Origin of the sequence: Oceanobacillus limi (genome assembly GCF_900111445.1) — a bacterium.
Lineage (GTDB): Bacteria > Bacillota > Bacilli > Bacillales > Amphibacillaceae > Ornithinibacillus > Ornithinibacillus limi.
In genome coordinates, this window is sequence record NZ_FOHE01000001.1 from 288,358 (window position 1) to 346,028 (window position 57,671).

At 37.3% G+C, this 57,671-nt stretch carries 48 protein-coding genes and 1 tRNA gene (2 of these 49 only partly in view); 32 read left to right on the forward strand and 17 right to left on the reverse strand.

What is annotated here, in order from left to right; all coding sequences use genetic code 11:
• A protein-coding gene (locus BMX40_RS01685; protein ID WP_170840635.1) for a class I SAM-dependent methyltransferase crosses the window boundary here: on the forward strand, positions 1-263 show its 3' portion. Its footprint begins 511 nt before the window's first position; only the last 263 of its 774 coding nucleotides appear in the window; the start codon falls outside the window, past its left edge; the stop codon is at positions 261-263.
• A gap of 22 nt (positions 264-285) precedes the next feature.
• Positions 286-513: a hypothetical protein gene (locus BMX40_RS01690; RefSeq protein WP_090866196.1), complete on the forward strand. Its 228-nt coding sequence runs from the start codon at positions 286-288 to the stop codon at positions 511-513.
• A gap of 986 nt (positions 514-1,499) precedes the next feature.
• On the opposite strand, the gene BMX40_RS01695 is transcribed toward BMX40_RS01690, so the two are convergent.
• Positions 1,500-3,629, reverse strand: coding sequence for a metallophosphoesterase family protein (locus tag BMX40_RS01695; RefSeq protein ID WP_090866198.1), 2,130 nt, complete (start codon positions 3,627-3,629; stop codon positions 1,500-1,502).
• A gap of 143 nt (positions 3,630-3,772) precedes the next feature.
• Between BMX40_RS01695 and BMX40_RS01700 the strand changes: the two genes are divergently transcribed.
• On the forward strand, positions 3,773-4,444 hold the full coding sequence (locus BMX40_RS01700) for a RibD family protein (protein ID WP_090866200.1): 672 nt from the start codon (positions 3,773-3,775) through the stop codon (positions 4,442-4,444).
• A gap of 534 nt (positions 4,445-4,978) precedes the next feature.
• On the opposite strand, the gene BMX40_RS01705 is transcribed toward BMX40_RS01700, so the two are convergent.
• Positions 4,979-6,079 (reverse strand): SDR family oxidoreductase, encoded by a 1,101-nt coding sequence (locus tag BMX40_RS01705; RefSeq protein ID WP_090866202.1) that lies wholly within the window; start codon positions 6,077-6,079, stop codon positions 4,979-4,981.
• 110 nt (positions 6,080-6,189) lie between these two features.
• Between BMX40_RS01705 and BMX40_RS01710 the strand changes: the two genes are divergently transcribed.
• From BMX40_RS01710 to BMX40_RS01725, 4 genes are all read left to right on the forward strand, one after another.
• The gene (locus BMX40_RS01710) at positions 6,190-7,476 is read left to right on the forward strand and encodes a M20 family metallo-hydrolase (RefSeq protein WP_211753607.1); all 1,287 of its coding nucleotides are present in this window, start codon (positions 6,190-6,192) and stop codon (positions 7,474-7,476) included.
• A gap of 200 nt (positions 7,477-7,676) precedes the next feature.
• Positions 7,677-8,483, forward strand: coding sequence for a cytochrome c oxidase assembly protein (locus BMX40_RS01715; RefSeq protein ID WP_090866205.1), 807 nt, complete (start codon positions 7,677-7,679; stop codon positions 8,481-8,483).
• Positions 8,484-8,583: 100 nt separating this feature from the next.
• Entirely contained in the window at positions 8,584-9,096 is a 513-nt protein-coding gene (locus BMX40_RS01720; protein ID WP_090866207.1) for a DinB family protein, read from the forward strand.
• A 130-nt stretch (positions 9,097-9,226) separates the two neighbouring features.
• The gene (locus BMX40_RS01725) at positions 9,227-10,186 is read left to right on the forward strand and encodes an alpha/beta hydrolase (RefSeq protein WP_090866209.1); all 960 of its coding nucleotides are present in this window, start codon (positions 9,227-9,229) and stop codon (positions 10,184-10,186) included.
• 55 nt (positions 10,187-10,241) lie between these two features.
• Here BMX40_RS01725 and BMX40_RS01730 read toward each other — a convergent pair whose 3' ends face one another.
• Entirely contained in the window at positions 10,242-10,442 is a 201-nt protein-coding gene (locus tag BMX40_RS01730) for a hypothetical protein (protein ID WP_090866211.1), read from the reverse strand.
• Between the two features lie 303 nt (positions 10,443-10,745).
• Between BMX40_RS01730 and BMX40_RS01735 the strand changes: the two genes are divergently transcribed.
• Complete coding sequence (locus BMX40_RS01735) at positions 10,746-11,243, forward strand: GNAT family N-acetyltransferase (protein WP_090866213.1); 498 nt, start codon at positions 10,746-10,748, stop codon at positions 11,241-11,243.
• Positions 11,244-11,290: 47 nt separating this feature from the next.
• On the opposite strand, the gene BMX40_RS01740 is transcribed toward BMX40_RS01735, so the two are convergent.
• Positions 11,291-11,524: a hypothetical protein gene (locus BMX40_RS01740; protein WP_090866214.1), complete on the reverse strand. Its 234-nt coding sequence runs from the start codon at positions 11,522-11,524 to the stop codon at positions 11,291-11,293.
• 190 nt (positions 11,525-11,714) lie between these two features.
• Entirely contained in the window at positions 11,715-12,224 is a 510-nt protein-coding gene (locus BMX40_RS01745; protein WP_090866215.1) for a MarR family winged helix-turn-helix transcriptional regulator, read from the reverse strand.
• A gap of 255 nt (positions 12,225-12,479) precedes the next feature.
• Here BMX40_RS01745 and BMX40_RS01750 point away from each other — a divergent pair, with 255 nt between their 5' ends.
• The 4 genes from BMX40_RS01750 (at position 12,480) to BMX40_RS01765 (ending at position 15,082) form a co-directional block, all read left to right on the forward strand.
• The gene (locus tag BMX40_RS01750; RefSeq protein ID WP_342028658.1) at positions 12,480-13,040 is read left to right on the forward strand and encodes an HAD family hydrolase; all 561 of its coding nucleotides are present in this window, start codon (positions 12,480-12,482) and stop codon (positions 13,038-13,040) included.
• Between the two features lie 96 nt (positions 13,041-13,136).
• Positions 13,137-13,640: a GNAT family N-acetyltransferase gene (locus BMX40_RS01755; protein ID WP_090866217.1), complete on the forward strand. Its 504-nt coding sequence runs from the start codon at positions 13,137-13,139 to the stop codon at positions 13,638-13,640.
• A 9-nt stretch (positions 13,641-13,649) separates the two neighbouring features.
• Positions 13,650-14,255: a hypothetical protein gene (locus tag BMX40_RS01760; protein WP_090866219.1), complete on the forward strand. Its 606-nt coding sequence runs from the start codon at positions 13,650-13,652 to the stop codon at positions 14,253-14,255.
• 71 nt (positions 14,256-14,326) lie between these two features.
• Positions 14,327-15,082: an AAA family ATPase gene (locus tag BMX40_RS01765; protein ID WP_090866221.1), complete on the forward strand. Its 756-nt coding sequence runs from the start codon at positions 14,327-14,329 to the stop codon at positions 15,080-15,082.
• A gap of 436 nt (positions 15,083-15,518) precedes the next feature.
• On the opposite strand, the gene BMX40_RS01770 is transcribed toward BMX40_RS01765, so the two are convergent.
• The 4 genes from BMX40_RS01770 to dat form a co-directional block, all read right to left on the reverse strand.
• On the reverse strand, positions 15,519-16,454 hold the full coding sequence (locus BMX40_RS01770; protein WP_090866223.1) for a sigma-70 family RNA polymerase sigma factor: 936 nt from the start codon (positions 16,452-16,454) through the stop codon (positions 15,519-15,521).
• A gap of 124 nt (positions 16,455-16,578) precedes the next feature.
• Positions 16,579-17,802, reverse strand: a complete 1,224-nt coding sequence (locus BMX40_RS01775) for an MFS transporter (protein ID WP_090866225.1) — start codon at positions 17,800-17,802, stop codon at positions 16,579-16,581.
• Between the two features lie 887 nt (positions 17,803-18,689).
• Entirely contained in the window at positions 18,690-20,693 is a 2,004-nt protein-coding gene (locus tag BMX40_RS01780) for a S9 family peptidase (RefSeq protein WP_090866227.1), read from the reverse strand.
• A gap of 184 nt (positions 20,694-20,877) precedes the next feature.
• Complete coding sequence (gene dat / locus BMX40_RS01785; protein WP_090866229.1) at positions 20,878-21,780, reverse strand: D-amino-acid transaminase; 903 nt, start codon at positions 21,778-21,780, stop codon at positions 20,878-20,880.
• A 208-nt stretch (positions 21,781-21,988) separates the two neighbouring features.
• Here dat and BMX40_RS01790 point away from each other — a divergent pair, with 208 nt between their 5' ends.
• From BMX40_RS01790 to BMX40_RS01840, 11 genes are all read left to right on the forward strand, one after another.
• A complete protein-coding gene (locus BMX40_RS01790; protein WP_090866231.1) occupies positions 21,989-22,678 on the forward strand; it encodes a Crp/Fnr family transcriptional regulator in 690 nt (229 codons plus the stop codon).
• Positions 22,679-23,055: 377 nt separating this feature from the next.
• Positions 23,056-23,129: transfer RNA gene (locus tag BMX40_RS01795), tRNA-Gly, on the forward strand.
• 177 nt (positions 23,130-23,306) lie between these two features.
• Complete coding sequence (locus tag BMX40_RS01800; protein ID WP_090866233.1) at positions 23,307-25,010, forward strand: ABC-ATPase domain-containing protein; 1,704 nt, start codon at positions 23,307-23,309, stop codon at positions 25,008-25,010.
• Positions 25,011-25,024: 14 nt separating this feature from the next.
• A complete protein-coding gene (queG, locus tag BMX40_RS01805) occupies positions 25,025-26,170 on the forward strand; it encodes a tRNA epoxyqueuosine(34) reductase QueG (protein ID WP_090866235.1) in 1,146 nt (381 codons plus the stop codon).
• Between the two features lie 18 nt (positions 26,171-26,188).
• Entirely contained in the window at positions 26,189-26,701 is a 513-nt protein-coding gene (locus tag BMX40_RS01810; protein WP_090866237.1) for a methylated-DNA--[protein]-cysteine S-methyltransferase, read from the forward strand.
• A gap of 60 nt (positions 26,702-26,761) precedes the next feature.
• Positions 26,762-27,610 (forward strand): amidase domain-containing protein, encoded by an 849-nt coding sequence (locus tag BMX40_RS01815; protein ID WP_090866239.1) that lies wholly within the window; start codon positions 26,762-26,764, stop codon positions 27,608-27,610.
• 43 nt (positions 27,611-27,653) lie between these two features.
• Complete coding sequence (gene trmL, locus BMX40_RS01820; protein ID WP_090866240.1) at positions 27,654-28,127, forward strand: tRNA (uridine(34)/cytosine(34)/5-carboxymethylaminomethyluridine(34)-2'-O)-methyltransferase TrmL; 474 nt, start codon at positions 27,654-27,656, stop codon at positions 28,125-28,127.
• 521 nt (positions 28,128-28,648) lie between these two features.
• Complete coding sequence (locus tag BMX40_RS01825) at positions 28,649-31,516, forward strand: 2-oxoglutarate dehydrogenase E1 component (protein WP_090866242.1); 2,868 nt, start codon at positions 28,649-28,651, stop codon at positions 31,514-31,516.
• Complete coding sequence (gene odhB, locus BMX40_RS01830) at positions 31,503-32,768, forward strand: 2-oxoglutarate dehydrogenase complex dihydrolipoyllysine-residue succinyltransferase (RefSeq protein WP_090866244.1); 1,266 nt, start codon at positions 31,503-31,505, stop codon at positions 32,766-32,768. The genes BMX40_RS01825 and odhB overlap by 14 nt, the downstream gene beginning before the upstream one ends.
• 150 nt (positions 32,769-32,918) lie before the next feature.
• On the forward strand, positions 32,919-34,211 hold the full coding sequence (locus BMX40_RS01835) for an NCS2 family permease (protein WP_090866246.1): 1,293 nt from the start codon (positions 32,919-32,921) through the stop codon (positions 34,209-34,211).
• Positions 34,212-34,437: 226 nt separating this feature from the next.
• Positions 34,438-35,625: a NupC/NupG family nucleoside CNT transporter gene (locus BMX40_RS01840; protein WP_090866247.1), complete on the forward strand. Its 1,188-nt coding sequence runs from the start codon at positions 34,438-34,440 to the stop codon at positions 35,623-35,625.
• Positions 35,626-36,022: 397 nt separating this feature from the next.
• Here BMX40_RS01840 and BMX40_RS01845 read toward each other — a convergent pair whose 3' ends face one another.
• Positions 36,023-37,393: an MATE family efflux transporter gene (locus tag BMX40_RS01845; RefSeq protein WP_090866249.1), complete on the reverse strand. Its 1,371-nt coding sequence runs from the start codon at positions 37,391-37,393 to the stop codon at positions 36,023-36,025.
• 168 nt (positions 37,394-37,561) lie between these two features.
• Between BMX40_RS01845 and BMX40_RS01850 the strand changes: the two genes are divergently transcribed.
• Positions 37,562-38,632: an undecaprenyldiphospho-muramoylpentapeptide beta-N-acetylglucosaminyltransferase gene (locus tag BMX40_RS01850; RefSeq protein WP_090866251.1), complete on the forward strand. Its 1,071-nt coding sequence runs from the start codon at positions 37,562-37,564 to the stop codon at positions 38,630-38,632.
• A 209-nt stretch (positions 38,633-38,841) separates the two neighbouring features.
• On the opposite strand, the gene BMX40_RS01855 is transcribed toward BMX40_RS01850, so the two are convergent.
• Together BMX40_RS01855 and BMX40_RS01860 are read right to left on the reverse strand one after the other, a co-directional pair.
• A complete protein-coding gene (locus BMX40_RS01855) occupies positions 38,842-41,994 on the reverse strand; it encodes an MMPL family transporter (RefSeq protein WP_090866253.1) in 3,153 nt (1,050 codons plus the stop codon).
• A gap of 15 nt (positions 41,995-42,009) precedes the next feature.
• Positions 42,010-42,441 (reverse strand): MarR family winged helix-turn-helix transcriptional regulator, encoded by a 432-nt coding sequence (locus tag BMX40_RS01860; protein ID WP_090866255.1) that lies wholly within the window; start codon positions 42,439-42,441, stop codon positions 42,010-42,012.
• A gap of 474 nt (positions 42,442-42,915) precedes the next feature.
• Between BMX40_RS01860 and BMX40_RS01865 the strand changes: the two genes are divergently transcribed.
• The 3 genes from BMX40_RS01865 to BMX40_RS01875 all read left to right on the forward strand — a co-directional run bounded on the left by BMX40_RS01865 (position 42,916) and on the right by BMX40_RS01875 (position 46,127).
• Complete coding sequence (locus tag BMX40_RS01865; RefSeq protein ID WP_090866257.1) at positions 42,916-43,914, forward strand: ABC transporter substrate-binding protein; 999 nt, start codon at positions 42,916-42,918, stop codon at positions 43,912-43,914.
• A 147-nt stretch (positions 43,915-44,061) separates the two neighbouring features.
• The gene (locus BMX40_RS01870) at positions 44,062-44,919 is read left to right on the forward strand and encodes an ABC transporter permease (RefSeq protein ID WP_090866259.1); all 858 of its coding nucleotides are present in this window, start codon (positions 44,062-44,064) and stop codon (positions 44,917-44,919) included.
• Entirely contained in the window at positions 44,919-46,127 is a 1,209-nt protein-coding gene (locus BMX40_RS01875) for a quaternary amine ABC transporter ATP-binding protein (protein WP_090866261.1), read from the forward strand. Before BMX40_RS01870 ends, BMX40_RS01875 begins: the two co-directional genes overlap by 1 nt.
• A 31-nt stretch (positions 46,128-46,158) precedes the next feature.
• Here BMX40_RS01875 and BMX40_RS01880 read toward each other — a convergent pair whose 3' ends face one another.
• The 5 genes from BMX40_RS01880 to BMX40_RS20070 form a co-directional block, all read right to left on the reverse strand.
• Positions 46,159-47,292, reverse strand: coding sequence for a Ger(x)C family spore germination protein (locus BMX40_RS01880; protein WP_090866263.1), 1,134 nt, complete (start codon positions 47,290-47,292; stop codon positions 46,159-46,161).
• The gene (locus tag BMX40_RS01885; protein ID WP_090866265.1) at positions 47,289-48,404 is read right to left on the reverse strand and encodes a GerAB/ArcD/ProY family transporter; all 1,116 of its coding nucleotides are present in this window, start codon (positions 48,402-48,404) and stop codon (positions 47,289-47,291) included. Before BMX40_RS01885 ends, BMX40_RS01880 begins: the two co-directional genes overlap by 4 nt.
• Before the next feature lie 8 nt (positions 48,405-48,412).
• Positions 48,413-49,924, reverse strand: a complete 1,512-nt coding sequence (locus tag BMX40_RS01890) for a spore germination protein (protein WP_090866267.1) — start codon at positions 49,922-49,924, stop codon at positions 48,413-48,415.
• Positions 49,925-50,121: 197 nt separating this feature from the next.
• Positions 50,122-50,676 (reverse strand): beta-class carbonic anhydrase, encoded by a 555-nt coding sequence (locus BMX40_RS01895; RefSeq protein ID WP_090866269.1) that lies wholly within the window; start codon positions 50,674-50,676, stop codon positions 50,122-50,124.
• 29 nt (positions 50,677-50,705) lie between these two features.
• The gene (locus tag BMX40_RS20070) at positions 50,706-50,849 is read right to left on the reverse strand and encodes a hypothetical protein (RefSeq protein WP_170840636.1); all 144 of its coding nucleotides are present in this window, start codon (positions 50,847-50,849) and stop codon (positions 50,706-50,708) included.
• Between the two features lie 691 nt (positions 50,850-51,540).
• On the opposite strand from BMX40_RS20070, the gene BMX40_RS01900 reads away from it, so the two are divergent.
• From BMX40_RS01900 to BMX40_RS01920, 5 genes are all read left to right on the forward strand, one after another.
• Positions 51,541-53,292 carry an ABC transporter ATP-binding protein gene (locus BMX40_RS01900; RefSeq protein ID WP_090866439.1) on the forward strand — a complete coding sequence of 584 codons (1,752 nt, stop codon included), beginning with the start codon at positions 51,541-51,543 and terminating at the stop codon, positions 53,290-53,292.
• Positions 53,292-55,325, forward strand: coding sequence for an ABC transporter ATP-binding protein (locus BMX40_RS01905; RefSeq protein ID WP_090866271.1), 2,034 nt, complete (start codon positions 53,292-53,294; stop codon positions 55,323-55,325). Before BMX40_RS01900 ends, BMX40_RS01905 begins: the two co-directional genes overlap by 1 nt.
• 24 nt (positions 55,326-55,349) lie before the next feature.
• A complete protein-coding gene (locus tag BMX40_RS01910) occupies positions 55,350-56,174 on the forward strand; it encodes a S1 family peptidase (protein WP_090866273.1) in 825 nt (274 codons plus the stop codon).
• A 237-nt stretch (positions 56,175-56,411) separates the two neighbouring features.
• Positions 56,412-57,137, forward strand: a complete 726-nt coding sequence (gene sigI, locus BMX40_RS01915) for an RNA polymerase sigma factor SigI (protein WP_090866440.1) — start codon at positions 56,412-56,414, stop codon at positions 57,135-57,137.
• Positions 57,134-57,671, forward strand: partial view of an anti-sigma factor domain-containing protein gene (locus BMX40_RS01920; protein WP_170840637.1) — the beginning only. It continues 626 nt past the right edge of the window; the window shows 538 of its 1,164 coding nt (coding positions 1-538); it begins with the start codon at positions 57,134-57,136; its stop codon lies off the right edge, out of view. The genes sigI and BMX40_RS01920 overlap by 4 nt, the downstream gene beginning before the upstream one ends.

Below are 57,671 nucleotides of genomic sequence, written 5' to 3' on the forward strand. Positions count from 1 at the left end.
AAGCTGAGACGGATTCCTATGATATTGTTTACTTTGATCCGATGTTTCCCACAACCATCGACACGTCTAACGGGTTAAACTCGATCAGAGGAGAAGCTCTCAAGACTGCTATAACCGAGGAACTAATAGTTGAAGCAAAACGTGTAGCCAAAAAACGGATCGTATTAAAGGATCACTGGAAAAGTGGAAGATTTACACAATTAGGGTTTACACAACATAGGCGAAAAACGGCGTTGTTTCATTACGGCACGATAGAATTATAGTAAGTGGAGAGTGGAAGAGCTGATGAAAATAAAAGAGACGGAATCATCCGTAATCATAAATGGATATCGTATTGATGGGTTTATTGACCATGAAATGAAATGTGACACTTGCCATACGAATCTGGTACTCTATGAGCATTACGACTCCTTCTTTTGTCCAAGGTGTAATGAATGGACAGAGAATACATGCGATGACCCTGAATGCTCGTTTTGTGTCATGAGACCAAAAGAGCCAATTCAAAGTGTTTAGTAGAACTTCCTTGAAGGGAAACTGTGCTTTTTGTATGCAAAAAAATAACCAGTTCAATATGAACCGAGTAAAATACTATGATATAAAATTCTTTATAAAAGATGCTGTACAAACAATTATTAAAGAAATAGCAAGCGTAAGTTGACTTTTATCCTTTGAACGTTTTTTTAATGTAATAAAGAACGATATCAGACCGTAAATTATTCCACAAACAAAAATAACTTGTAAAACCTCCACTACTTCATTTCCCCCTTTAGTAATTTACTCTTGAACTAACCTTTTTAGTTGAACAAGACAAGTTGTTTTTCAACTCTTGTCCCCGGTTTTTAAGCAGCATTCTTCACAAACTTAGGTCGATGTAATAAAGATTACTTTCTTTTCTCCTCTAATTTTTCTATCCTACTTATAACACTTGTAGTACACCCCATTATTAGTCCACTAAGTAGAATTATACCAATATACATTATTGTTAAATCATTTTGCTCGGACGCAAATCCATTAGGTTTTAAAAAAACATCTATCATAATTGGGGAAATAATAAATATTAAGTAGACAAAATACCAACATAGTTATAAACATATTTTTAAGAATGTGTTTCATTATATCCTCCTCAGCAATCTAAACAATCCTTACCCGTTAAGTATAATCATTCACATATTCTACACCTATTTTAATATACATACTCCTAATAATTTGTGAATTCAGTCAAATAATTAATCAATTGGTGCTTTTACATTGAAACGTATCGTAAATTGCATACTAAAATGTAATGCAAAATGTTGGGGTGTAATAGCCGTTGCATTATATAAAACAGGCTACATTTTGCTACACGAATTGAACACAAATTGAAACAGAAATCCATTAAATCAAAAGAAAATGACTAACAAATTATTCAACAATTCGTTAGTCATTTTATCCCGTATTTTTAATGTTTGCGATAGGTAACGCAAACGCAACCTATCAGTGTCTGTCATGTTGTTCACCATTTATTTTTCAGTAGCAACTTGTTTTTTCTCTTGTTTATGTTGCTTAGTAACCATGCGCTTATAGGTAACTTCCTCCGTTTGAATGCCATTAAATTGTAGCAGCTTATTGGAAATCCCATTTTGATCGTAAGCTAAATATCCGATATTATTCTTTGTTTCAATAATGGATCCTTTCATAGATGAAATATATTTAATTTCTTCTCGCCATCGATGGTCGCTAACTTTTGACACGTTGCGTTTCCCAGTTGTCAGATTATGTGCGATGTCACAACAGCGGTGGATGATGCGGCGTTTACGTTTGAATCCATTAAACCATACAGCAAGTTTTAGTAATTTTCCCCAAACACCAGAAAAGCTCATATTATGAATTGGGCTACTGGTATATTGTTGAATTTGAACCTTTCTTTGATCGGAAAAAGTTACATTGGATTCAACGGCCCCAGCATAATGAACGTCTCCTGATAAAATAACGCATGGACTTGGATTCCACTTCCCGATATGTTCTAGGAATTGATGAAACCCTTTTCCATTATATTTCCATGCCTCAAAATCCAATTCATAGTCTGTAGGGATGCCAAGAACTCGAAAAGGGTAAATAAAACGATTTAAAAAGGATTCAATAATTCCAATCCCGTAAAGAGGGGTAGGGGATACTAAGATGAGAGGTTCTCCGTGTGACCATGTGCTATGTTGTAATACGTTATCAGTCACCTTCCATCCAGCTTCTCCAATGAGTTGTGCAGCATTTTTCCCTTCACCTATGATTCTCCCAATTCGTATTGGTTGTGGTTCCATGTCGTACGCACGCATGGTACGCGTATCAAGAAATAGACTTCTAGGGTTTGTTGGAGCTACAAATGTCCAGTTATGGAAATCCCATATTCTCGTCTCCCAATGATCCGGGAAGTAGGAATAACGTAAATAGTAATCTAGATAATCGTTCATTTCTTGATAGAGTCGCTGGTAAACAACTGGATCATTTCCCCATCCTTGAAAAAGCCAATAAGCCGTTAATCCGTTTGCTACGACATTTTTTCCTAGTGATGAATGGTAAACGATGTGTTTCCACTCTGCTGAAATATTCCAATCATCGGTTATATCATGGTCATCAAATATCATATATGTTGGTGTATTCGCGAGTATTCGTCTTGTTTGCCCCAAAGAATAAATAAATGGAATAACTTCATCTAATTGTTCATGGTATCGTTTCCGGTGCTGCTTCCATTCTTTCCGATGATTTTTTCGATGGTTTTTCGTATCAGGATATTTAAAATAGAGCTGGTCTTCCTCAAGAATTTCATCAAAATCAGGAATGTCTGTGTCCTCCCATAAAGCTGGCCCAAGTGTTAGTAGATATAGTACGGCATACTCACTAAATCGAATCATATGATTGCTAGCGTTACTTGATGTAAAACCTGCGAATTGATCCATGATATATTGTCTACCGTGGATTTGATCAATTGCATGTCGAAATGGTTCTTCCTGAAGCTTTGGTTCAATAGCTCCAATTTTGGCTTTGTTTTCTCCAATGATATTGTCCGCCAAATTTGAGATAACAGGAAAGATTGGATCGGGAACATCATCTGCGTAAATTTGGTCCCCCATTAAAAAGAGAGCACTTGGTCTTTTGTTCGTCTGTAAGTAGTGATTTTGAATGGTTAAGTCTGCACTTGTTAGTACAGTATTCCCTTTGCCGTGTGTTTTTTGGCAGGAACCATATAAAATATTTGCCGGTGAATTTTTTTGAATAAAAAAAGATGGATATTTTAAACTTCCATAAACAATGGAATCTGGATTTTCTCTATGAAGTAAACCAAGTTCACCTAAATCAAATGCATGATGATTTGTTTTGAAATGTAGATTATAGCCAAGTAAAACGTCTACAGGAAAGCTGCTGTATGGTGGATATATTTCAATAAGATGGATATATAAATTTTTACCTGCACGTAATGATTTCGTATTGGAATGGACTACAACGGGATCATATTCGATGGATCCATTGTCTTCTTGGATGTGATTAAGCTCTACCTGAATAGTTGTTTCTTTGCTGGTAGCAAGCCAGAGGTACACACTGTCAGATTGCACTCTGCGAATAATAGGTCCCGCTAAAAGGAATGGGATCTCTTTCATCTGGTATCACCTCATATAAATGCCTATGCATCATTTTATTCGGAGGTTAGCAATTTGTTCATTTGTATTTGAACAATTTCACTGACATTATTTTTTGAATTGAATTATAATTAAAACATTACAAAAAAAAGAGGTGATGAGAAATGAAACGACCAACAGTAATTTTGAATGTTTTTTCTTCTATAGATGGAAAAATAACTACTGCACCTGCGCATAATGTAACCGAATGGGCGGCAGCAGGTCTTGATGGAGGAGCACATGATATTACCCACCGTTTGTATGATGAATTGGAATGTGACGGGTTGATATCAGGTAGTGAAACATTAATGGTTTATGGTAAACATTGGGTTGAATTAGATGAGCCAATCTATGAACCTAAAAAATCAAAAGCATATATTGTTTTCGATGGAAGGGGCCGAATTAATTGGTACCAAACCGAAGGACTGATTGTCATTACACGAGAGGATGTACCTGAACAATACATAGCCCAGTTAAAGGATAAAGGAATTCGCTATATTCAAGCTGGAAAAGGCGACCATATTCATTTGGAATTAGCGCTTCGTCAATTGTATGATCTAGGCTTTACGAAACTAGGCTTAAGTGGTGGTGGTGCAATCAATGGTGCCTTTTTAAGACATGGTTTAATTGATGAAATAAGTTTAGTCATTGCTCCATTAGCCGTAGGTGGAACAACTACCCCTTCCTTATTTGATTGTCCTGAATTAGAGTCTGTTCAAGATGTGATGCAACTAGAATTATTGGAAACGAAACCTGTTGGTGATGGATCGGTCTGGTTGCATTACAAGCAAAGGTGAAGGGAAATCAATTGCGAATTTATTGCTGACCTTTAAAGGTTTTTCATTATTTTGACAAAAACATGTTGTAGTTAACTTGTATTATTTTGTATAATAGTTTTTGGGAGTGTTTATTGCACACCTGTTCTCTAATCGAAGACGGCAAAATACGAGTCGTAAGCGGCAACTTACGACCCGGACAGTACTTGTGTAAGAAGCGGCGACTTCATTAGGGAACGAAAAAAGGTAATTATCCTGGGCTCTACTACCGTCAGGGTGATTACTTTTTTTCTTTGCTGTTTACAATTAACAGCACTAAGCTAGCAAACATCAGCATCAACTCAATCGCTTTATCAATTGGTATCACAGACTTCAACCCCTTCCATAAGGGATTTAAAGCCGCCGATACTGCTCCACTTACTTTTTGTCCGATTCACCTTACACTTCCTGTCTCTATCATTATACTATATTTTGCTAATTTGAATATGTAATTAACGGGAAATGGTACAATATTCACGGAAATCTGTATGTTATGACAATATTACTAGAATAGCCCTATGAAATGGGAATATGTCTTGTATAATCATCTTTATATTTCCGATAAAAAGCAATCATTGGTTCAAGTGTTTCCTTTAGGTCAGGACAAGTGATTCCAGAACCCTGTAAATCGGTAACTGCTTGGGAGCAATCATAGGTTGCATGAATGAGAAAGTAATCCATTGCTTCCGGCTCAGCTTTCAGCCATTTTCGCACTGGTTTATATGCTAGTGGTGCTTTAGCAGCTGTGATAGGGATTGTCCCTTTAGGACTTTTCCCAAGATAATAAGAGGTTAATAGCTGCTGTATTTCCCACATTTGATAAGGGTTAGGATCTGTTAAATGATAGGTTTTCCCTTCACCAATTGGATGAATTGCTAAATAACTAGTTGCCTGTAAGACATAGTCCACTGGCACAAAATTTCCTTCAGCATTACCATCGCCAATAAAGGGAATGATAGGTGAAAATCTCAATTTATCGAGTAGATTTAACATGAAGTACAGCCCATCAAATTTAATGGTTGCACCAGTTTTTGAATCACCTTTTACAACACCTGGTCGAATAATCGTAGTAGGAATGGTATCTTTTTGTTCTTGTACGAGCACTTCGGCTACATATTTGGTTTGTTCATAATGATTTTTAAAGGCTTGTCCAGCGATCAGTTCGCCTTCCAATATTCGCCCCTCTCTTTTCCCGGAAACATAAGCGGTACTAAAATAGATATATCGCTCTAATTGTTGTAATCCCTTTATCCAGTTGTTTACATGTTTTGTTCCAGTTACATTTACCTTATACGCGGTAGGTTGTGGAACAACTAGGTCATAGATTGCAGCAAGATGAAAAACATGTGTAACCGTACGTTGAAGTAGTGCTTGTTCCTCGGATTGGACACCGAGGTTTTCTTTTGTAATATCTCCAATAATGAAAGTGAACTGTTCTTTTTGTAATGGAGACGTATGAATGATTTGTTCCAGGCTGATGGATGCTTCTTCTTTGAAATGTGGAAGGACAAGCAAATAGATTTTTTCTATATTTTTATGATGATCGTGGATGAGTTGCTTCAATAGATTCGATGCTAAAAAACCAGGATAACCAGTAATAAAGTACGATTGTCCCATCAAGATTCAACTCCCTTTATGTGTCATACTATCTATTATACTATCTCCTGGTTTCAATGTATGTTATTTTTACGAATATTTTGGTATTGTAGGACAAAGAGGTGACAAAGGTGAGAAAATTTGAACTGGAAAGAGAACTCGTAAATGATTATGATAAAACGAATGATACAACTGTGTCTGGAAATAGACTGGCGTATCGCCTTGGTGAACTATCGAAGGTAGGATTAACAAATGATAACGGATCAAATCGTCCCGGTTTTTCCCAGGAAGAAAAGCGTGCAAAAGAATTAGTGATGGAATGGATGCGTGAAGCTGGTTTATCGGTCCGGATGGATGGAGCCGGTAATGTTTTTGGACGTTTGGAAGGGAAAAAAGACGTGCCTGCTATTCTTTGTGGTTCCCATGTGGATAGTGTTCCGAATGGAGGTCATTTTGACGGACCTTTAGGTGTCCTTTCTGCATTAGAAGTCGTGGAGGCGTGGAAGGAGGAAGGGTATCGACCAGAAAAGCCATTTGAGGTTGTCATTTTTTCTGATGAAGAAGGGGCTCGTTTTAATGGTGGATTAAGTGGAAGTGAAGCAATGATTGGAGAAGTAGACATGAATCAAAAACTGCTTCTTCAAGATAGCAAAGGAATGTCGTTTGAAGAAGTATTGCAGGATGTTGGCCTAACAGTTGAAGGGTATCAAGCTGCAAAAAGAAATTTAAATGAAGTAGAAATGTTCATTGAGGTACATATTGAACAAGGGAAGCGGTTGGAAAAAGAAAACCTTCCTTGTGGCATTGTTACCGGAATTGCTGGTCCTTGTTGGCTAGAAGTTACATTTACGGGAGAAGCCGGGCATGCTGGAAACACGCCAATGAACGATCGGAAGGATGCCTTGGTTGCAGCGAGTGAATTTATTCAAAAAGTGAACAAGTTACCTGAAAAGATAAATGATTCTGCCGTGGCAACGATTGGTAAGTTACAGGTGGAGCCGAATGGGGTTAATGTCATCCCTGGATCCGTCTCATTATATATAGATATTCGTGATATCTACAAAGAAACGAGAGATCAGTTAGTGGAGGATGTAATTCAACTTGGTCGTGACATCGCAATGAAACAAAGTATGGAAATTAGATTTTCTGAAAAAATGCGAGTCGATCCAGTTCCAATCGAGGAATCAACTCAAGCATTATTAGAAGAATCCTTTCGAGCGTGTGGAATCCGTCCGTATAAATTACCAAGTGGTGCAGGTCACGATGCGATGGTTGTTGGTAAAAAGCTTCCCATTGCGATGGTATTCGTTCAAAGTAAAGATGGGATAAGCCATAATCCAGCAGAGTGGTCTGATTTACAGGATTGTGTACAGACTGTCAACGTGTTAAAGCGTTACGTGGAGCGTCTACAGGACTAGTGTTACTTCGTTTGCAGATAAGAAAGTATAAAAAATTTGGCTTTGTTAAGCTTACTTACAGTAACAGCCATGTTTAGCTTCAGCGCCCAAACAGGACGCTGAAGCTTTTGTTCATTAGATTGTTAGAACTTGATCATGCAGTGTGTCTTGGAACCTTTATACTGAAACTAAAGAAATGTTGGTAAAGAGGGTGGACACACATGCTTGATATTATTTTGGATGAATTTCACTTTTCGTCTCTGTGGAATGGAGGTATCTTTTTATTTATTTGTTTTGCTGCAATTATTTATTTGTTTTTGCTTCCACAAGACAAGAGACATACGATTTGGAAATCTATTTTATTTTTAGTTGGTCTTGTAAGTATATTTGTGGCAATTGGTAGCCCAATAAATATTATTGGTAGGATTGAATTTAGTACCCACGTCGTTCAATTAATTCTGTTACTATTTATTGCTCCTGTCCTATTAATCTTAGGACGGAAACAAAAAGCAATTGACCAATTGTTGACTATTTCGCCATTGGAAAAAATCATGCAATTTGTTATGCATCCTATTTTTACATTAGGTTTGTTTATCATATTATTTTATGGATATCACATTCCAGCTGTATTTGATCAAGCGAGAATCGATTTATTTTGGAATTACTTTTACATGTTCGGTTTGTTTCTCGCAGCCATCTTTATGTGGCTTCCTGTTCTTTCATCAAAAAGGTTTGCTGTGAAACGGAAAGTTCTTTATGTAAGTTGGATGGTCTTCTTAATGCTTCCGTTTTGTTTACTGCTATGGCTGTCTAATGAGAGCTTTTATAACTTGTACACGGATATGCGTTCGTTTGTCGCGGCTATGGAATTATGTTTACCGCCTGGTGAATCGTTATCACCAGAATACTTTGAGTTATTGCTACCATTTGATCCAGTAGGAGAACAAAAACAAGGTGGAATCATTTTATTCCTATTTCAACTTATATTATGGATCACAACAACCATAATCCTAAGAAGAAGAACCTAACGATAAACACGGTGCCAGGCACTTGTCGAAAATTCGACAAGTGCCTGGCACCGTTTTCAGAATGTTGTTATAATTAAAGTGTGATATAGGGAGGGGTTGGATGGAAGTTAACGAAAGGGCTCGGAATGAGCTGTGGTCAGAGGTGAGTGGGATATCTGATGAGTTATTAAATCAGAATCCAGTTACAAATGGCTGGTCGATGAAACAGATATTGGAACATTTATATTTAATAGAAACTACATTTACAAAATTGATTGAAAGGCAACTGGAAAGTGGAAAGGATGTAAACGTAAAAAATCAGCCAATCGAATTAACAGTTGACCGAGGTTATAAAGTTAAAGCACCGGAGTTTGCGGTGCCAAGTGATGACTATGCTAGCTTAGCAGCACTAAAGGAAAAACTAAACACATCTCATCAAGCTTTAAGAAGCCTGTTTCAACGTGCAGACCCGATACAATTACAAGCAAAGGGGATTCCACATCCGGCTTTTGGACTTTTGAATTTAAAGCAAGCCTTCGAATTTGTTGGCTATCATGAGCTACGTCATATCGAACAACTGAAGGAAGTAAAAGAAAAATTAGGTTTGGATAAGAAAAACGAATATCAAGAATAATTTCATTTTAGCCTTAGTAATCATTTTGTCATTTGTTTGAAATATATACCAGCGAAAAAGCCCCCATTTTGGTGTGAATTTTTTGTATAATAGAATTATAGAAATATAGCAACAATTGGGGAGGGGCAGCATGAGAAAGCGTAAAAAACTACTAGGGGTCTTTATTGGAATTATTACCGTTCTATTACTAATAGATATCATTGCCGGTTTTTACTTTTATAATCTAGCCATTCAACGGGGACAAAAGGATTTTCTTCAAGATAATGAGGATTTAGAAGTGTCCGCTGAAGCGATGAAAGAATTTACAGAAGGTGGCTGGCGAGAATGGGTGAAAAATCAAGATTTTGAAGAGTTAGAACTAAACTCGTTTGATGATTTAACATTAAAGGGGTATCTGTTAGAGGCAGAGGAGCCAACAAATAAGTTGGTTGTAATGGCGCACGGATACCTTGGAAATGCCTCGCAAATGGGACTCTACGGTCAATATTACTATGAGGAACTGGGCTATAGTTTTTTCACAGCTGATGCGAGAGGACATGGCAATAGTGATGGTGATTATTATGGGTTCGGTTGGCATGATCGCTTAGATTATGTGGATTGGATTAATAAGTTAATAGATAAACTTGGCGAGGATACCGAAATAGTGTTACACGGTCTATCCATGGGTGCTGCAACGGTTCTTATGACGAGTGGTGAGGAATTGCCAGATAACGTGAAAGTCGTTATCGCAGACAGTCCATTTACTAGTGTGAAAGAGCTTTTTGCCTATCAAATGACTAGGATGTTTCACCTGCCATCTTTTCCAGTGTTAGATACAACTAGCCTAGTCTCGAAAGCAAAAGCAGGTTACTCGTTTACGGAGGCATCGGCTCTTGTCCAGGTGAAAAAAGCGGAAGTACCGATTCTATATATACACGGCAATGCGGACACATTCGTCCCTACAGAAATGACACATGAGTTGTATGACCATACCAGCAGTGAAGCGGAAATGATAACGATTGATGGGGCCAATCATGGGGAGGGGTTTGTGACGCAAAAAGAGAAGTATATAAGAACGCTAAATAGTTTTTTGGACAAAAACATGGATTAAATCGATATAAAAAATGCTCAGAGTGGAATCTGAGCATTTTTTTATGAATCTATTATTACCCGATTCGGCTAAAGAAATAATTACCGAAAAGCCAAAACATAGGGGTTAAAATAATCAACAAAAATAAGCCCGTAAACATATATTTTATATATTGTTTACGATTTACTCCTTCTCTTAACTCCCAAAGCCCTAATGTTATGAAATATAGTCCTACCAATACGGTGATAATGGGAAGTAGAATAAATAGATCACTCAATAAGACCCCTCCTGTCTTTTATCATGAAACTTCTCATCTTGTTCAAAAAATAATCGCTCTATCCTATATGTACTCATACTACCACAATATTTTGAAATATACTTCATATTGTGTTGGATTAATGTTCCTATTGGTTTATGAAGCAAGTGTATAGGATATATTATTACTCTCGTATAAGTAATCCTTACGCTATTAATAGTCATTAGATAATACTAGTTTTTAAGTGATGTTGTTGTTATGATACCTAAAAGGTCAGAATTATTCCTTATAAACCGATTCAATACCGATAGATGGAGGCGAACCATGGATATACGAGAGATTCAACATTCCGATGCAGAAAAATTAGCTGATTTGATGCAACAAGTGGATGAAAGTTCACAATATATGCTTTGGGAAGCTGGAGAACGAAAGATAACCACAGAAGGCTCACAAAAGATGATTACCGGAATTTTGGAGAGTAGAAATTCCAATCTATTCGTTGCTGAGGATAATGGGAAACTAATGGGGTATTTACTTGCAATTGGGGGTAATGCAAAGAGAAATAAACATGCTGCTTATCTCGTGATTGGAATTCATTCGGAATGTCGTGGAAAAGGCGTTGGTACATTATTATTTAATGAAGTAGAACGATGGGCAATGGACCAAAACGTCCATCGTCTAGAATTGACAGTAGTTACCCAAAACGAAGCAGGGTTATCATTGTATAGAAAAATGGGTTTTGAAATCGAAGGGACGAAAAGGGACTCGTTGTTAATTGATGATAAGTACGTAGATGAATATTATATGTCAAAATTGTTATAGCTGACATCCCCCGTGCTTGATTAAAGAACGGGGGATGTCATTAGGTATTATATTGGACTATTATTCGTGAGACTTCCAACGATTTTCTGGGTTATTTTTTTAATAATAACGTTACTTTGAAAAACAGATACACCTGCTGCAAATATTGCTAATGTGGTGAGAAAAAGAAAGTTACGCATGTTAAACTTGTTCGTATTTTTAATGATTCGATGTGTTTGAACAATGGACGTGGCAAAAGCAAATAATGCACAAGCAAGGTTTATAAGTATGAGTTTCTTCAATTACTAACCTCCCATAGAGCGATGATGTTCGTGCATGGTGTTAAGATTGCATCCGTTATTATGTACATAACTATTCTAATTATTTGCGAATGCAAGTAAAAAATGATCTATCCTTACAGTAAAACAAAAAGCAGATCCAATACATAATTATCCACTATGTATTGAATCTGCTTTTTGGTTTGGAAACGTATTAAGTAGAGGTGTTTAATAAATCATTGGTTGATTTCATAACAAAGGTGCTGAAAGGCTCACCTAGCAGTTTGTTACTTAATATGGAGCAAACTTCGATGAATTTGGCTAGGTCTTCTTTTGGAATGCTTTCGATTAACTGAACAATCTGAAGCTCAGTATCTTTTGTGTTTCTACGCATAAAGTCAGTTACAATCTGTTTTCCTTGTTCAGATAATGATATGTTTTTAATGCGATGATCAGCACCATTTTTAATCACGACGTAATCGTGCTTGTTTAATTTTTCTAGCTGTCGAAAAACATTTGATATGTTGGTTTGAGTGAGATAAGTAAGCTGTGACATGTTAATGTCGGAATGAAAATATAGAATCCATAAAATACGGAAGCTAGGAAAGGTTAATTTGGTATTTTTAAGTTCCTTGCGAATATCACTTTCAATTTCAGAATTAAGGCCTCTAATAAAGCAAAATAATAAGTAACTATTAGCAAATTGTTCGTTTGGTATATCCATTCCCTCCTTAGTAAAAAAAGTGACTATATCGAAATATTACTATTATTATTTCCATCTTTTAGGAAAATAAATCGATGTTTGATGATAAGTTAATGGTTCGGGTCGAAATAACAATTTAACAAACGAAGTATCTTATTATCGGAATATTATGTTAAAATTATTGTAGGAGGCTTTTGGAAGAGGATATCTTATGGGCGGGAAATAAGGCGCCACTGATTGGGAGTTAAAAAAGTAAGGTTAGGTGGGATGAGGAGTATGATTAAAGCAATTCTTTTCGATTTAGATGGAACACTTTTAAATCGAGATCCATCCGTCTTGCATTATATTGAAAATCAGTACCAGCGCTTGACAGAACATGTAAGTCATATTCCAAAAGAAATGTACATTAGAAGATTCGTGGAACTTGATAATCGAGGTTATGTTTGGAAGGATAAAGTTTTTCAACAGTTGGTGCATGAATTTAATATTACAGGTGTTACATCGGAGGAATTGCTCCAAGACTACATCCGTAATTTTAAACATTACTGTGTGCCATTTTCGAATCTTATCCCTACATTAGAAGTGTTGTGGGAAGAAAATATCACGCTTGGATTAATTACTAATGGGAAAGGTCACTTCCAGATGAACAATATAAGGGCTCTAGGGATAGAAGCATTCTTTGAAACGATTCTCATATCAGAGTGGGAAGGTATAAAGAAACCCGATCCGCAGATCTTTGAAAAAGCGCTAGAGCTGCTTGGCGTGTCGCCGGCTGAAAGTATTTTTGTTGGTGATCATCCAGAAAACGATATGGGTGAAAAACGATGGCTGGGATGATGTTACCGCGGACGGTACGATAGAAGATTTACATGAAATCCTTCCATTATTAGATAAATTATAACATGATGTCCAATATTTAAAGAAGGTGGCAAATTGAAAATAATTGAAACAGAGAGACTGTATTTAAGAGAGTTAGTCTCAGACGATGTAGAAGATTTATCTATGGTTCTTTCGGATCCAGAAACGATGCAGTATTATCCGATGCCATTTAATCAGGAAAAGGTATTGAAGTGGATTGAATGGAACCGCAATAGTTATCAGCAATTTAACCATGGATTGTGGGCAGTGATTTTAAAAGAGGGGGATAAATTGATTGGAGATTGTGGCATTACAATGCAGAGGATTGAGGAAGAAACCGTTCCTGAAATAGGTTTTCATATTCGGAAGGATTACTGGAATAAAGGATATGCAACAGAAGCAGCGATGGCTTGTAAGCAATATGCTTTCGATACGTTAAACTACTCTAGAATCTATTCCTATACCTCTATAAGAAACATCCCTTCTCAAAAAGTTGCCGAGAAGCTTGGGATGAAGACATACAAAACCTTTGAAAAAAATGGGGAAGATCAAGTCGTTCAAGTCGTATCAAATATATAGGGGGATTTGATGAACGAACAAGTAAACTTAGACAGAGTTTATCATGCATTTGCCGCAATAATAGTAGCTACAATTTTTATTATTTGGATAAGTGAACACGGTGGATTGTGGATAAACGGTATTAGTCATGTTGCTAATGATACGGAGGATTATCATAATAATGCGTATCCTGTTGAGGGGGAATACACTGTTGAGATTGACTTACGTGATTTAGAAAGTAATGAAGGAAGAGTTCTTTTTGATGATGGGGCCAATCAAATTTATGTGTCCAAAGTTATTCAGAATGATTCCCATTATGAAGTGGGTTTTCGGTCAAGTGGTACGTTTAACACAGGGGGAGCCACGCTAGTATCTGCAGTGGAACACGCTCATAATCGTCAAGGTTTTACCGATATTTTCCGTGCAGAAGCGCAAGCCTCGTATCGAGGAGAAGATTATGAATTATTTCAGTCTGGATCATCTGGGTTAAACTATCGAGATGGTGATGAATTTGGTATTCACCTTCCTTCACCAGACGAAGGAATAGATATTGATTTGGAGAAAGAGCCAATGATTGAAATAACGATAACCAATTTGTATATAAACATCTGGGCTGAAGCAAGTGGATTTAAGTAAAATACACTTGTCTAAGTAATTGAGCAACCGATCTTTAAAGTGATCTTGTAGATGAAAAAGGATGAATATTGTTGAAACTTAACCATGATAATCAATTTCTAAGAGAGGTTCGGCTAAAAGAAGAAGAAATACCTTCGAGAGAGATTTTTCCCTTTTCCCTCCCGGTTATTCGAACATTTACCGGATTAAAATTCCATCCGAATGTAACGTATATCATTGGGGAAAATGGGATGGGGAAATCTACCTTGTTAGAAGGAATCGCAATTGCGTTTGGATTTAATCCAGAGGGTGGTACATTAAATTTTAATTTTTCAAGCTATGATTCTCATTCGAAGCTAGACGAGTATCTTCGGTTGGTAAAAGGAACCTATCGGGCAAAGGATAGCTTCTTCTTTCGAGCGGAGACCTTCTACAATGTTGCAACGAATATAGAAGAGATGGATCATGAACCTTCATCATATGGTGGGAAAGTGATCGATTCCTTTGGTGGAAAATCCCTTCATGAACAATCACATGGCGAGTCCTTTTTTGCTGCATTTACAGAACGATTTCAGGGGGAGGGGTTATATATTTTGGACGAACCGGAAGCAGCCTTATCACCTTTGAGACAATTGTCAATGTTATCTAGAATCCATGAGCTTGTCCAACAAGGATCGCAATTCATCATATCTACACACTCGCCAATAATAATGGCTTATCCTCACGCGAAAATAATCGAGCTTTCAGAAGAGGGGATGCATGAGGTTGAGCTGGAAGAGACGAATCATTATGCTATTATGAAGCAATTCCTTGAGAACCGAGAACGCTTATTTCATCACTTATTTTAATGCTAATAGATTCACGGTAACTTAGGTATATGAAAACAATTATAGGGGCGGTGGGAGAATGGAACTTATTGGTGCTATTTATCTCGCATATAACTGGCAGTAAGCCCCCCGCTTCAAACCTACGAGGTATAACCAAGGAGGTTAAGTGGGGGATCAACTGCCAGTAAATGTCCGATTCGTTCATCTAACAATCAGTGGGGGATGAAAAAAACCTACTTCTTGTAGTTTAATCGCTTCGCTTGTTACACGAGATCCAATTATCGACCAGCCCCTAACATGTTTCTACAGATGAGGAAGTGGCCAATATTGCGGAAGGGATCGAATCCCACTCGCCCGAACGTCTTACCTTTAGCCCTTCGTAACACAAAAAGATTACTTTATTAACCAATTTTGAAAACAATATAAAACAGTCGATTAGATTGGTTCTCTAAACTTACTATTCATTCCAAAAATACCCGTTTGAAAAACTTGGAACTTGTAGATTATTTCCAAAGTGATCCAAAAGTTCAGGACAGAAATAAAAATCCTTTATATAGAGGATTTGTTCCTCACTAGTTCTAATTTGGTGAATGGTACTCAAACCATCTTGTTGCCCTTCACGTTTTTCATAAACCAAAATACTCGGGATTCCTCTCAACATTTCAAAGGAGGCATGTAGGTTTGCTGGATCTCTTTCCCAATCGGTTAAAGAATATTTACGTATAGTCTCTCTTCCGAATTCTTTAGTAACTCCAACAATCTCCATTTCGGCACCTTCATGTAATAAGCCAGCAATTTTGTCTGCATCACGTTCGTTGAAAGCCTTAATATAACTCTCTACAATGTTTCGGTTGAAGTCGCTCAATTTATATTTATCTAGGACATTATCTTGAATATTTTTTTCTTTTAAGTTTTTTCTAGCCCGGTGAATCAAGGATTTAACAGCTCCTTCTGTTAAAGATAGCATTTCCGCTGTCTCGGCGAGTTTAAATTTAAAAACGTCTACCAGTAATACTGAAACACGTTGGCGAGGAGGGAGAGACTGAACTAAATATTCCATAGAAGCTCTAATTTCAATTGGATCAATCTCATCATCATTAAGAACTTGTTCAAACATTTCCTCATCACCCTCCACTATATTTTTTGATTTTCTACATTGGTCAATCCATTGATTTGTGGCTACACGGAATAAATAAGATTTTGTGTTTACGGATTGATAAACAAATGATAGTTGGGCAAATGCCTTTAAGATGGTTTCTTGGGCTAAATCTTCTGCTTCCCAAGGTGAGCCTGTTAAATTTAAGCAGTATTTCCACAAATCCTTTCGAAAATCTTTAATAAAAGTTTCAAATTCCTTTCTTGCTTTTCTAGATATTTCCCCTAAATGTTGCATAATTAGCCTCCTTCGGTTATATGAACTAATTTAAAGACGATTAACTTAGTCAAAAAGATACGGTGAAAGTAAAATTAGTTTAGACGATACATATTTTTCCTCTCAAAGCATTCACGAATATAAGTTACCTAGTTTTAATTTCTGGATATTCTTTTTCCTTTTTCAAAAAAACAATTTCTGAAGAACGCCAAAGCTTTATTAAAATAAGGGATAGAGTGACTAAGAAAATGCCAGATAACCCAACTGCCATTGGCAGTCCCGATTTTTCTCCTAAAATAAATATTAGAGGTTCTAAAATTGTCAAAAATAAAGTGAACAATAGAGACTGAATCGACAATATAGTAGCTCTTTGATTGCCAGATATGGATTTATTCAATAAATCCGACATTACAGGACGTACAAGTGATGCAACAAATGAAATGATTGCAAATGGCACAATTGTTACGAGCATTGGATAGATCCAAATTAATGCATAACAAATCATAATGACCAACAGAACAATAGAGATTAAGGACCAGTGATTATACTTTCTAGAAAACCAGTTTGACGTTAAGGATCCTATCATCCCTGCAATTCTGACACATACAATGATTAAACCCAAATTAGCTACACTATACCCAACATGAATAGCGTAAGGCTGGATAACAACTAATGTTAACAAAACAGGCATTACTATCAAAAGCGCACCCAGAATAACTATATATCGAATTTTTGAATTATATATGAAAATTCTTAGCCCTTGTATTACCGTCTGAAAGTAACTTTTTTCATCATTCGAAGAACCTTCATTACTTTGAGGTGGTTCATTAAAAGTTAATGCAACGACAAAGGCAACAAGTGAAATAACTGAAGTAATTATGAAGTTATATGTCATATCTAATGAGGCTATATACCCTCCAAGTAAACTGGCGAGGAGTTGAGAACCTTGCACAATAAATAGATATCTTCCCATTAATTTATTATATTTATCCTCTTTGTTCTCTGCCTTTAAACTGTCGTATAAAAACGCCATGTCAGCACCACTGATGAAGGTAAAGGAAGTCCCCCATATAATAAAGCCAAGAATGAAAATCGGTGAAAGTACTTGAGTTACAAGACCTAACATCCCCAGTGAAAATAGAAGTGTTCCAATTAACATTGAGGTTTTTCTTCCGTATTTGTCGGCTACTGCACCAGTAAATATCTCCATAATAGTCATAATTACAAGTACAATAGAATCTAATACTCCAATTTGGACATAACTCATCCCACGGTCTTGTAAAAATATAATCCAGATGGGAATCCATAAATGCAGATTAATTAAAAAACAAAATATAAAAAACTTAACTACATTAGCATGGTATTTCATGACTGTTCCTCCTTGGCGTTGGGCATCGTATTCAGCATTTTTTGAGGGGGAATTGGTCCTTGATAAATAAAATTACCCTTAATTTTTGCTAATGACGAAACTTATTTAGATCACCTTCCTCTACTGGTTATATAACATGAAACAAATTATAAAAATCCCACCAAACCACTGATGGAACACCATTAATTACTTTACTATTTTAAAGACGTATAAGTTGGACAAAAAGATACGGTAAAATAAAAATAGCCAACCAGATAAATTCTTCTGATTGACCTTATAATACGCTTTCGCCCGTTTGTTTTAGATAATGAAAGCATACAACAGAGCAATAACCAGACTTTGGACAGCCATAAACTTGATAGTTTTACCATCAAGTTTATTCTTTTTGACAATCAGTCTTTGCCCTATGTACCCTATTAATAATATAGCTAGAAGTGCTACGATAAAAGCGCGAAAAAACTCTTGAAATCAAAGTGTTCACCCCGTCTACGTCTGTATCTGATGTTCCACAAGTTGACTCCGATTGTTGAACAAAAGTTAAGCGATTCTCTACGTATATTTTACCATAAAATAATTTATCCTTATTCAACTCTTCTGTTCATTAGCATTTACGAGTAAGATGAATCTATCTGAGGGAGTTTTAAGTATATTCTTTCCAAATACTATATTTAACAAAATCTATTTATGTCATGTTCTGAAATAAATTAAAAAATTGGTATAAGGATTGCTATTCCCTATACCAATTCTACCTTGATTTGATTGTTGTTTTGAATACTAATTTGCTGCGACTAGAACAGAAATTAATGGTTATTAACTAATTTCCCTTCTGCGTCCGAACTTCTCAGGATACAGGGTGCTCTTCTTACTTTCTATAACTCAACTCGTGCTTACAAATACTGTTCAAACCATCTGCAAATATGGTTGAGACGTTCTATACGCATTTCTGGTTTACCACTGCGGCTCAATTCGTGGCTGGCACCAGGGAAGCGGACAAATTCTACTTCCTTCTTCAAATGCTTCAATGCAACGAATAGTTGCTCTCCTTGTTCAATAGGACAGCGGTAATCTTGTTCACCGTGCAAGATTAATAGTGGTGTTTCTACATTTTCAGCATATTTTAATGGGGAGAAATCCCACAGCTTTGTTGTATCCTCTAATAGATTTTGACCGAGCTCCCACTTCGTAAAGAAGTAACCAATATCACTGACACCATAGAAGCTTAGCCAGTTACTGATTGAACGTTGTGTTACAGCTGCTTTAAAGCGGTTTGTATGGCCGACGATCCAGTTTGTCATGAATCCACCATAGCTTCCACCAGTTACACCAAGGCGATCCGCATCGATAAAGCTATAATTTTCGAGTACATAATCTACACCACTCATTAAGTCTGTGTAGTCACTGCCACCATAATCCGCTCGGCAGGCATCAACAAACTCTTGACCATATCCATGGCTACCACGAGGGTTAGTATAAAGAACTACATAACCTTTTGCAGCAAGTAACTGCATTTCATGGAAAAAGCTTTGACCATACATGGCATGTGGTCCGCCGTGGATTTCGAGTACAAATGGATATTTTTTGCCTTCTTCAAATCCATACGGGCGTAATAACCAACCTTGGATTTCCCAACCATCTTCCGCTTGATATGTTAGTGTTTCTGGTTCGATCACTTCTACCTCTTCTAAAAACGCAGCATTGGCGTTAGTTAATCGAGTTAAGTTCGAGTTGCTATCTAGTAAATAGAAGTTGCAAGGGTTTGTCGGTGTACTCACACCAATGACAAATGATTCTGAATTTCCGTCATAAGAAAAGCCGAATACATGATTATCATTTTTATATAATACTTCTAAATCACCTTGTAAATTCACTTGGTAAAGTCCAGTAGCACCATAATCCGTACCAATAAAAAATAACTTATCTTCCGCTTTGGACCAAACCGGACCAGTAGTTGATGCGCCTAATCGTGTATCACCAATCATGATATCCCCAAGTTGGAAATCCCAATCACTACTTAGGCAAGTACGTTCTCCTGTTTTAACGTCTAGAATATACAATTCGTTAAGCGTCGCACCTGCATGTGTTTGCTCGTGTCCAAAGAAAGCAATCTTTTCCCCACTAGGAGAATAGCTAGCACTATGATAGGTCCCTTTTCCATTGGTTAGCTTTGTCACTTCCTTGGTAGCAATATTTACGGTATATAAATCATTCGTTAGTTCGTATTCTGCATCTTCACTAAGATTACCGGCAAATAAAACGGTTGAACTATCAGGGGAGATGTCCTGATAACCGTGGTGTGTGTCTGCAGTAGTTAGTTGAGTAAAAGTTTCATTTTCCACATCATACACGATGATTTGGCTCTTTTTATCATCATGGAAACCTTTCGCGTCTGATTTATAGCGAAGGCTAGTAACGACCAAAGGCTGTTTGTTTTTTTCTTCACGTTCTTTTTGACGTTCTTCTTTGGATTGTTCCTTTTGTGACTTCACATCATCATCTTTATCTAAGGAAGCTGTAAAGATGATGTATCTACCATCCTTAGACCATTCGGGGCTTACTGCGCCATTTTTAAACGTCGTTACTTGTTTGGCTTCTCCACCATCTGTATGTAAGAGCCATAGCTGTGGAACTCCACTTCGATTGGATTGGAAAACAACGGATTTCCCATCAGGTGAAAAACGAGGGTTACTATTTTTTTCGTTTCCAAAGGTCCATTGCTTGGCTTCATTTGTATTCAAATCTTGGACGAATAGCTGTGAATCATAATCATCTTTATCATTTACGGTAGTGGAAACAAAAGCATATTTATTTCCTTCAGGGTTAAACTGTGGATCACTGTATACTTCTAAATTTGTAAAATCCTCGGCTGTAATTGCTCGTTTTGAATTAGCCATGTATAGTTCCCTCCATTTTAAATGTTAAATTTTCTAAACTTTGTTTCATTCTAAACTATTTCGAGTTACGAATCAATTAGATCGCAACATATTTTACTAGGATGATAGATTTTCTTTGATATGAATAAAAAGATGAGGTCTATAGACCCCATCTCTCCCTAAACTGTAGCTCGCCAAACATAGATTAATAGGAGTTTTCAAAAGTATTTTTTACGTCTTGAGTATTCCCTGGATTTATATTGATCTTTGCATCCTCTTCATACGCCTGTTGTAATTGTTTGGTTATTTTTTGCGGCTTTCCATTCGCGATCTGAATTGCATCAACAGCAATAATCGGAAGTACCTCAGATGTACTACTAGATAAAAATAACTCGTCGGCTGTTTCGATATCTTTTAAGGTGAATGCTTCTTCAACCAACGGAATTCCCAGATTCTTTGTGAACGCTTCAATACGTAGGCGAACACAACCATATAAAATATTGCGCGTAGTTGGATGTGTATAAATTTTTCCGTCTTTTACGAGGTAAACATTTGCTGCACTACACTCGGTAACCAATCCACCCTTGTGTAAAATAGCTTCATAGCAGCCTTTTTCATGTGCCGCTTGTTTGGCAATAACATTAGGTAGTAAATTCAGACTTTTTATATAACAGTTTTGCCAGCGGTCATCCTCGTGTGTGATTACTGCTACGCCATTTTCTAAGTTCTTCATGTTACGTGGCATTTTTTGAACATACGCATAGAAGTTTGGGGATACATCGGTCGGGAATGCATGATCCCGTGGTGCAGACCCCCTTGATATTTGTAAATAAACCTTTGCATCGTCGTTTATATTATTTCGTTCTAGTAATTCGTTTAATAAATTGGTGAGTGTATCTTTGGAAAATGGAATATCTATTTTAATGGCTTCTGCCGATCGATACAATCGATCCACATGTTCCGTTAATAAATAATAGTTACCATGATAAACTCGAATGACTTCGTATACACCATCCCCAAATTGTAGTGCTCTTTCTTCCATTGGATATTTTACACTGTCACGGTGTATCAACTTTGTTTGCGATAAAACTACTGGATAAACAGACAATCCTTTCGCCCCCTTCATCGTTATGATTATTTTATTATGGATCTTTCTTCATGTAAACGAATTAATTATTTTCTGACATCTTTCTCTCTATAGGGTATTCCTTGTGCAAATGGATGATATTTTCAGAAAAGTACAAGGATAGTGATGAATATCACAGTTTCCTGTTCACGCGGCTTATATAATGAAGTGGAAGAGGGGAGTGTGTACAATGGTTCCATTATTACAACGATTAGAACGTAAAGAATATGAGATGATAATCAATTGTTCCAAACAATTAGATGTTAAAAAGGGAACGACTATATATTCTGAAGGGGATCTGGCTACACAGCTATATTTTATCAAGCAAGGGAAGGTAAAGTGTTATAAAAAGATCGAAAAGGATCAAGAAATAATATTATTTATTCGTGGAGAACTAGATTGTTTTGGGGAATTAGGTGTATTTAGCGGATCTACCTATTCAAATGCAGCTATTGCAATAGAGAAGACGAGTTTATATGTAATGGATAAAGATGTGATTGAAAAAATAGTAGCAGATAACGGTACAATGGGATTACATTTCACACGCTGGCTTTCCCAATCCCTTCAAACAAGTGAAGCAAAGCTGAGAGATTATATTGTGTTCGGATCAGAAGGTGCAGTTGCAGCAGTTTTTATTCGTTATTCTAATATGTATGGGGTTGTCAAACAAGACGGGATTCGAATCACGGAACCAATTTTAATTCGAGAGGTTAGTAAACATATAGGAATATCGAGAGAAACGGTGAGTAGAGTTGTGAATAAATGGAAACAGGATGGGATTATTGCCAGTGATAATAAATACTTTCTAATTAAAGATATATCTTATATGCAAAAGCTTTTATCCTGTGAACAGTGTTCTGTCGAAAATTGTGTCCTGTAAGAGGGCTGAAACCTCTTTATTTTCAGTCCTTGTTACAATTTTTTGTAGAAAAATGTAATATTTCTTCTTGCAAAGCGAAAAATAACTTGCTATAATTAATTTTACATTCAACAGATTAATTAGTTGTTCCGAAGCACCAAGCATCCATGAAATGGCTAGAAGATGTAGGAACATAGCTTGCCCAAATATGGAGCGTAATGTAGAATTAAATATTATTTATACTAAAATGCGGGTGTAGTTACGAGCGATACTTCTACCGAATCAACTACGAGTTGTTCCGAAGCACCAAGCATCCATGAAATGGCTAGAAGATGTAGGAACATAGCTTGTCCAAATATGGAGCGTAATGTAGAATTAAATATTATTTTTACTTAGATGCGGGTGTAGTTTAGTGGTAAAACCTCAGCCTTCCAAGCTGATGTCGAGGGTTCGATTCCCTTCACCCGCTCCATACATATGTCTTAACGCAGTGTTTCGTAACATAACTTACGAGGTGTTGCGTTTTTTATTTTTCCTCTTGTTAAATCCACGCTTTTCGCCCTTCCTACATAACGTATCACATCACTTGAATATTTTAATTTCCATACGTATGCTAAACATAACTACTATAATATAAGAGGGATTCATTATGAAATCATTATTACAACAACTGAAACAAATTGATGGGAAAGGATATAAGGCGTACAAAGGTATTCAGGGTCATTATGGATATCCAAATTTTGACTTATATATAGATTATGTTCAGGGAGATCCATTTGCATCCCCTTCGAAGATTCGTATCATAGTTCCCAATTCAAAACGACTGATACATGGTGATTGGTTACAGACTTCTGTCCGAAAATTAGCCACGGAAGACGCTTTTGCTCGTGCTGTAGGTAAGGCGGTTGATCAAGATCACACGTTTATCAAAGGTTCAGGAAAGAGCGGTGCAATCCTGTTTGACAAACCAGGACAGGAGATTTTGGCGCGGACTGCTGTAACAGTTGATCATTCCTCCATTACGGTTTGCTTATCGGTAGGGTTACCGGCGAACGGGCGACGAATTAATGGAAGGGAAGCGCAGAAGCTTTTTGCAGAGGTTTTACCAAACATCATACGTAACTCTGTTTTTGCTGTTAAGGATGAACAAATCCATCAGGCACTGGTGTTGGCGGACCAGCAGGAGGCCATTCGAGAAGAAATGAAGCGAAATAATTGGGTTGCTTTTATTGCAAATGGCTCGATATTACCACGGGAAAGTGGGGTAAGTAACCGTCCATTGAAAAAAGCAATTGCCTTTCAAAGTCCTAAGGAAAACGAGGTTTCCATCGATATTCCGCATCAAACGGAACCTATTAAAGGAATGGCTATTACAAATGGTATTACCTTAATTGTTGGAGGAGGATATCACGGGAAAAGCACCTTTTTGGAAGCAGTGGAACGAGGTGTATACTGCCATACAAAAGGAGACGGCCGTGAATATGTGCTAACTGATCCGAATGCCATGAAAATTCGCGCAGAAGATGGACGACAAATTACGGGAGTAAATATCTCGCCGTTTATCAATAATTTACCTCATGGTCAAGAAACGGAACAGTTTTCAACAGAAAATGCTAGCGGAAGTACTTCCCAGGCTGCAAATGTGATGGAAGCATTAGAAGCCGGAGCATCGACATTATTGATTGATGAAGATACAAGCGCGACCAACTTTATGATAAGAGACGAACGGATGCAACAGCTGGTTCGTAAAGAAAAAGAACCGATTACCCCTTTCATTGATAAAATAAAACAAATGCAGGAGCAATTAGATGTATCTACTATTCTTGTCATGGGTGGTTCTGGTGATTACTTTGATGTTGCAGATACCGTGATCATGATGGATGAATATATTCCTCATGATGTAACCGATAAAGCAAAAGAAATTATGAGAAATTCCCCGATTGATCGAGTGTTACAACCAAAGGAGCTTTTCGGAAAGGTAACAGAACGAGTTTTACATCAAAAGTCCTTACAAACGCAGAAAGGAAAACGGTCCAAGACACAGGCTAAAGGGTTGAGGAAAATTTTGATGGGGCGTACGGAAATTTCCTTTGATCAAGTAGAACAATTGGTTGATCCATCTCAAACCAGAATGATAGCTGAAGTTATTCAGTTTCTTGATCGAACCAATGGGTTAGGTAAGAAAACGCTAAGGGAACTATTAGATGATATCGAGAAACAAATGGATGAAAAGGGACTTGCTTCACTCACTACGTTCCCTAACCAACATCCAGGTGACTTGGCTCGACCACGTCGATATGAGATAGCAGCTGTTCTAAATCGAATGCGAACGGCAAGTGTTTCCCAGCAATAAAGGAGGAATGGTCCTTGCATACGGATCAATTAAAACAAGAGATTATCCAATATAGTAAAGAAATTGGAATTGATAAAATTGGATTTACGACAGCAGATGTCTTCAGTGAATTAAAAGAACGTTTGAAAAGACAACAAGAGTTAGCGTATCAGTCCGGCTTTGAGAAAGGATCTATTGAAGAACGTACCGAACCGAAACGGTTGTTACCGGAAGCACAGTCCATTATCTCCATTGCAATTGCGTACCCATCTCGAATGAAAGATGCTCCAAAAAGTACAAAGGAAGAACGTAGAGGTATATTTGCTCGCGCTTCTTGGGGAACGGATTATCATCATGTCTTACGTAACCGTCTTGAAAAACTAGAAGCCTTCATCCAGGAGAAGGTAAACGATGCGAATACGAAAGTAATGGTTGACACAGGAGAACTTTCGGATCGAGCTGTTGCGGAACGTGCAGGTATTGGGTTTAGTGGTAAAAACACATCCATTATTACTCCAGAGTTTGGTTCGTTTGTATACTTGGGAGAAATGATTACGAATATTCCCTTCACACCGGATTCTCCTGTAGAAGATAGCTGTGGTGATTGCCGAAAATGTATGGATGCTTGCCCAACCGGAGCCCTTGTACAAGGAGGACAACTGAATACACAACGCTGTATTGCATTCCTTACGCAAACAAAAGACTATCTACCAGATGAATTCCGTACGAAGCTCGGTAATCGAGTTTATGGCTGTGACACGTGTCAGGTTGTATGTCCGAAAAATAAAAAGGTAGATTTTCATATCCATCCAGAATTTGAACCAGAGCATGATATTGCCAAGCCAAAGCTAAAGCCAATGCTTCGAATTTCTAACCGAGAATTCAAAGAGACGTTTGGTCATATTTCTGGATCGTGGCGCGGGAAAAAACCGATTCAACGAAATGCAATCATTGGCTTAGGCCATTATAAGGATACAACGGCAGTCGAAGAGTTAATAGCGGTTATGAACAATGATCCACGTCCGGTTATCCGTGGAACTGCTGCATGGTCACTAGGAAAAATAGGTACAAATGAAGCATATGAAGCAATTCGAGAAGCGATGAATACGGAAACCGATGAACAAGTGTTATTCGAAATGGAAAAAGGTCTAGCTTTTCAAAAAGAAGTTACAACTAAATAAAGGGGAAGCGTGATACAAATGGATCTATATTATGATGAAGTGAATACACCTATTGGTCCGCTGCTTGTTGTTAGTGATGGAGAACATATTTTACGAATTGATTATGGATCGATGGAAGAGCGAGAAGTGGATCTTCAAAACTGGGCTAAACGGTATATTGGACAAGTGACTTTAGTGAAAAATGCGGAGCGCGTTTCGGAGGTTCAGCGTCAACTGCAGGCATATTTCTCCCATGAGAGAAATGAATTTTCGATTCCTTTCCGTTTTCATGGTACTCCGTTTCAAAAAAAGGTATGGAATGCATTATACGAACTTATTCCCTTTGGAAAGACGGTGTCGTATAAAGAGATTGCAACGGCAATTGGCCAACCGAAAGCAGTACGTGCAGTAGGCGGTGCAGTAAATAAAAACCCGTTTTCTGTCATTGTTCCTTGTCATCGTGTAGTTGGTGCGAATGGAAAAATGGTTGGATATAATGGTGGATTGGATAAAAAGGAATATTTACTAAACCATGAATCCATTATTCTATAAGAGAAACGTTATCGTATGACAAGCATCCTCTCCATATACATTAAATGGAGGGGATTTAATATGGATGAGCTAAAGTCCTTATGGATTCATGTTTTTGAATCGGATCGAGATACCGATAACAATTGGTGGAAGCGGAAAAAGGAGTTATGTGACAGGCGTGGTGTTGAAATTGTTCGAATAAATGGGAATGGTCATATTTACCAGCGCTTACAGCATCGTGAAGGAGAGACAATAAACTATTTACTGCATTTAACCTTTTTAATGAAGCAGGAGGATCACTTTTATTTGGAGGAAAGCGTGAATTCGTATCAATTTCGATTCGTTCATGGAGAAGTTAGGGATCATCATTCGATTCCAGCTCCAGTTAATAATCTTTCAAAGGAAAAGATTGAACCTGAGGCAGTTCGAAATGGTCAAATTGAACGGTTCCATTATGATCGGATGGCAGCAGTACAATACGCTGAAAGATGGTGGAATAGTTACAATCCAGATTATCGAAAGTTTGAAGTAGATTGTACAAATTTTGTTTCCCAATGCTTACGTGCTGGTGGAGCTCCAATGAGTGGTGCGCCCAATCGGAATAAAGGCTGGTGGTACCAAGGGAACAATTGGAGTTATAGCTGGTCTGTTGCACATTCACTTCGCTGGTATTTAAATGGTTCTACATCAGGTTTGAAAGGAACAGCAGTTGCGTCTGCTAGTGAACTATCTCCAGGAGATATTATTTGTTACGATTTTGAAGGAGATGGTAGGTGGGATCATAATACAATTGTTGTATCTCGAGATAATAATGGAGAACCGTTAGTTAACGCACATACGGATAATAGTCGTCATCGGTATTGGTCCTATGAAGATTCAACAGCATACACTCCTAACATCAACTATAAGTTTTTCCGAATCGGTGAGTAGTGATATAATAAGAAAGTTAAAATGAAGGCAAGGAGAATGAACAGTGAGTGTACACGTAGTACTATATCAACCAGAAATCCCGGCAAATACAGGAAATATTGCAAGAACATGTCTAGCAACGGATGTGACGCTTCATTTAATCCATCCACTAGGTTTTTCAACAGACGATAAGATGGTCCGTCGCGCAGGATTAGACTACTGGAAAAATGTAGATATACAAGAATATAACGCAATAGAGGAGTTGTATGAACGGTATCCAAATGGCTCTTTTTATTATATTGAAAACTTTGGAACAAAGCATTATACCGATTTCGATTTTAGTAATACCGAAGAGGAGATCCTGTTCGTGTTCGGGCGTGAAACAGATGGTATTCCCAAAAACTTGTTAATAGGTAAAGAAGAGCAATGTTTGCGAATTCATATGAATGATAAAGTTCGGTCGCTTAATTTATCAAATACAGCTGCCATTATTGTGTATGAAGCACTTCGTCAACAAGGTTTTCCAAATATGACATAAGAAAAGCCGTCACCTCGAGATGACGGCTTTTTACTATTTTACGCTTTAGTTCTTACTGATTATTCTTTGGTACGCCAGGTTTTGCATCGTAACCCGCTGTAAACATAGCGGTAAGAAATGCAATCATCACGCCTATGATTAATACTAAATTCAAACTCATACCGTTGTCCTCCTCCACATTTTACAAGTGAAATATAACCTTATGTAATATCTTTAAACATAGTATGCCATTATTATACCGAATAATGAAAGGAATGTGAACTAGTAGAAATGGAAATTTAATGAACGAAATTTTATAGTATATTTTGACAACTTCATTTAAATTTCTTCAGAATTTATCATAATAAGCTATAAAGTTTAAAGAAATGAAAATTATTTATCTAATCCTTCTAACATATATTGTTCTCTCTCATAAAATAAGGTATATTAGTTGATGAAGTCATTCCTCAGTCCTATAATAGGGATTGAGTTGAAAAACCGTTTACAACGGAGAAAGTTAACTTCAAATGGGGGTATAAGACGTGGCACATAATGATGAATCTGCTGAAAGATTCTGGGAAGAATTTTATGGTCCGAACATGGGGTATATAGAGGAACAGTATGAGTTGTACAAAGAGGACCCTCAAACCGTTGATCCATCCATTAAGGAATTATTTGATCAGTATGGGGCTCCAAAGTGGTTGTATAAAACCAACAATGTGAGACAAGAAAATTCTCAATCTACTTCTATAAATGATGTCAAAAATCTTACCTCAGCAATGAAACTTGTTGAGGCTATTCGTCGTTTCGGACATTTGGAGGCGGACATTTATCCTGTAGGCCTGCAAAAAGAACGTACATCAGAATTAGTAGATCCAAAAACATATGGTTTAAGTGATGAAGACTTAAAAGCAATACCGGCATCATGGCTGTGGGAAAATGCACCAAGTGGTGTTGACCATGGGTTAGATGTTGTCAAAGAACTGAAAAAGTTTTACACAGGAACAATTACGTATGAATATGATCATGTTAATAATGAAGAAGAAAGAACCTGGTTGTTAAACACGATTGAATCAGGGCAAGCCTATCTCAATCTAACTGTTGAAGAGAAAAAACAGTTGTTAGGCCGTCTGGCACAGGTGGAAGGCTTTGAAGGATTTTTGTCCAAGACATTTGTAGGGCAAAAACGTTTTTCTATTGAAGGATTAGAAACAATGGTACCAATGCTTGATCGGGTTGTTAAACACGCCATTCAAGATAAGGTAGAAAATATTATGATGGGAATGGCACATCGTGGTCGTTTAAGTGTATTAGCACACGTACTAGGTAAGCCAATGGATAAAATTTTCTCCGAATTCCATCATTCTCCTAACAAGGAATTAATTCCTTCTGAAGGATCAAGAGGGATTAATTATGGCTGGACTGGAGATGTGAAATATCACTTTGGTGCGGTCAAGGACGTTGTTGATGGAGAAGAGACAACAACACGAATCACGTTAGCTCATAACCCATCGCATTTGGAGTTCGTAAACCCTGTCGTAGAAGGTTTTGCGAGAGCAGCTCAAGAAGATCGTTCGGAGCGTGGCTATCCAAAGCAAGATGTTAATAAAGCAATTCCGGTATTAATCCATGGTGATGCAGCATTTATTGGTGAAGGTGTTGTTGCGGAAACATTGAATTTAGCTAATCTACCAGGGTATACAACTGGAGGAACGCTTCATATAATTGCAAACAACCTTGTTGGTTACACAACAGACCAAGAAGATGGTCGTTCAACTCGCTATGCTAGTGATCTAGCGAAAGGATTTGAAATACCAATTATTCATGTGAACGCAGACGACCCAATTGCTTGTGTATCGGCAATTAAGTTAGCATATGAATACCGTAAAAAGTTTAATAAAGATTTCTTAATAGATTTAGTAGGTTACCGTCGTTATGGACATAACGAAATGGATGAACCTCGTGTGACGCAACCGAAGTTATATGCAGAGATTGATAAACATCCTACCGTTGCAAATGTTTTTGCGAATGCTTTATTTGAAAAAGGTGATCTAGTAGAAGATGATTTTTATCAAATGAAGAACCAGGTAGAAGAGAGCTTGCAAAATACCTACGATAGTATGAAAGAAAATGAAATGGCAAAAGCTGAATGCCAGTCTATGCCCGAAGCGTTAAAAACGGACTTAAATCAATTTGATACAGCCGTATCCTTGGAGAAATTAGAAGCCCTTAATGAGGGGCTATTAAACAGACCAGAAGGGTTTAATCTGAACAAAAAACTCGGTAGGATTCTAAAACGTCGCAAAGATGCGCTTAAAGATGGAAATAAAGCAGACTGGGGTGCCGGAGAAGCATTAGCCTATGCGTCAATTTTACAGGATGGCATACCTATTCGATTAACCGGACAGGATTCCGAACGAGGAACATTTGCTCACCGTCATGCCGTTCTAAATGATACGGTTACAAATGAAAAATATTGTACGATGCATGGCCTGGAAGATGCGACGGCATCATTTGATATTCGTAACAGTCCGCTATCCGAAGCTGGAGTATTAGGTTATGAATACGGATACAGCATTCACTCTCCAGAAACTCTTGTATTGTGGGAAGCTCAATTTGGTGATTTTGCCAATGCAGCGCAAGTTGTATTTGATCAATTTATATCAGCTGCTCGTGCTAAATGGGGCGATAAATCTAATATGGTTATGCTTCTGCCACATGGTTATGAAGGGCAAGGACCAGAGCATTCAAGTGCAAGATTAGAACGGTTCTTACAAATGGCTGCTGAAAATAACTGGATTGTAGCATATGTCACTTCATCTGCTCAATTTTTCCATTTAATTCGCAGGCAGGCAGCATTAGGTGGCCGTGAAGAAGCGCGCCCACTAATCGTAATGACGCCAAAGAGTAGCTTGTTACGAAACCAACGAATTGCTTCTGAAGCAAAAGAATTTACAGAAGGTAAGTTTGAGGTAGTACGTGACCAACCAAATCTAAAAATGAGTAAGAAAAATGCGAAACGTCTATTGATCGGTAGCGGAAAAATCATGGTTGATATCGAAGAAACCATTGCTGAGTCCGAAGAGAAATATGACTGGTTACGCGCAATTAGAGTTGAACAAATATATCCATTCCCTAAAAAGGAAGTGGAGAAGGTATTAAAAGAACTTCCGAACGTAGAAGAAGTTGTTTGGGTGCAAGAAGAACCAATGAATATGGGTGCATGGGATTTTGTAGATGATTACTTAAGAGATTTACTAAAAGAAGGTCAAACACTACGATACATTGGACGTCCGAAACGTTCAGCACCTGCGGTTGGGGAGCCAAATATTCATAAGCACGAGCAACAACAAATTATACAACAAGCAATTAACTTGAGCTTAGGAGGAGATTCTAGTGAAAGAAATTAAAGTACCAGAACTTGCGGAGTCCATTACAGAAGGAACAATTGCCGAATGGTTAGTGAAAAAAGGGGATAAAGTAGAAAAAGGAGATCCTGTTGTTGAACTAGAAACAGATAAAGTTAATGTAGAAGTTAACTCAGAAGTTTCGGGTATCCTAACTGAAATCGTATGTGACGAAGGAGATGACGTTGAAGTAGGCGACGTGATCGGTAAAGTTAGTGAAGGAGGAGAAGCGACGGAAGATACTTCCTCTGAACCGGAACAAAAGGAGGAGCCTAAAGAAGAAACTCCTAAAGCAGAAGAAACAGCAGAAGCTCCAAAGAAAGAGGATAATCAAGAGGAAGCTTCCAAGCATGATGTAATTGCTTCACCTGCAGCTCGAAAACGTGCTCGTGAATTAAATATTGATTTAAGTGCTGTTAAACCTGTTGATCCATTAGGAAGAGTTCGTCCGGAAGATGTAGAAGCTGCTGCAAAAGCTGCAAATGAGCCAAAAGCAGAATCAAAACCGGCTAAGAAAGATACTCCAAAATCTGCTGAGAAAACAGAATTTGATAAGCCAGTAGAACGTGTTAAAATGACTCGTCGCCGTCAAACGATTGCGAATCGTCTAGTGGAAGCACAGCAAACCGCTGCAATGCTTACAACGTTTAATGAAGTTGATTTAACAAATGTGATGAAGCTTCGTAGTGAACGTAAGCAAAAATTCATGGATAAGCATGGTGTAAAATTAGGCTTCATGTCCTTCTTTACGAAAGCAGTTGTTGGCGCATTAAAAGATTTCCCATTGCTTAATGCAGAAATCCAAGGAAATGAACTTGTTATTAAGAAATTCTATGACATCGGTATTGCTGTTTCTACTGATGATGGGTTAGTTGTACCAGTTGTACGTGATGCGGATCGACTTGATTTTGCTGGAGTCGAAAGCGAAATTGCAAGTCTTGGTAAAAAAGCTCGTGATAAAGAATTAGGCCTTAAAGAACTTCAAGGTGGAACATTTACCATTACAAATGGTGGTACATTTGGCTCCATGCTTTCCACACCAATTCTAAATGCACCACAAGTTGGTATTTTAGGAATGCATAACATTCAAAAACGTGCGATGGTAATGCCTGATGATTCCATTGAAGTGCGCCCAATGATGTATATTGCACTTTCATATGACCATCGAATTGTAGATGGAAAAGAAGCGGTTCAATTCTTAGTACGTGTGAAACAACTACTAGAAGATCCATATGATTTACTATTAGAAGGGTAATTAGCGAATGATTTAGAAAAACCTTGTAATGATAATTTGTCATTACAAGGTTTTTTTGTGGTGATGAATCATTTTTCACTTGCATTACGAGATAAAAACGAATATTATTGAACATGTTGGTTTTATAATTCGGAAAGTAAGGGGATTTATATGGAGAAATTCTTTAAACTCACATCTAATAATTCTAATATTCGAACAGAAGTTACAGCAGGTGTTACAACATTCCTGACGATGGTTTACATTGTTATTGTAAATCCTGCTATTCTCTCATCGGCGGGAGTACCATTTGATCAAGTATTTATGGCAACCGTAATAGCAGCTGTTATCGGAACATTAATGATGGCCTTATTTGCAAACTATCCAATTGCAATTGCACCCGGAATGGGATTAAATGCCTATTTCGCAAGCGTTGTTGCATCACAGGGATTATCTTACCAAGTTGTATTTGGTGCAGTATTTCTTGCCGGTATTCTATTTATGTTATTGAGCCTTACGAGGTTGAGGGAAACATTAATAGCTGCAATTCCTTCATCACTAAAGTATGGAATAACATCTGGTATTGGATTATTTATTGCCTTTGTAGGATTACGTAACTCAGGTATTGTTATTCCTAATGAAGAGAATATTGTTGGGCTGGGTGATTTACATGAGCCAATGATCATTCTTACGGTTGTTGGCCTATTGATAACGATCATTTTATATGTTTTAAAAGTTAAAGGGGCATTGTTCTTAGGAATGCTTGTGACGGGACTCATCGCATTTTTAACAGGACAATTAAGCTTTACTGAAGGAGTTGTCTCGGCACCACCAGCACCTGTTTTCTTTGATATTGATGTTGCAGGAGTGTTCACACATGGTCTATATACTGTTGTGTTTGCCTTTTTACTTGTAACTATTTTTGATACAACTGGAACGATGATTGGGGTTTCGGAACAAGCAGGGTATATGAAAAATGGAAAAATGCCACGTGCAAAGCAAGCATTATTAGCTGATGCTACAGCAACAACAGTCGGATCTATGTTTGGTACAAGTCCATCGACTGCATATATTGAGTCTACTTCAGGTGTTGCTGCTGGAGGTCGAACGGGATTAACGTCCGTCGTTGTAGCGACTTTATTTTTACTGTCAATTTTCTTCACTCCAATTATTGGAGCAATTTCAAGTATCCCAGCAATTACAGCACCGGTTTTAATCATTGTTGGAACGTTTATGATGGAAGGTTTATCAAAAATTAATTGGAAATCATTTGATGAAGCATTTCCTGCGTTCGCTATTATATTAACAATGCCATTCACTTCAAGTATTGCTACTGGAATTGCTATTGGGTTTATTACGTACCCAATCCTTAAGCTAGCAATTGGAAAAGGAAAAGAAGTTCATTGGATACTATATCTATTCGGAATCATATTTCTAATCCAAATGATCTACTTCCCAGCACATTAAAACCCATTAAGAAGGTGCCAGGCACTTGTCGAATTTCGACAAGTGCCTGGCACCTTTTATTATGTGGTAAAACTTGTGAAATGGGGGATGACTATAGAAGGATGGAGAAAAATGTCGATAAAATAAATATAATTGTTGAAAGACGTCTGACAACCTGCTAAAATTTTAAAAGTGAAGTTTTATTTATGAAAGCATTTTCAATACAATTTTAAGGGAGGCTACATCCGTGGATAAACTTCTAGGGTTATTAGCAATTATTATCGTCCTCGGACTAGCATTTTTGATGTCAAACGATAAGAAAAAAATTAATTATAAAGGCATCGGGATTATGTTAGTTGCGCAACTTATTACTACTTGGTTTATGTTTACAACCAAAATTGGACAAACCATAATAAATGGTATTTCAGCAGGATTCAACAAGCTAATTGAATTTGGATCTGAAGGTGTAGGATTTATTGTAGGGGGAGTAGTTAGTACTGAAGGTGGAGTATTCTTTTTTGATGTGTTATTACTCATTATCTTCTTTGCAACGATCTTATCTGTACTAACTTATTTAAGAATATTACCAACAATTATTAAATATCTTGGTGGTATTATTTCAAAGGTGACAGGGTTACCGAAAGTGGAATCATTTAATGCTGTTAACAGTATATTCTTTGGTCAATCGGAAGCATTAATTGCTATCCGGTCGCAATTTCATCATTTAAATAATAATAGACTATACATTGTAAGTGCATCAGCAATGGGGTCTGTATCTGCATCGATTGTAGGTGCGTACCTTCAAATGTTGCCACCACAATATGTACTGGTAGCTTTACCATTAAACATGTTTAGTGCACTAATTCTTGCATCTGTAATTGCGCCAGTATCTGTTCCTAAAGAGGAAGATCATGTAGATATTAAAGATGTATCGAATGATAAAAGTATATTTGAGGCAATGGCAAATGGAGCATTAGAAGGTGGTAAAATTGCCCTTATCGTTGCTGCGATGCTTGTAGCATTTATTGCATCACTTGAATTGGTTAACTGGTTAATCCAACTTGTTGCAGCTGGTACAACGTTACAGGAAATCCTTGGATATATCATTGCTCCAATTGGTATCTTAATGGGAATTGCACCAGGTGAAGTCATTGAGGCTGGATCTGTTATGGGTACAAAAATTGTTACCAATGAATTCGTTGCAATGCTTGAATTTGAAACAATGCTAGGTGATTTATCAGAGAAAACGATTGGTATTGTTTCTGTGTTCTTAACAAGTTTTGCAAACTTCTCATCAATCGGTATCATAGCAGGAACGGTTCAAGGTATCGATGCGAAGAAAGCCGGACAAGTCTCAGGCTTTGGAATGAAGCTACTAATTGGTGCTACACTAGCATCTATCCTATCTGCAACAATGGTAGGCTTGTTCCTATAGGTGTAGGTAAAAGCTTTGTGTGTTTATGATGTATTATGCGAAGTAACTAAAGTATTCTGCTGATGGTGGAAAACTTAATCTATCGGTGAGAAAAACAAGATTCATCTAACCATCATTGGATCCGGAATGAGGTTCCTCATCAAAAACGATACGGAACCTCATTCCGCTAAATGGCCGAAATAAAACGCCTAGAGCGTGATTTTTTCCTAGTCCTAACAGATGTTCTTCGTCTTCTAGGTTTTTAAGGAAGAAAAGCATTCCAGTACTATTTTGTTTAAAGACATACCAGCAAAAAAGCGACTGCCAGCAGCGGGAAACACATTGCTGGCAGTCGCATACTATCCATAATACGCACTTTTTCAAGTGACTATTCGTCAATGAAAAACGCATCAGCAATTTATGTTGCTGATGCGTTTTTTTGTATATTACGGTATTTATTTTGTAGCTGGAATAAGCGGAACAAGAGGGCGATGGCTCCAACACTTAATCCGATAATAATTCCCACCCAATAGCCAAATGGTTCTAACGCTGTGTAATTTGCAAGATACCAACCACTTGGAAGTCCAATAATCCAGAATGATACAAATGCGATAATTAGAGTTACATTAACATCCTTATAACCACGTAACGCTCCTTGTATAGGCGCCCCAAATGCATCTGCAAGTTGATAAAAGATCGCAAAGTAGATAAATTGTTTTGTCAGTTCAACGACAGCTGGATCGGTATTATATAATCTTGCGACAGCATCGTCTAAATAAAATAGTACGATTCCATTAAATAAAGCGATGAATATACCGCCACTGATGCCAATTAACCCGTAAGCTCGTGCGTCACTTGGACGTTTTGCACCAATTTCAAAACCTATCGCAATCGTTAATGCTAAGCCAACACTTAACGGTATCATATATAATAAGGATGCGAAGTTCATGGCAGCTTGGTGTGCAGCAATTGTTTCCGTACGATAAACACTCATTAACAGTGTAACTGCGGAGAAGATACTGGTTTCGAAAAAGATGGCAAACCCAATTGGGATACCAATTTTCAACTGTTCCCACCATTCTCGCAGGGCTGGCTTCACCCAATTTGAAAAGGCGTTATAGCTTCGGAATGGGTATATTTTCTTGATGATACCTATGGCAATTACACAAACTAACCAATACGTAAGCGCAGTTGCAATCCCTGAACCAATTCCTCCATAGGCAGGGAAACCTAATTTCCCAAAGATGAATACATAGTTGAAAAAAAGATTTAATGGTAACGAGATTAATATGATGATCATCGAGATTCTCGTTTGTCCTAGTGCATCAATAAAACAACGCAATGTATTGAAAATAAATAAGGGAATAATTCCTGTACTTAACGAAATTAAGTAATATTTTGCCACATGACGTACATTAGGAGCTAAATCCATAGCATTTAAGATTGGATTCAGAATTAGTGCTCCAATGATAACGACCAAAATAGCTAAAGCAGTTGCTAGGTACATTCCTTGCTGTAGCTTTTTTGGAACATCGTCATTTGATTTTGCCCCAATTAAGTGTGCAATAATTGGAGTGATTGCTAAAAGAATTCCATTGATCCCTGTAAATATAGGAACCCACAAGCTTGATCCAATTGCAACACCGGCCAAATCTTCTGCTCCTGCACGACCAGACATGACGGTATCGAAAAAGTTCATTAAATACATACTTACTTGCGTGATCAAGATGGGAAGACTTATGATAGTAAATAGCTTTATTTTTTCTTTGATGGTCTTTGTCTCATACATAAAACTCTTCCTTTTTTTATATTTTTCTAATAGGATAGAGAAGTGACGAATTTATCCTAGTTGGTACAAAGTTGATATAGCTACCAATAAATAAATATATCATTTTTATACATACAAATGCTATTATACGGTTTTATGAAGCAATAAGAAAGAGAGGAAAATCGTGAAATGAAAAAGAAACGAATTCTTTTTACCGGTGGAGGTACTGCAGGCCATGTCATTGTTAATCTGGCTTTGATTCCTGTTTTCCAGCGTGATGGATGGGAAGTTGATTATATTGGCTCGAAAGATGGTATTGAGCGTACGTTAATTGAACAACTCGAGAATGTTACGTATTACCCTATTTCAACAGGTAAATTACGACGATACATGTCTAAAGAGAATTTCAAGGATCCATTCAAAGTATTGAAGGGGACTATGCAAGCTACTAGAATTATTGGCAAAAGAAAACCATCCATTATTTTTTCGAAAGGTGGTTTTGTATCTGTACCAGTAGTATTAGCTGCGAAAATGCGAAACGTACCTGCCGTTATCCATGAATCAGACTACACACCAGGATTAGCCAATAAAATAGCGATACCATTTGCGAAAAAAGTATTGGCTACATTCTCCGAAACAATGAATTATTTACCAGAGAAAAAAGCCGAGCATGTTGGTGCTGTAATCCGCGAGGAGCTTTTTCAAGGAGATAAGGGGAAAGGGTTAGAATTGTGTCATTTCACACGGGAAAAACCGATTCTCCTTATTATGGGAGGGAGTGCTGGAGCGCAAAAGATAAATGATACGGTAAGACAAAGCTTAGATCCATTACTAGCCGAATTTCAGATCATTCACATTTGCGGACAGGGAAAAACAGACCCTACTGTTCAGCGTCAAGGATATGCACAATTCGAATATGTAAACGAAGAACTGAAGGATTTGTTTGCAGCATCGGATTTTGTTCTGTCACGAGCAGGTTCAAATGCGATATTTGAATTTTTGGCCCTTCGGTTACCAATGCTATTAATCCCATTATCCAAACAAGCGAGCCGAGGAGATCAAATCGTTAATGCAAACTCCTTTGAATCAAAAAAATATGCTCGCGTCTTACAAGAGGAACAACTTACAGAGGAGACCCTTGTACAAGAATTAGAACGTTTGAAAGAGCAAGCACCTATTATGATTGACCATATGAAAAAGTTTGAAAGTGACAAATCACGTGATCGTGTCATTGAGATTATAAAAAATACTGGTAAATAAGTGACAAACCATCTTGCTTTGTATGGCAAGGTGGTTTTGTTTGTTTCTGTAATGGTTCGGTGTATATATATTGATGGGTGGATAATCCAAAATAACCGAATTCCATCAAGGTATCACACCACTAATAGAAAAACGTTCAATTAGCAATCCGAATTACTGCATGAGTACCACAAAGAAAAGGACGCTCCACATGGAACGTCCTCGTTTACTTATTTTCGTTTAAACGGCCACCAATTTGCATTTCCAAATAGTCTTACCATGATTGGTATAAACAATGGAAGCATCACCAGTGCATATAGGAATAATCCAATTAATACGACTGTTGCGATTTGCAAAATAGATAATACGCCTGATGGAAGCATTGCTCCAAACGTACCACCTAAAATCACAGCAGCTGAAATAATGACCGTTCCCATATTTTTCATTGCTGTAAGCATGGCTTCTTTGATACTCACATCACGGTATTCGTTGAAGCGATCCATGAGGAAGATACTGTAATCAATCCCCAATGCTGTTAACATGACAAAGGCGAAGAATGGTACAGCCCATGTTAAGCCGTCATATCCTAAGATGTTTACGAAAATTAATTCACTAAATGCCATAGACGTAAAGTAGGTTACAACAAGCGAACCGATTAAATAAAGAGGCATAATGAGTGATTTTAGCAAAATAATTAAGATAATAAAGATACCAGCAATCATAAAGATTACCGTTCTTGAATAGTCTGCATCAGACACATTTTGTAAATCGTTGTTGGTACTACTAATTCCGCCTAGTTTTGGATCACTAGATTCGAAGATTGTATCCTTTTTGGCTTCATCTGCTTTTTCTTTAATCGTATCAACCATCATTAATGCTTCTGTTGAATACGGGTTATAATCAAGTACGACGTCAAAGGTTACAACCTTTTTGTCGTCGGAAAGATACATGTTTGCACCTTCCATGAAATCTTCATTATCCATCGCTTCCTCAGGGATAACAACAGCCGGATTGGTTTTATCGGTTTCAAATTCTGACAGATAGCTTTCCACCTCTGTTAATCCGTCATCGATTTGATGTAAGCCTTCCGCACCTTCATGTAGCCCATCGGATAATTCTACGAGTTGATCTTGCATGTCAGCAAATGCTGTTTTTAACTCTTTTTGACCATTATGAATATCCGTTAACCCTTCTTGTAAACCAGGGAAGTTATTGATTACTTCACTTTGGCCATTTGCTGCTTGATGTAAGCCAGATTGTAATTCATCTACTCCTTCTATTAGTTCAGCGAGACCATTTGATAATTGCTCTTGGCCAGCAATGGATTGCTTTAAGCCTCCGTTAAGCTCACCTAAGGGTGCAATTACTTGATCTTGTAGGACACGCTGTGCTTCAGCTAATTTAGCGAGTTCTTCCTTTATCTGTTTGATGCCGTCAATTACACCATCGGTCTGCCCAATCGCAGTTTGATAAGCAGTTACAAATGCTTCATCCTGTTGTAATTCAGGAGTTGCATCAATAGCTGTTTCGTACATTTGGTCTATATTTGATTTGGATCCTTCTAATGTCTGAATCATCGCATCTAAATCGTCTGGATTTATGGAATTGTCACTACCGAAATCCTGAAGCCCATCAGCAATAGCTTGATACCCATCCAATAGTTGTTTATTTGCAGCGATGCTTTGGTCAAGGTTGTCTTTGATCGTTTGTAGGTTTGTTTTTATTTCATCTGCTCCAAGTGCACCTGATTCGATGCCGTCATGGATTTGTTGCAGTGCTTGTTGTATTTCACCGATTCCGTTATTTGCTTCCTGGGTTCCAGTCATAAGCTGATCGACACCATCTTGAGCATCTTGTAGCTGTGGTTGTGCATCATTTAGCTCATTGGAAGCTTCACGTAAACCTTCTTCAATTTCTTGAATTCCATCGGTACTCTGTCCAATTCCATCGGATAATTGTCCGGTAAAATTATCTACTAAAAAGTCTTCAATAATACTACCAGTTGGACGAGTAGCACTGCGCACCTCTTTGACACCTTCCAATTTGGCAATCGATTGTGAGATGGACTCGATTTGTTGAAATTCCTCCGCCGTATCAACTACATCTTCAGCTTCCATTACAATTGTTGTTGGCATTGTTTGTCCTGGGCCAAAGCTATCAGAAATATAATTAAAGCCTTGAACGGAGTCGTATTCATCCCCAATTTCTTCAAGTGAATTATAGGATTTATCCCCATCATAAGAAAGTAATGCAGGAACGGTAATGACAGCAACGATTAGCAACGCAATTAGCGGTCTTCCCCATGCGAGATTACCTGCTGCTCCCCATATTTTACTCTCTTTATGAGAGACATTTTTATCAAATGGCCAGAACAACTTCTTCCCTAAAACAACAAGGAAAAAAGGAACAAGTGTCGTTAATGCGATTAAAACGACAGCTACCCCAATCGCAACTGCAACAGCGGATTGGTATAAGGAAAAGGTCGATAATCCGATGGTTGAAAACCCGATTAATACGGCTAAACCAGCAAAGAATATCGTTTTACCACCGGATTGATAGGTTGTCAATACGGCGTCCTTGATCGAATCCTGTTTTGCTACTTCCTCTTTGAATCTACTAATTAGAAGAATACAGTAATCCGTACCGATTCCAAACATGACTGCAACCATAAAAATTTGTGTAAATGTAGATAAAGGAAAATCTATTGTATCTGCTAGAATTGATACAATTCCTTGAGCTGCTAAATAACTAATCCCAACGGTTAATAACGGGATAAATGGAGCAACAAATGATTTAAATACAATAAACAGGATAATTAAAATTAATCCCACCGTTATGATTTCAGTCTTTTTAAGTCCTTCTTCGGAATTTGTAATAATATCTTGTGAGATATAGGTTTCCCCGGTTAAATAATGATCAACCTGGATCGCATCAATGGTATTATATATTTTCTCACGCGATTCGTCGATTTCCTGGTTTGCCATAGAAACCTGGAATGGAACAATAATTGTTGTTCCGTCTTCCGATACGGTTTGGTCCTCAATTGCTGGGTCATCCGTGAATTTTAGTATATCTGAGATGGCAAGTTGATTTTCATTTTCTTCGAGTAATTCGATCGCCTTAACGATTTCATCCTGATCAGACTGGTCTAATCCAGCCTCATCATGGAAAACGAGTACGGAACTTGCTAAATCATCTGTTCTTTCATCGGACATACTTTCTATTAATTGCTGTGCTTCTACAGAAGGGGAATCCTCTGGTGCTGCTATTTGTCCTTTTTCACGGACAAGCTCTTGTAAGTTTGGAGCAAGGATAAATAAACCAACCGCCACTAAAATCCAAGCAGCTGCAATGATCCAACGAAAGCGTATAATTTGTTTCAATTTGTAATCCTCCTTCTATTTGTCTTCCATGTTGTTAGATAATCTTTCTAATAGGTTAATAAACATGGAAATCTCGTCTTGGCTAAAATCCTTTAGGTACTTTTCTAATTCTTCGTGCAACGCTTTCTCGGTAAAATTGACAAATTCAATACCTTTTTCCGTAACAATTAAATAAACAACCCGACGATCTTTATCATCCCGTTTCCGTTCGATGAGTTCCTTATCAAAAAGACGGTTTATTTGTGCAGTGACAGCACTTTTTCCAATTCCAAATTCATGGGCAATGTCGGAACTCGTGCATCTATCATGCTTTCGAATATAATTTAGTGTACTAAATTGATCCGTCGTAATATCTGAATGAATTTTTTCTTTTAGAATAATATTCACCCTGCGATAAATGGAATTCATGGCTGTTTGGTGTCGATCGACCATTTCTTTTAAATTCATGTAGAAGATACCTCCAATCCGTTTAAAAAGTTCACAACATGAATAGTTCAATAAGTGAACTATTATATCTTACCTACTCCATCATAAATAATCAAGTAGGAGCTTTGATGGATATAATTTACAGATTTATCATCAAATTACGAGAATTATAGAGTTATAACGAGTATTTATGGCAATAATGGCATTTCTTGTTATTTATATACGTTAAATAATTCGTCTTCCGTAATAATCTGCTTATATCGTTGATTAGCGCATTTGATATAAATCGACATCTTCGATAATCTTATTAATGTTGCATTCATGATAAATTTCTTCGCGATCATCTTTTTTCTTCTTCAATTTTTCACATGTCCAAACCATCTATTCAACATTTATATTATTCTTCTGTTTTAATGTCTTAATTATTTTGTGATCTGAAGTTTTATTATTCATGGAAATGCTACATAAGAAATTTAAAAAAAGGGAGAGGTCAACATGAAAAAAATAGTTATTCTTTTAAGTGTCATGGTACTAGCTATTCTTGCAGCATGTAGCTCAGATTCAAGTGCAGACAAAGAACTTGAAACAATTATTTTAGCTGATGCTGGTTGGGATAGTGTTCGTGTTCATAATGGAATTGCTCAAACAATTATTGAAGAGGGTTTTGGTTATGAAACAGAAGTAACAGCAGGTTCAACTGCAGCAACCGTACAAGGGCACCGCGATGGAGATGTTCATGTCTACACCGAAATTTGGACAGATAATATTAAGGAAGTATATGAAGAAGCAATCGAAGAAGGCGACTTTGAAAAAGTATCTGTAAACTTTGATGACAATAACCAAGGACTATATGTTCCAACGTATGTTATTGAAGGAGATGAAGAACGCGGAATTGAACCAGTAGCTCCAGATTTAAGAACTGTGGAAGATTTAAAGGACTATCCAGATGTTTTTGAAGATCCAGAAGACCCAGGTCGTGGGCGTATCATTAATGCTCCAAGTGGTTGGGCCGTTGCTGAGACAATTGACCAAAAATTTGAAGCATATGGTTTAGACGAAACAATGAATAATTTCATGCCTGGTTCTGATTCAGCAGCAGTTGCTGACTTAGTGGATGCATATGAAGCTGGAGAACCATGGGTTGGCTATTACTGGTCACCAACATTAGTAACAGCAAAATATGATCTAACGTTACTAGAAGAGCCGGAATATGATGAAGAAATTTGGAATGAAACAAGAGCTACAGAATTCCCACCAAACGATGTGGTTGTAACCGTTCATAAAGATTTTCCTGAGCAAGCACCAGATGTATATGAGTTCCTCGGTAACTATGAAACTAGTAGTGAACTAACCGAGGAAGCATTAGTATATATGGATGAAAATGATGCGGATCCAGAAGAGGCAGCTAAATGGTGGATGCAAGAACACGAAGATATTTGGACGAGCTGGGTATCCGAAGATATCGCTGATAAAGTCAAAGATGCTCTAGAATAATATGAAGAGCAGCTGGCCGCTTGGTTGGCTGCTTTTTCTTTCCTCAGGAAGGGAATTCAGTAATTCCTTTTCCCTCTAATATTAATCCAAAAACTTCTTAAAAAAATGTAAAAGAGAGGTGTAAAGGCTGCAACAAGCAGTCTATCTATGGGAAACTTTCCAGATATAACAACCAAAATAGGGGATTACGTTGATAGTCTCGTTGATTTCTTAGATACAACATTTGAAGGTTTTTTTAATCTTATCTTTTTTATCTCATCTCGTACGATTAATGGTATCGAAGAATTACTTATTTGGATGCCTTGGTGGTTCTTCATCTTATTAATTGTTTTATTAGGATGGTATTTCAAATCGATCTTTTCCGGGATACTATACGGATTTTTTATCTTTTTGATAGGAACGTTTGGTTTATGGGAAGATATGATGACCACAATTGCAATTATTTTAACAGCCGTTATTATATGTTTGATCCTAGGTATTCCAATAGGAGTATGGATGGCATTTAGCAAAGGATTTTCAACGGTTATGCGTCCCCTGCTTGATGCGATGCAAACCATGCCGAGTTTCGTATACTTGATTCCAGCTATTTTCTTCTTCGGATTAGGAAATGTATCCGCGATATTTGCGACATTAATCTACGCATTACCTCCTGTTATTCGTTTAACAGAACTTGCGATCAGAGGTGTTGACAAAGAGGTTATTGAATCCGCTCAGAGCTTTGGATCATCTAGATGGCAAATGCTTAAAAAAGTACAACTCCCACAAGCTTTACCGACGATTATGGCTGGGGTTAACCAGACGACCATGATGGCATTGGCGATGGTTGTTATTGCGTCAATGGTTGGTGCGCAAGGTCTTGGTGAACAAGTACTTGTTGCGATTAACCGAATCGATATTTCATTAGGTTTTGAAGCAGGAATTAGTATCGTATTTCTAGCTATTATAATCGATCGTATTACAAATGGTGTTGCTGGCAAATTCCAAAAGCATAGGGGGGTAAGCTAATGTCGACTAAAATTAAACTTGAACATGTCTCCAAAATTTTTGGCCCAAAACCGAAATCGGTAATCCCTATGATAAAAGAGGGAAAGTCAAAAGATGAAATATTAGCGGAAACAAACCATACGGTTGGTGTATATGATGCGTCATTAGATATCAAAAAAGGTGAAGTATTCGTTATCATGGGTCTTTCAGGTAGTGGTAAATCGACCCTTATTCGTTGTTTCAACCTGCTAAATAAACCAACTACTGGTTCAATTTACATTGATGATCAAGATATTGTAACTTCCAATAAGGAACAACTTAAGAAGATTAGGCAAGACAAAATTGCGATGGTCTTTCAACATTTCGGTTTATTTAGTCATCGTACGATTCTTGCAAATGTCGAATATGGCTTAGAGATTAAAAATATTCCAAAAGAAGAACGCAGGGAATTAGCCATGAAGAATATTGAAATAGTTGGGTTAAAAGGATATGAGGATAAATATCCCGATGAATTATCTGGCGGAATGCAGCAACGTGTTGGTCTTGCTAGAGCACTTGCAAATGATCCAGATATCCTCTTGATGGACGAACCGTTTAGTGCGCTTGACCCACTTATTCGACGAGAGATGCAATTAGAGCTGTTAGACATTCAAGAAAGATTACAAAAAACTATTATCTTTATTACACATGATGTCAATGAAGCATTCAAAATTGGTGACCGAGTCGCTGTTATGAAAGATGGTCATGTTGTTCAAGTAGGAACTCCAGAAGAAATCATCGAAGAACCAGCGAATGATTATATCACGGATTTTATTAAAGATATAGACCGTTCCAAGGTCTTCCAAGCAGAGCATATCATGATTAAGCCAAATGCATTGGTTTCTATGAAGGATGGAATCAATGTTGCTATTAAGGAAATGAAGGATAATGGGATCTCTTCTGTATTTGTTGTAGACCGGAGTCGACATGTAAGAGGAATCGTAACGATTGATGATGCCATTTCAGCTGTGAAGGAGAAGAAGACGCTTGAAGATATTCTTCGTGATGATTTCTCCATTGTGAAGAAAGAGGAATATATTAACGATATTATTCCAAAAGCATTAGAATCGAAATATCCGCTAGCAGTTGTTAATGACGAAGAAAAGCTTGTTGGATTTATTTTACGTGTGCATGTATTGTCAGGTTTAGTATCTGAAGATGTACAAGAAAGTGATGAATATTATATATAAAGGAAAAAACTGACCATAAGGTGGTCAGTTTTTATTTATCTACGGTGCCATGACGAATGACTTTTGCATTCACATTAAACTCCACTTTAATATCAGGAAAAATCTTGTGCCATTCTTTTACTCCTAGTTTTCCATCGGGTTGATTAATCCGATAGATGATACCAAAGCCAAAAGGATCGGATCCCATCTCTTGTAACTGGGAAAAAATTTGATCATAGCGCGATGTTATTGCTTTCTGAACTTGCTTTTCTAATTTTTTAACCGCATCAGGCGTACCTAAGTCAATGGATTGAGACGTTTCTAATAAGTTTAAATCAATGGTAATATTAGCGGTGAAGGATAATTTGTCATCCTTTTTTTGAATGATTTTTCCTTTACCGTATTCAATGTTATAAGCTGTATTAAACTTGTCCTCTTCTGGTTCCTGATCAAGTATATCTTTTAAAGGCTCTGTGGGTAGTTCTAACTCGAAGAATCTTCCTTGAATACTTTTTTCCATTAAATTAAATAATTCCATTTCTTTAATGGAGACCTCACCAACGTAGGAATCTTCCTTGAAAATGCCGATCGAGGTAATCTCAGGAACATCAGAATCCCCTATCGAGAAGATTGGTAAGATTGCATCTTTACCACCAAGGTTTATGGTACTTAAAAACTCTTGCAGCGATACCTTGGGAAAGTGATGATCTTGAGCGTTTTCTTCAATAAGACCTTGTAAATATTGGCCAATATTGTTGGAAACTTTGGCTTCATCAGTCATCATGATTTCCTTCGCTTTCGAACGACTTAATGCAAGGTACATTGCATCCGGGATATTTGCATCACGACGTAACGTGTCAAGGTATGGAGATAGTCCTTTTTCTGCAACTTCTACACTATATAAATCTAATTGTAATTTTCCAGGTACAAGCTTGTAATTGGATTCCTTACTTGCATGGATAACAGTTCCTTTAACCGTGTCTCCTTTACCGGAAACAATCTTGGTGAATTTTTGTGATTGTGCTTCAAATTGAAAGATGGACATGGTGGATTCGATTTTTCCATCTTCTAATACATCTACGCCTCTCGTATGGATGATACCTAGTTTCTCTAAATGTTGTGCTTCAATACATCCAGGTAGTATTAGTAACATGATGGCCATTATGAAAAAAGGAATCCGATTCATGTTGACGCACTTCCTTTACGCTTTCTCCATTTCTTTTTAATCCAAACCAATGGAAGGAGGAGTAGTGGGTAAACAAAAACAATCCAAAAACTAACCTTAGCAACAAAGTCGGTAAAAGTCGTAATATGGTGCTCATACTTAACAATACTGACTATGACTAACAAGAACAATGAAACAACATAGAGGGACACACGTTGTGGAACCTTGTACAGTCGTTTTATTCCATACGTGACCCCCCACATGAGAATGACTAAATTAGGTAGAATAACCATAACCCATTCCACGATTACGATATAGTCTAGACGTTCGAAAAACGTTAAAGAGACACTTTTGAATAAAAGTAATACAGACCAATCGACATTTTTTAATGAATTGGGACTGAAATATCCGATAGAAATAACCGTAGTTACAAGGATTAACAAAGTTGTAAAAGCTATTCCAAGAAATACAGGAAGTTTTGCGTTTTTTTTGTTCTGAATAAATGGATAAACTAGAAAAAGAATCTCAAAGCCAGATACCGTGTATGTAGTTGCTCGAGATCCTTTGAGCAATTCTGGAATGGAGGCTTGGAACATGGGCCTTAAGTTTGTCCACTCCATTCTTGTAATTGGATCATAGAGTAAAAATATTAACCAGAAAGATAAGAAAAAAAATAAGAACATGGCACCAACGACGACCCTAAAACCGCCTAATACCGTATAGATGGTCAGCGATAGTAAAACTAACCCGAGTGCTATATTGGGAAAAGTATTGTATAGGAAAATATTTACGACTTCACTGTATGTAAGCATGATGGACAATAAACTTGCCGTAAAGTGTAAAATATAGATTGTACCGAGAATCGTACCAATCCACTTTCCGAAAACATCAAATTGAATACCGAAAATATCTGCATTTTTATATTGCTTGAGAATTGCAAACATCACCAAGACAATTATGGACATAAATACGAATGTGAGAAGAATGGAGACCCAAGCATCTTGTTCGGCTTCCAGGAAAATAAATTTTGGAGCCCCCATGATTCCTACGCCAACTTGAATCCCCACAATAATGTAAAATAAATAAAATGCTTGTATTTGGACGCTGGCTTTCGTTTTTACATTTACATCCATATCGTCACCTACTCATCAATATCACGCTTTTTTGTTGCGTCTTTTTTATTAAACCGAATTAAATCCTTTGGCTTATACGCTTTTGCTCTCTTATTTGTAAAGTTAAATGGCGTACGGTAGAAAACTTTGTTAAAATCTTCCAAACGTAATGGGTATAGAGGCACTAAATATGGTCTACCTAACGACTTTAGTCGTAATAAATGGATAATAAGTAGGGATAAACCAAACATGATCCCTAAAAACCCTAAAAATCCAGCGAGCAAGATTAGTGGAAAACGGATTAACCGTATGGTTGTTCCTAGCAAGTAGCTCGGTACCGTAAAGGATGACAGAGCGCTCATCGCGACAACAATTATTAAAATGTTGCTTGTTAGTCCTGCTTCTACGGCAGCTTGCCCAATAACAATACCACCAACAATACCCATTGTTTGCCCTACTTTTGTTGGTAACCTCGCACCTGCTTCTCGTAATAGTTCAAGTAAAAATTCTAAAATTAAGGCTTCTATTAAAGGTGGAAAAGGAACCGCAGCCCTTGATTGCCCTATGGTGATTAATATTTCCGTAGGGATAATTGTATATTGGAAAGAAACTGCCGCTACATACATTGGGGTAACAATTATAGAAAAGGCCATGGCAAAAAAACGTAATAATCGTAAAAATGTACCTGCTTGCCATCTCATATAAAGGTCTTCGGTAGACTCCAAAAAGCTAAATAAAGTTGATGGCGTCAGAAAACCAGATGGGCTATTCTCGACTAAGATCCCAACTTTCCCTTTTTTTATTGAATAGGTAAACCGATCAGGAAGCTCCGTGTGATCGAATTGAGGAAAAAGATTGTATTGGGAATCCTCTAAATACTGCTTTAAAACGACACTATCTTCTATCTCATCAACATCCAGCTCTTTCAGTCGTTGCCGAAGTGTGTTTACATCTTCCTCATTCGCAATGGACTTCATATAGACTATCCGCACATCATGTGGCATTGTTTTCCCTATTTTAACTTCTTCTAAGACGAGATCCGTTGATTTGATTCTCCACCGAACAATATTCAAGTTGGTTGCTAATGACTCGGTAAAGGAAATTTTAGGGCCAAGTACTAAGGATTCCGTCTCGGCTTTTTCCAACGAACGACTTTCTTTATGTAAAAGCAAATAGGTAAGACTTTCGTTCTCTCCTTCTACATAGATAATCACTTCTCCGATGACAAGTCTCTTTAGAATTTCATCTAGGGAGGAAATCTTCGTAGCTGAGTTTAATGGGATCTCATTTACAATGGAATCATTTGACCATTCCTTTTCCATGTTTAACAAGGGGCCTAACAATGATTCTTGTAACTTTTGTACATCAACTTGATAATCAATAAAAAATATAGCTACTTTTCTTCCTTGTTGTTCATATGTTGAAAATTTTATATCTGGATTGTTTTCAAATTTACTACTAATAACCTTTTCTAGTTCATCTATATTAAGTGGGAAAATGGTATCTCCAGATTTATCCTTGGTTTTATTTCTTTTTCTCATTTATAACCTCCGAAAACGACAACTAATAGTGGTAGTATGTGTAGAAAATATAAACCTATGAAAGAATGGGAGGATTTCGTTGAAATAAAAAAGATGACTCCGGCTATTGGAATCATCTTCTTTCTTTTCTTAAATTAAGAAAGCGAAATTCAGATCTTATTGAGCTCATTTCAAGAATGGCGCTTGCGCTTTTGGTCTTAATCTTCTCTTGTTACAACGTCTACTTTACCTGTGGCAGGATCAATTACGAGACCATGTACTTTGACATAGTCAGGAAGTAAAGGATGGTTACGAATGATATTTACACTTTGCATAACCGATTCCTCAACTGTTTCGAATCCATGAAATTCCTGATGGAAGTCGATACCTGCACTTTTAAGGTTTTGGATGACATCTTCCTTTATTCCTTTTTCAATCATTTCTTCAGTTAGTGCATCCGGGTCAATGCGGGACATTCCGCAATCATGGTGTCCAATTACGGTTACCTCTTCGGCTTTTAAGGCATAGACTGCTACAAGAATACTTTTTGCTATACTGTCAAATGGCTTACGGATGATTGCTCCCGCGTTTTTAAGCATTTTGACATCTCCATTTTGGATGTTCAGTGCTTTTGGTAACAATTCAACTAAGCGGGATTCCATGCAAGTAAAAACAACCATTCGCTTATTTGGAATACTGTCTGTTGTGTACTGTTCATATTCTTTTCCAGCTACAAACTGTTCATTGAATTCTAGCATTTCGTCTAAACGCATTTCTTCAACTCCCTACAGAGAATTAGTGATCAAGGTTCTTTTAATAACGAAAGCTGCTTATAGTTATATTGTGCGACGTAACGAAAGCATTCTGCTGATGGTCGAAATGTAAATCCGTCAGTTGGGTTCTTCTTAAAACCATTGGCTCCAAATAGCGGAATGAGAATCTTCATCAAACACGAAGCGGAAGCTCATTCCGCTAAATGGCCGAATTAATTCGTCAGGAGCGTGGTTTAGGATCCTCTTTCCTTTATTCACTAATTTCAAGCACAATTTTCACCGATTTATAACTAATAGCGGAATGAGGATTCACATACTACCAATATGAACGGTTTATTGGTCATTTAACGGAATCACAATCATCATCAAAAACGAACCGACTCCCAACAGCGGGAATCAAGTTGCTATTACGTCGTAGTTTATGATATAAGCACTCGTCTTTGAAAGAACAACCTATACTAAAAATATAGCAATTTTTGCTGGAGAAACAAAACGTTTTCACTTTAAGTTGCTAAACACGATTAAAAATTTTCAAAAAAACAGTTGACTAGAAATATTCTTAATAATATAATTGTTGAGAATCAAAATTAATCGAAAGGGAGGTTGCAGCAATGTTAAACCAAATTATTATCAAAAAAACGAACTTCATATCGCTTGTGACCTTCATAAAAGAAGTATAGATATTAGGTATTGTACATAATATTTGTCTTGGAAAGGTCACGTCGTTTTGTGGCCTTTTTGTGCTTATAGGGATAGTAGTATTCTCTTTACATCCATCCGTACCAGCATACGTCATAGACGACGTATGCTTTTTTTATGGAGAAAAGAACAGTCAAAACTTAGGGGAACGAGAAGGTGATTTATATGTTTGAAGTATTTAAGAAATTAGATTGGTTTTTCAAACATTATTGGAAAAGGTATACATTTGCAATTATTTCGTTGATTATTGCAAGTGCAATCGGTTTAATTCCTCCAAAAATTGTGGGGTATGCGATCGATCACATTCAGTTTGAAACATTAACAATGAAACTATTGGTATTAATCGTAGTAAGCTATCTTTGTTTAATTGTCGTGCATTATCTCATTTCATTTCTGTGGGATTACACGTTATTTGGTGGAGCGGTTATTTTAGAAAAATGGATTCGTAGTCGATTAATGGACCATTTTTTGAAGATGACACCGACATTTTTCGGTAAAAACAAAACCGGAGATTTAATGGCCAGAAGCACGAATGATTTAAAGGCAATCGCTCAAACAGCAGGTTTTGGAATTTTAACGTTAGTAGATTCAACAACCTTTATGTTCATGCTAATTGCGATGATGGGATTTACAATTAGCTGGAAGCTTACTTTAGCAGCATTAATTCCATTACCGATTATGGCAATAATTATGAATAAATATGGAGCTGCAATTCATGCGCGTTTTACGAAGGCGCAAGCTGCATTTGGAAATATGAATAATGAAGTATTGGAATCCATAAGAGGGGTTCGTGTGATTCGTGCGTTTGTGCAAGAGGAACAGGACCGCCAGCGTTTCCAAACGATGACAGAGGATGTATATGACAAAAATATAGCCGTAGCAAAAATTGATGCGTTATTTGAACCAACGATGAAGGTGCTCGTCGGACTCTCCTATACCATTGGATTAGGATACGGAGCGCTGCTTGTTTTTGAAAATGTTATTACGTTAGGCGATCTTGTCACATTTAATGTTTACTTGGGGATGTTAATTTGGCCGATGTTTGCTGTTGGCGAATTAATTAATGTATTGCAACGCGGAAACGCTTCTTTGGATCGAGTAAATGAAACAATGAATTACGTAGCCGATGTACAGGAGTCAGAAGCCCCTGTAACAGTAAACTCTCTAGATACCATTGATTTTGAAAATTTAACATTTTCGTATCCTGGTACAGAAACAAGTCAACTAAAAGAACTTTCATTACACGTGAAAAAAGGGCAAACAATCGGAATTGTGGGGAAAACCGGAGCTGGTAAAACAACGCTATTTAAATTAATGTTACGGCAATACCCTGGTATTGATGGGAAAATCCAATATGGAAACAAGGCAATTGAAGCGCTTAGTCTCGATCAAATTCGTTCTTGGATTGGGTATGTCCCTCAAGATCAAATGATGTTTTCCAAAACGATTCGAGAAAATATTCAGTTTGGAAAAGCAGATGCCACAGATCAAGAAATTTTTAAAGTGATGGAATTAGCGCATTTCCTTGATGATATGAAACAATTGCCAAACGGATTGGATACTCAAGTTGGAGAGAGCGGTGTTACCCTGTCTGGTGGGCAAAAACAACGGGTAGCGTTAGCTCGGGCATTTATTAAAGATCCAGAAATTTTAATTTTAGATGATTCATTATCGGCAGTAGATGGGAAGACTGAGGCGAAGATAATTGAGCATTTAAGGAAAGAACGGAATAACAAAACGACCTTTATTGCTGCACATCGTATGTCAGCTGTTACACATGCAGATCATATTATTGTTTTAGAAAATGGGCAAATTGTTGAGGAAGGGACCCATGAGACATTAATGAAAAATGGTGGATGGTATAAAGAACAATACGAACAACAGCAATTGGGGAATGATGGGGAGGTGATCTCCTAATGAAGAGGAGGTCAACAGAACGTAGATTACTTGACTATGCATGGCAATTTAAGCGGGGAATTTTGTTTGGAATTGTTTGTTTAGTCATTGCTACTGCACTTGAACTAGCAGGGCCACTAATAGCCAAGACAGTTATTGATGACCATATTCTTGGTATTGAAGGTACCTGGCACGAAGTGAATACTAATGATGATAAGAATACAGTGGAGTACAACAACCATTTTTATAAACGGGAAGATCGATTATTAGATACGGAAGAATCTTTAAGTGTCCATTCGATCTTACAAATCGGAACAGATTACTACTTTTTACCAGAAGAGGCTCCTTTGACGGGGAAACGAACGGTTGAGGATGGTGTGATAACAATTGATTCTCCAGAACGAGAATTAACATACAACGCTGATAAAATTTCGTTATCAGATATATATCAATTCTTCAAACCGGAACAACAACCAATTTTGATGTTGTTAGGGCTATACATGGTCCTATTATTAATTGCAGGTGTTTTTCAATTTTATCAGACCTTTATATTACAAAAAGCTTCAAATCAAATCGTGAAAAAAATGCGTAATGATATTTTTGCTCATACACAACGAATTCCGATCAACTACTATGTTGATCAGCCTGCAGGGAAAATCGTTGCTCGAGTCACAAATGACACCGAAGCTATTCGTGATTTATATGAACGAGTACTCTCTATAATTGTTACAAGTGTTATTTATATGGCCGGTATTTTCGTAGTTTTATTTATTTTAGATGCAAAACTGGCAGCGTGGTGTTTATTACTGATTCCATTAATCATCGTTTGGATGAGGTTTTATAAATACTTTGGTACAAAATATAATAAAGTAATTCGTTCTACGATTAGTGAAATTAATGGAAACATAAATGAAGCAATTCAGGGGATGCCGATCATTCAGGCATTTCGACGAGAGAAAAAAACCAAAGAAGAATTTAATGAGCTAAATGAAAAACATTTTACATTCCAACGAAAATTAGTAAAATTAAGTGCTTTAACCTCTTACAATTTAGTAGGGGTTTTTCGGAACTTAGCCTTTGTAGCATTTATATGGTATTTTGGATCTTTTTCACTAGAGCCTAGTAGTATTATTTCGATTGGAATGCTCTACGCGTTTGTTGATTGCTTAACAAGACTTTTTGAGCCGGTTAATGACATTATTAATCAGCTTCCATTATTAGAACAAGCAAGGGTAGCAGGCGGAAGAGTATTTGAACTGATGGACTTAGACGGCGAGGATGTTGAGAACAAACCAGTGAATCGGTATCGAGGTTCCATAAAGTTTGACAATGTCTCCTTTGCATACAATAAGGATGAATATGTATTAAAGAATATCTCCTTAGAAGTAGCTGCAGGGAAGACAGCTGCATTTGTAGGTCATACAGGTTCAGGTAAAAGTTCGATCATGAATTTATTATTCCGGTTTTACGATCACCAAAAAGGAACGATAACGATTGATGGAATGGATACAAAGGAATGGTCGAGACAGCAAGTAAGAAGTCATATGGGGATTGTACTACAAGATCCATTTCTATTTTCTGGGACGATTGTTTCCAATGTAACAATGAATGATCCCGCTATTACAAGAGAAAGAGCCATTGAAGCGTTGAAAACAGTTGGTGCGGATCGCTTTATTGAAAAACTACCGAAAAAATATGATGAGAAGGTTACAGAAGGTGGTACTACTTATTCCTTAGGGGAAAGACAATTAATATCCTTTGCACGAGCCTTAGCGTTTGACCCAGCTATTTTAATATTAGATGAAGCAACGGCAAACATTGATACAGAAACAGAAACAATTATTCAGCAGGCTTTAGAGGTGCTGAAAAAAGGAAGAACAACGTTAGTTATTGCACATCGTTTGTCAACGATTCAACAAGCAGACACGATTTTTGTATTGGATCGTGGTAAAATAATAGAACAAGGAAATCATGATCGTCTAATTGGTGAAAAAGGAACCTATTATCAGATGTATCAAATGCAGCAAGGCGCAACGCAACAGCATGCCGTTTAATGTTCTACAATTGTGGGGTGGCTTATGGATAAAGAGGATCTCAACAACGATGTCATTGATGAGGATTTATATGAAGAGATTGATGATGAAGAACTTTACGAACTAGTAGAAGAAGAGCGACAAAAGGCTCTCGAGCGAGCTGCTATGGAAAAAATAAGTGGCAAACCAAAGCGTCCCTTCCCGAAGTGGACGTTTTGGTTGATCGCCATTGCTATGTTTATTAATGTCATTGCAGTATTACCACAAACGTTCTCGATTCCAGCTATTGATTTTTTGATTACTTCCGCAAAACTCTCAACACAGGAAGATATTCAAGAATATAAAAAAGCCGTTGTAGTCGTTGAAACTGGTGAAAGTAAAGGGACTGGTTTTTCTATTTCAAGTGATGGCGTTATTATTACCAATGATCATGTCGTAGATGAGCATGAAACATTAACAATCGCATTTCCAGACGAAGGACTTTTCTCTGCAGAGGTTATGGAGTCTTATCCAGAAGTAGACCTAGCCGTGCTAAAAGTAGACGGGGGAGAAGGGTTACCTTATTTGGATTTAGCAGCCGAAGCAAAATTTAAAACGGATGAAGAAATTTCTTTTATAGGTAATCCACTTGCATTTAATGGAATTGCGAATGAAGGCACCATTATTGATTACACGCAATTAAGTGATTGGGATGAACCGGTACTCATGCTACATGCCCCAGTTTATCGTGGCAATAGTGGCAGTCCTGTCATTAATGAAGATGGAAATGTGATTGGCGTTGTATTTGCCACTCTGAAGGACGACACACATGGAAAAGTGGGTTTATTTGTACCTATCGATTATTTTCATAATAGATACCCATCGTCATAAACATGAAGAAGAGTGAAAGGACTCTTCTTTTTTGCTTTATAATAATGCTACCTCACTTTTGTATTCTTTTTTTAAACAAAATGTAATTTTCTTGTGATGGCTCGTAGACAAGCCATGCGTTATATTTTATATATCGTGGAAAATTATGTTCTTAAATAATTATTAGAGCGACACCCATAAGATGATAGTGGGTAGCGAATTTTATAAAAGTCAGGGGTGTTTAGGTTCATGGTAGTAATGAGTGGTGCATTAAGGGACATCCCATTAGAAGAGATGGTTGCAAAAGCTCAAAAAGGAGACGAGTCCATCCAAAATTATCTTTTACAGACCTATAAGCCGTTTATCGCCAAATGTGTTTCGGAAGTTTGCAAAAGATATATTGATCCAAAGCGGGACGATGAATTTAGTATTGGTTTATCCGCATTTAACGAATCCATTAAAACGTATTCTGCTGACAGAGGGTCCTCTTTTTTAACCTTTGCCACACTAGTTATTAAACGTAAAGTGATAGACTATATACGGTATATGAAAAAAGGGCCTACTGCTGTATCCTTAGACGAATCTTATGATGAAGAGCAGATGGAGAATCCAATGGAACTTTCTATTGTGAAGGATAGATACGATAGAGAAGAAGATTCTTGGTATCGGAAGCAAGAAATTTTAGATTTTAGTCAAAAACTCGGCCAATATAAATTATCTCTAGAAGAATTGACGAAGGTATCTCCTAAGCATCGAGACTCAAGGGATACTGCTGTTCGAATTGCGAGAATCTTACAAACGGATATGGAACTTCGGGAATTTGTTATAGAGAAGAAAAAACTTCCAATGAAGGAACTCTCCAAAAAAGTAGATGTAAGTAAAAAAACGCTAGAGCGAAACCGCAAATTTATTTTAGCAATGTTTATTGTGCTAACGGAGGATTATGTCTATCTACAAGATTACCTGAAGGGGGTGGGATGTTGAATAAAGGAATTGTAATGGAGCAGCATCGAAAATATATCATTGTAATGACGGAGGATGGTCTATTTTCAAAAGCGCATCCCATTAGAAACTGTAAGGTAGGCGAAGAAGTGGAGTACGAACCTTACAAGGAAACAAATCGTTTGCTCCATCCACTAGCAATGAAAAACCAGCCATTGTCAATCCGAATGGTTGCTATTGCCTGTATATTCGCATTGTTAATCGTTCCAACCTTTTTGGTAATGAACCAAGATCATACGTATGCTTATGTCGATATTGATATTAATCCAAGTATGGAATTAGAAATTGATAGGGAATATCGTGTCGTAGCAATTAATCCTTTAAATGAAGATGCTTCCACTCTAATGGAAGAATTGGATATTAAGGGGAAAAAGGTTGAAAGAGCCATTGAGATTGTTATCCAGCAAGCAGAACTAAGAGGACTTTATAATATAAATAAAAATGTATTAGTTGGAATTAATAATGTCGAGGGAAATGAAACATCTCTGCTCCATATGATTGATGATCATTTTTCAC

Coding starts and splice junctions, on each gene's coding strand:
- BMX40_RS01690 (WP_090866196.1), top strand. CDS start 286: ATGAAAATAAAAGAGACGGAATCATCCGTAATCATAAATGGATATCGT.
- BMX40_RS01695 (WP_090866198.1), bottom strand. CDS start 3,629: ATGAAAGAGATCCCATTCCTTTTAGCGGGACCTATTATTCGCAGAGTG.
- BMX40_RS01700 (WP_090866200.1), top strand. CDS start 3,773: ATGAAACGACCAACAGTAATTTTGAATGTTTTTTCTTCTATAGATGGA.
- BMX40_RS01705 (WP_090866202.1), bottom strand. CDS start 6,079: ATGGGACAATCGTACTTTATTACTGGTTATCCTGGTTTTTTAGCATCG.
- BMX40_RS01715 (WP_090866205.1), top strand. CDS start 7,677: ATGCTTGATATTATTTTGGATGAATTTCACTTTTCGTCTCTGTGGAAT.
- BMX40_RS01720 (WP_090866207.1), top strand. CDS start 8,584: ATGGAAGTTAACGAAAGGGCTCGGAATGAGCTGTGGTCAGAGGTGAGT.
- BMX40_RS01725 (WP_090866209.1), top strand. CDS start 9,227: ATGAGAAAGCGTAAAAAACTACTAGGGGTCTTTATTGGAATTATTACC.
- BMX40_RS01735 (WP_090866213.1), top strand. CDS start 10,746: ATGGATATACGAGAGATTCAACATTCCGATGCAGAAAAATTAGCTGAT.
- BMX40_RS01745 (WP_090866215.1), bottom strand. CDS start 12,224: ATGGATATACCAAACGAACAATTTGCTAATAGTTACTTATTATTTTGC.
- BMX40_RS01750 (WP_342028658.1), top strand. CDS start 12,480: ATGATTAAAGCAATTCTTTTCGATTTAGATGGAACACTTTTAAATCGA.
- BMX40_RS01760 (WP_090866219.1), top strand. CDS start 13,650: ATGAACGAACAAGTAAACTTAGACAGAGTTTATCATGCATTTGCCGCA.
- BMX40_RS01770 (WP_090866223.1), bottom strand. CDS start 16,454: ATGCAACATTTAGGGGAAATATCTAGAAAAGCAAGAAAGGAATTTGAA.
- BMX40_RS01775 (WP_090866225.1), bottom strand. CDS start 17,802: ATGAAATACCATGCTAATGTAGTTAAGTTTTTTATATTTTGTTTTTTA.
- BMX40_RS01780 (WP_090866227.1), bottom strand. CDS start 20,693: ATGGCTAATTCAAAACGAGCAATTACAGCCGAGGATTTTACAAATTTA.
- BMX40_RS01790 (WP_090866231.1), top strand. CDS start 21,989: ATGGTTCCATTATTACAACGATTAGAACGTAAAGAATATGAGATGATA.
- BMX40_RS01800 (WP_090866233.1), top strand. CDS start 23,307: ATGAAATCATTATTACAACAACTGAAACAAATTGATGGGAAAGGATAT.
- BMX40_RS01810 (WP_090866237.1), top strand. CDS start 26,189: ATGGATCTATATTATGATGAAGTGAATACACCTATTGGTCCGCTGCTT.
- BMX40_RS01815 (WP_090866239.1), top strand. CDS start 26,762: ATGGATGAGCTAAAGTCCTTATGGATTCATGTTTTTGAATCGGATCGA.
- BMX40_RS01835 (WP_090866246.1), top strand. CDS start 32,919: ATGGAGAAATTCTTTAAACTCACATCTAATAATTCTAATATTCGAACA.
- BMX40_RS01845 (WP_090866249.1), bottom strand. CDS start 37,393: ATGTATGAGACAAAGACCATCAAAGAAAAAATAAAGCTATTTACTATC.
- BMX40_RS01850 (WP_090866251.1), top strand. CDS start 37,562: ATGAAAAAGAAACGAATTCTTTTTACCGGTGGAGGTACTGCAGGCCAT.
- BMX40_RS01860 (WP_090866255.1), bottom strand. CDS start 42,441: ATGAATTTAAAAGAAATGGTCGATCGACACCAAACAGCCATGAATTCC.
- BMX40_RS01865 (WP_090866257.1), top strand. CDS start 42,916: ATGAAAAAAATAGTTATTCTTTTAAGTGTCATGGTACTAGCTATTCTT.
- BMX40_RS01870 (WP_090866259.1), top strand. CDS start 44,062: ATGGGAAACTTTCCAGATATAACAACCAAAATAGGGGATTACGTTGAT.
- BMX40_RS01875 (WP_090866261.1), top strand. CDS start 44,919: ATGTCGACTAAAATTAAACTTGAACATGTCTCCAAAATTTTTGGCCCA.
- BMX40_RS01880 (WP_090866263.1), bottom strand. CDS start 47,292: ATGAATCGGATTCCTTTTTTCATAATGGCCATCATGTTACTAATACTA.
- BMX40_RS01885 (WP_090866265.1), bottom strand. CDS start 48,404: ATGGATGTAAATGTAAAAACGAAAGCCAGCGTCCAAATACAAGCATTT.
- BMX40_RS01890 (WP_090866267.1), bottom strand. CDS start 49,924: ATGAGAAAAAGAAATAAAACCAAGGATAAATCTGGAGATACCATTTTC.
- BMX40_RS01895 (WP_090866269.1), bottom strand. CDS start 50,676: ATGCGTTTAGACGAAATGCTAGAATTCAATGAACAGTTTGTAGCTGGA.
- BMX40_RS20070 (WP_170840636.1), bottom strand. CDS start 50,849: ATGAAGATTCTCATTCCGCTATTTGGAGCCAATGGTTTTAAGAAGAAC.
- BMX40_RS01900 (WP_090866439.1), top strand. CDS start 51,541: ATGTTTGAAGTATTTAAGAAATTAGATTGGTTTTTCAAACATTATTGG.
- BMX40_RS01905 (WP_090866271.1), top strand. CDS start 53,292: ATGAAGAGGAGGTCAACAGAACGTAGATTACTTGACTATGCATGGCAA.
- BMX40_RS01910 (WP_090866273.1), top strand. CDS start 55,350: ATGGATAAAGAGGATCTCAACAACGATGTCATTGATGAGGATTTATAT.
- sigI (WP_090866440.1), top strand. CDS start 56,412: ATGAGTGGTGCATTAAGGGACATCCCATTAGAAGAGATGGTTGCAAAA.